This is a genomic window from Pannonibacter anstelovis, assembly GCF_036881715.1.
Classification (GTDB): domain Bacteria; phylum Pseudomonadota; class Alphaproteobacteria; order Rhizobiales; family Stappiaceae; genus Pannonibacter; species Pannonibacter anstelovis.
This window is the reverse complement of sequence record NZ_JBAKBF010000003.1, coordinates 286749-343488: the sequence shown is the minus strand read 5'-3', so window position 1 is coordinate 343488 and position 56740 is coordinate 286749. Positions and strand designations below refer to the sequence as shown.

At 63.6% G+C, this 56740-nt stretch carries 51 protein-coding genes (2 of these 51 only partly in view); 27 read left to right on the top strand and 24 right to left on the bottom strand.

All coding sequences use genetic code 11. The features are described from left to right. Positions 1 to 987: the 3' portion of a tryptophan synthase subunit beta gene (gene trpB / locus V6L75_RS06860; protein WP_334250768.1), read on the top strand. The gene continues 219 nt to the left of window position 1, outside the view; 987 of the gene's 1206 nt are visible here — the last part of the coding sequence; its start codon lies beyond the left edge, outside the window; it ends in the stop codon at positions 985 to 987. A gap of 340 nt (positions 988 to 1327) precedes the next feature. On the opposite strand, the gene V6L75_RS06855 is transcribed toward trpB, so the two are convergent. Next, a complete protein-coding gene (locus V6L75_RS06855; protein ID WP_334250767.1) occupies positions 1328 to 1483 on the bottom strand; it encodes a hypothetical protein in 156 nt (51 codons plus the stop codon). 337 nt (positions 1484 to 1820) lie between these two features. Between V6L75_RS06855 and trpA the strand changes: the two genes are divergently transcribed. The 3 genes from trpA to V6L75_RS06840 all read left to right on the top strand — a co-directional run bounded on the left by trpA (position 1821) and on the right by V6L75_RS06840 (position 5119). Next, complete coding sequence (trpA, locus tag V6L75_RS06850) at positions 1821 to 2648, top strand: tryptophan synthase subunit alpha (RefSeq protein ID WP_334250766.1); 828 nt, start codon at positions 1821 to 1823, stop codon at positions 2646 to 2648. 36 nt (positions 2649 to 2684) lie between these two features. Then, the gene (gene accD, locus V6L75_RS06845; protein ID WP_334250765.1) at positions 2685 to 3599 is read left to right on the top strand and encodes an acetyl-CoA carboxylase, carboxyltransferase subunit beta; all 915 of its coding nucleotides are present in this window, start codon (positions 2685 to 2687) and stop codon (positions 3597 to 3599) included. 203 nt (positions 3600 to 3802) lie between these two features. After that, positions 3803 to 5119: a bifunctional folylpolyglutamate synthase/dihydrofolate synthase gene (locus V6L75_RS06840; protein ID WP_334250764.1), complete on the top strand. Its 1317-nt coding sequence runs from the start codon at positions 3803 to 3805 to the stop codon at positions 5117 to 5119. Between the two features lie 234 nt (positions 5120 to 5353). Here the strand turns inward: V6L75_RS06840 and V6L75_RS06835 are convergent, their stop codons facing one another. From V6L75_RS06835 to V6L75_RS06825, 3 genes are all read right to left on the bottom strand, one after another. Then, positions 5354 to 5725 (bottom strand): cupin domain-containing protein, encoded by a 372-nt coding sequence (locus tag V6L75_RS06835; protein WP_334250763.1) that lies wholly within the window; start codon positions 5723 to 5725, stop codon positions 5354 to 5356. 90 nt (positions 5726 to 5815) lie between these two features. Beyond that, on the bottom strand, positions 5816 to 6664 hold the full coding sequence (locus tag V6L75_RS06830) for an AraC family transcriptional regulator (protein ID WP_334250762.1): 849 nt from the start codon (positions 6662 to 6664) through the stop codon (positions 5816 to 5818). A gap of 139 nt (positions 6665 to 6803) precedes the next feature. After that, positions 6804 to 8330, bottom strand: a complete 1527-nt coding sequence (locus V6L75_RS06825; protein WP_334250761.1) for a YifB family Mg chelatase-like AAA ATPase — start codon at positions 8328 to 8330, stop codon at positions 6804 to 6806. A 259-nt stretch (positions 8331 to 8589) separates the two neighbouring features. Between V6L75_RS06825 and V6L75_RS06820 the strand changes: the two genes are divergently transcribed. Beyond that, entirely contained in the window at positions 8590 to 9411 is an 822-nt protein-coding gene (locus V6L75_RS06820) for a cyclase family protein (protein WP_334250760.1), read from the top strand. A 25-nt stretch (positions 9412 to 9436) separates the two neighbouring features. Here the strand turns inward: V6L75_RS06820 and gshB are convergent, their stop codons facing one another. The 8 genes from gshB to V6L75_RS06780 all read right to left on the bottom strand — a co-directional run bounded on the left by gshB (position 9437) and on the right by V6L75_RS06780 (position 16810). Continuing rightward, a complete protein-coding gene (gene gshB, locus V6L75_RS06815) occupies positions 9437 to 10381 on the bottom strand; it encodes a glutathione synthase (protein WP_334250759.1) in 945 nt (314 codons plus the stop codon). 204 nt (positions 10382 to 10585) lie between these two features. Then, complete coding sequence (locus V6L75_RS06810) at positions 10586 to 11368, bottom strand: succinate dehydrogenase iron-sulfur subunit (RefSeq protein ID WP_019964270.1); 783 nt, start codon at positions 11366 to 11368, stop codon at positions 10586 to 10588. Between the two features lie 55 nt (positions 11369 to 11423). Continuing rightward, the gene (locus V6L75_RS06805) at positions 11424 to 12266 is read right to left on the bottom strand and encodes an FkbM family methyltransferase (protein ID WP_334250758.1); all 843 of its coding nucleotides are present in this window, start codon (positions 12264 to 12266) and stop codon (positions 11424 to 11426) included. A gap of 12 nt (positions 12267 to 12278) precedes the next feature. Then, positions 12279 to 14105 carry a succinate dehydrogenase flavoprotein subunit gene (sdhA, locus tag V6L75_RS06800; RefSeq protein ID WP_334250757.1) on the bottom strand — a complete coding sequence of 609 codons (1827 nt, stop codon included), beginning with the start codon at positions 14103 to 14105 and terminating at the stop codon, positions 12279 to 12281. Between the two features lie 5 nt (positions 14106 to 14110). Beyond that, positions 14111 to 14494 (bottom strand): succinate dehydrogenase, hydrophobic membrane anchor protein, encoded by a 384-nt coding sequence (sdhD, locus tag V6L75_RS06795; RefSeq protein ID WP_334250756.1) that lies wholly within the window; start codon positions 14492 to 14494, stop codon positions 14111 to 14113. An 11-nt stretch (positions 14495 to 14505) separates the two neighbouring features. After that, positions 14506 to 14910: a succinate dehydrogenase, cytochrome b556 subunit gene (gene sdhC / locus V6L75_RS06790; RefSeq protein WP_425498697.1), complete on the bottom strand. Its 405-nt coding sequence runs from the start codon at positions 14908 to 14910 to the stop codon at positions 14506 to 14508. A 253-nt stretch (positions 14911 to 15163) separates the two neighbouring features. After that, a complete protein-coding gene (locus tag V6L75_RS06785) occupies positions 15164 to 16069 on the bottom strand; it encodes a glutaminase (RefSeq protein ID WP_334250754.1) in 906 nt (301 codons plus the stop codon). 72 nt (positions 16070 to 16141) lie between these two features. Continuing rightward, complete coding sequence (locus V6L75_RS06780; RefSeq protein WP_334250753.1) at positions 16142 to 16810, bottom strand: sulfate transporter family protein; 669 nt, start codon at positions 16808 to 16810, stop codon at positions 16142 to 16144. A gap of 188 nt (positions 16811 to 16998) precedes the next feature. On the opposite strand from V6L75_RS06780, the gene V6L75_RS06775 reads away from it, so the two are divergent. After that, a complete protein-coding gene (locus V6L75_RS06775; protein WP_334250752.1) occupies positions 16999 to 17727 on the top strand; it encodes a class I SAM-dependent methyltransferase in 729 nt (242 codons plus the stop codon). Positions 17728 to 17739: 12 nt separating this feature from the next. On the opposite strand, the gene recR is transcribed toward V6L75_RS06775, so the two are convergent. The 9 genes from recR to V6L75_RS06730 all read right to left on the bottom strand — a co-directional run bounded on the left by recR (position 17740) and on the right by V6L75_RS06730 (position 27842). Further along, positions 17740 to 18348 carry a recombination mediator RecR gene (recR, locus tag V6L75_RS06770; RefSeq protein ID WP_058898393.1) on the bottom strand — a complete coding sequence of 203 codons (609 nt, stop codon included), beginning with the start codon at positions 18346 to 18348 and terminating at the stop codon, positions 17740 to 17742. A 399-nt stretch (positions 18349 to 18747) separates the two neighbouring features. After that, positions 18748 to 19068, bottom strand: coding sequence for a YbaB/EbfC family nucleoid-associated protein (locus V6L75_RS06765; protein ID WP_050473639.1), 321 nt, complete (start codon positions 19066 to 19068; stop codon positions 18748 to 18750). Positions 19069 to 19085: 17 nt separating this feature from the next. Next, positions 19086 to 20165: a tryptophan--tRNA ligase gene (gene trpS / locus V6L75_RS06760; protein ID WP_050473638.1), complete on the bottom strand. Its 1080-nt coding sequence runs from the start codon at positions 20163 to 20165 to the stop codon at positions 19086 to 19088. A 111-nt stretch (positions 20166 to 20276) separates the two neighbouring features. Next, positions 20277 to 21887 carry a murein biosynthesis integral membrane protein MurJ gene (gene murJ / locus V6L75_RS06755; RefSeq protein WP_334250751.1) on the bottom strand — a complete coding sequence of 537 codons (1611 nt, stop codon included), beginning with the start codon at positions 21885 to 21887 and terminating at the stop codon, positions 20277 to 20279. A 22-nt stretch (positions 21888 to 21909) separates the two neighbouring features. After that, positions 21910 to 24729: a [protein-PII] uridylyltransferase gene (locus V6L75_RS06750; protein ID WP_334250750.1), complete on the bottom strand. Its 2820-nt coding sequence runs from the start codon at positions 24727 to 24729 to the stop codon at positions 21910 to 21912. Positions 24730 to 24858: 129 nt separating this feature from the next. Further along, on the bottom strand, positions 24859 to 25230 hold the full coding sequence (locus tag V6L75_RS06745; protein WP_334250749.1) for a helix-turn-helix domain-containing protein: 372 nt from the start codon (positions 25228 to 25230) through the stop codon (positions 24859 to 24861). 37 nt (positions 25231 to 25267) lie between these two features. After that, on the bottom strand, positions 25268 to 25888 hold the full coding sequence (locus V6L75_RS06740) for a Smr/MutS family protein (RefSeq protein ID WP_334250748.1): 621 nt from the start codon (positions 25886 to 25888) through the stop codon (positions 25268 to 25270). Beyond that, complete coding sequence (mltA, locus tag V6L75_RS06735; protein ID WP_334250747.1) at positions 25885 to 26985, bottom strand: murein transglycosylase A; 1101 nt, start codon at positions 26983 to 26985, stop codon at positions 25885 to 25887. Before mltA ends, V6L75_RS06740 begins: the two co-directional genes overlap by 4 nt. A 128-nt stretch (positions 26986 to 27113) precedes the next feature. Next, positions 27114 to 27842: a Tim44/TimA family putative adaptor protein gene (locus V6L75_RS06730; protein ID WP_334250746.1), complete on the bottom strand. Its 729-nt coding sequence runs from the start codon at positions 27840 to 27842 to the stop codon at positions 27114 to 27116. A 276-nt stretch (positions 27843 to 28118) separates the two neighbouring features. Here V6L75_RS06730 and V6L75_RS06725 point away from each other — a divergent pair, with 276 nt between their 5' ends. The 3 genes from V6L75_RS06725 to polA all read left to right on the top strand — a co-directional run bounded on the left by V6L75_RS06725 (position 28119) and on the right by polA (position 32861). Beyond that, positions 28119 to 28604, top strand: coding sequence for an FxsA family protein (locus tag V6L75_RS06725; protein WP_334250745.1), 486 nt, complete (start codon positions 28119 to 28121; stop codon positions 28602 to 28604). Positions 28605 to 28787: 183 nt separating this feature from the next. Beyond that, positions 28788 to 29783 (top strand): acyltransferase family protein, encoded by a 996-nt coding sequence (locus tag V6L75_RS06720; RefSeq protein WP_334250744.1) that lies wholly within the window; start codon positions 28788 to 28790, stop codon positions 29781 to 29783. Between the two features lie 87 nt (positions 29784 to 29870). Continuing rightward, a complete protein-coding gene (gene polA / locus V6L75_RS06715; RefSeq protein WP_425498696.1) occupies positions 29871 to 32861 on the top strand; it encodes a DNA polymerase I in 2991 nt (996 codons plus the stop codon). A 102-nt stretch (positions 32862 to 32963) separates the two neighbouring features. On the opposite strand, the gene ubiB is transcribed toward polA, so the two are convergent. Together ubiB and ubiE are read right to left on the bottom strand one after the other, a co-directional pair. Beyond that, positions 32964 to 34547, bottom strand: coding sequence for a 2-polyprenylphenol 6-hydroxylase (ubiB, locus tag V6L75_RS06710; protein ID WP_334250742.1), 1584 nt, complete (start codon positions 34545 to 34547; stop codon positions 32964 to 32966). 3 nt (positions 34548 to 34550) lie between these two features. Further along, positions 34551 to 35300, bottom strand: a complete 750-nt coding sequence (ubiE, locus tag V6L75_RS06705; RefSeq protein WP_334250918.1) for a bifunctional demethylmenaquinone methyltransferase/2-methoxy-6-polyprenyl-1,4-benzoquinol methylase UbiE — start codon at positions 35298 to 35300, stop codon at positions 34551 to 34553. Between the two features lie 268 nt (positions 35301 to 35568). Between ubiE and mutM the strand changes: the two genes are divergently transcribed. The 8 genes from mutM (at position 35569) to gyrB (ending at position 46076) form a co-directional block, all read left to right on the top strand. Beyond that, on the top strand, positions 35569 to 36474 hold the full coding sequence (gene mutM / locus V6L75_RS06700; protein WP_334250741.1) for a bifunctional DNA-formamidopyrimidine glycosylase/DNA-(apurinic or apyrimidinic site) lyase: 906 nt from the start codon (positions 35569 to 35571) through the stop codon (positions 36472 to 36474). Between the two features lie 135 nt (positions 36475 to 36609). Beyond that, a complete protein-coding gene (locus V6L75_RS06695; protein WP_334250740.1) occupies positions 36610 to 37383 on the top strand; it encodes an enoyl-CoA hydratase in 774 nt (257 codons plus the stop codon). 177 nt (positions 37384 to 37560) lie between these two features. Beyond that, a complete protein-coding gene (gene rpsT / locus V6L75_RS06690) occupies positions 37561 to 37827 on the top strand; it encodes a 30S ribosomal protein S20 (protein ID WP_019964246.1) in 267 nt (88 codons plus the stop codon). A gap of 650 nt (positions 37828 to 38477) precedes the next feature. Continuing rightward, positions 38478 to 38906, top strand: coding sequence for a rhodanese-like domain-containing protein (locus V6L75_RS06685; protein ID WP_334250917.1), 429 nt, complete (start codon positions 38478 to 38480; stop codon positions 38904 to 38906). A 166-nt stretch (positions 38907 to 39072) separates the two neighbouring features. Further along, positions 39073 to 40560 (top strand): chromosomal replication initiator protein DnaA, encoded by a 1488-nt coding sequence (gene dnaA / locus V6L75_RS06680; RefSeq protein ID WP_334250739.1) that lies wholly within the window; start codon positions 39073 to 39075, stop codon positions 40558 to 40560. A 212-nt stretch (positions 40561 to 40772) separates the two neighbouring features. After that, a complete protein-coding gene (dnaN, locus tag V6L75_RS06675; RefSeq protein ID WP_334250738.1) occupies positions 40773 to 41891 on the top strand; it encodes a DNA polymerase III subunit beta in 1119 nt (372 codons plus the stop codon). A gap of 443 nt (positions 41892 to 42334) precedes the next feature. Continuing rightward, complete coding sequence (gene recF / locus V6L75_RS06670) at positions 42335 to 43447, top strand: DNA replication/repair protein RecF (protein WP_334250737.1); 1113 nt, start codon at positions 42335 to 42337, stop codon at positions 43445 to 43447. A 175-nt stretch (positions 43448 to 43622) separates the two neighbouring features. Beyond that, entirely contained in the window at positions 43623 to 46076 is a 2454-nt protein-coding gene (gyrB, locus tag V6L75_RS06665; RefSeq protein WP_334250736.1) for a DNA topoisomerase (ATP-hydrolyzing) subunit B, read from the top strand. A gap of 81 nt (positions 46077 to 46157) precedes the next feature. Here gyrB and V6L75_RS06660 read toward each other — a convergent pair whose 3' ends face one another. Further along, the gene (locus tag V6L75_RS06660; protein ID WP_334250735.1) at positions 46158 to 47135 is read right to left on the bottom strand and encodes a sugar-binding transcriptional regulator; all 978 of its coding nucleotides are present in this window, start codon (positions 47133 to 47135) and stop codon (positions 46158 to 46160) included. Between the two features lie 299 nt (positions 47136 to 47434). Here V6L75_RS06660 and V6L75_RS06655 point away from each other — a divergent pair, with 299 nt between their 5' ends. From V6L75_RS06655 to V6L75_RS06610, 10 genes are all read left to right on the top strand, one after another. Beyond that, positions 47435 to 48844 carry a PTS galactitol transporter subunit IIC gene (locus V6L75_RS06655; RefSeq protein ID WP_334250734.1) on the top strand — a complete coding sequence of 470 codons (1410 nt, stop codon included), beginning with the start codon at positions 47435 to 47437 and terminating at the stop codon, positions 48842 to 48844. Further along, positions 48841 to 49308, top strand: coding sequence for a PTS sugar transporter subunit IIA (locus V6L75_RS06650; protein ID WP_334250733.1), 468 nt, complete (start codon positions 48841 to 48843; stop codon positions 49306 to 49308). Before V6L75_RS06655 ends, V6L75_RS06650 begins: the two co-directional genes overlap by 4 nt. Before the next feature lie 30 nt (positions 49309 to 49338). After that, positions 49339 to 49626, top strand: a complete 288-nt coding sequence (locus V6L75_RS06645; RefSeq protein ID WP_019964237.1) for a PTS sugar transporter subunit IIB — start codon at positions 49339 to 49341, stop codon at positions 49624 to 49626. A 34-nt stretch (positions 49627 to 49660) separates the two neighbouring features. Next, the gene (ptsP, locus tag V6L75_RS06640) at positions 49661 to 51652 is read left to right on the top strand and encodes a phosphoenolpyruvate--protein phosphotransferase (protein WP_334250732.1); all 1992 of its coding nucleotides are present in this window, start codon (positions 49661 to 49663) and stop codon (positions 51650 to 51652) included. Positions 51653 to 51874: 222 nt separating this feature from the next. Then, the gene (locus V6L75_RS06635; RefSeq protein WP_123193204.1) at positions 51875 to 52348 is read left to right on the top strand and encodes an arsenate-mycothiol transferase ArsC; all 474 of its coding nucleotides are present in this window, start codon (positions 51875 to 51877) and stop codon (positions 52346 to 52348) included. A gap of 145 nt (positions 52349 to 52493) precedes the next feature. Then, on the top strand, positions 52494 to 54515 hold the full coding sequence (locus V6L75_RS06630) for a bifunctional DedA family/phosphatase PAP2 family protein (RefSeq protein WP_334250731.1): 2022 nt from the start codon (positions 52494 to 52496) through the stop codon (positions 54513 to 54515). Positions 54516 to 54620: 105 nt separating this feature from the next. Continuing rightward, a complete protein-coding gene (locus V6L75_RS06625; RefSeq protein ID WP_334250730.1) occupies positions 54621 to 55052 on the top strand; it encodes a YeeE/YedE family protein in 432 nt (143 codons plus the stop codon). 5 nt (positions 55053 to 55057) lie between these two features. Next, on the top strand, positions 55058 to 55516 hold the full coding sequence (locus tag V6L75_RS06620; RefSeq protein WP_334250729.1) for a YeeE/YedE family protein: 459 nt from the start codon (positions 55058 to 55060) through the stop codon (positions 55514 to 55516). A 22-nt stretch (positions 55517 to 55538) separates the two neighbouring features. Then, entirely contained in the window at positions 55539 to 56432 is an 894-nt protein-coding gene (locus V6L75_RS06615; RefSeq protein WP_334250728.1) for an MBL fold metallo-hydrolase, read from the top strand. Between the two features lie 125 nt (positions 56433 to 56557). Further along, positions 56558 to 56740 carry the 5' portion of a SulP family inorganic anion transporter gene (locus V6L75_RS06610; protein WP_334250727.1) on the top strand. The gene runs 1602 nt beyond the window's last position, so only the first 183 of its 1785 coding nucleotides appear in the window; its start codon is at positions 56558 to 56560; its stop codon lies beyond the right edge, outside the window.

The following is a 56740-nucleotide window of genomic DNA, read 5'->3' as shown; positions in this document are numbered from 1 at the left end:
CATTTGGGCGGCGCCAAGGTCTACTTCAAGCGCGACGAGCTGAACCACACCGGCAGCCACAAGATCAACAACTGCCTTGGCCAGATCCTGCTGGCCAAGCGCATGGGCAAGACCCGTATCATCGCCGAGACCGGCGCCGGCCAGCATGGCGTGGCGACGGCCACTGTTTGCGCCCGCTTCGGCCTGCCCTGCGTCGTCTATATGGGCGCCACGGACGTGGAGCGGCAGAAGCCGAACGTCTTCCGCATGAAGCTGCTGGGTGCCGAGATTGTTCCAGTCACGGCAGGTGCTGGCACGCTGAAGGACGCCATGAACGAGGCGCTGCGTGATTGGGTCACCAACGTTGACGATACCTATTACCTGATTGGTACGGCCGCAGGCCCGCATCCCTATCCGGAGCTGGTGCGCGACTTCCAGTCGGTCATCGGCAAGGAAACCCGTGAGCAGATGCTGGCCGCGGAAGGCCGCCTTCCGGATGCCATCGTTGCCGCTGTCGGCGGCGGCTCCAACGCCATCGGCCTGTTCCATCCCTTCCTCGATGACAAGAGCGTCGAGATCTGGGGCGTCGAGGCAGGCGGACGCGGCTTGAACGGCCACGAGCATTGCGCCTCGCTGAATGCCGGCAAGCCGGGCGTGCTGCATGGCAACCGCACCTATCTGCTGCAGGATGACGACGGCCAGATCCTGGAAGGCCATTCCATTTCGGCAGGCCTTGATTACCCCGGCATCGGGCCTGAACATTCCTGGCTGAAGGAAATCGGCCGCGCCAATTACGTGCCGATCACCGATGACGAGGCGATGGCCGCGTTCCAGCTTCTGACAAAGGTGGAAGGCATCATCCCGGCGCTGGAGCCTGCTCATGCGCTGGCACAGGTGGTCAAGATGGCGCCGAAGATGGGCAAGGACCAGATCATCGTCATGAACCTGTGCGGCCGCGGCGACAAGGACGTCTTCACCGTCGGCAAGATGCTCGGCTTCGATCTGTGATTTGAGGTTTTTGCCTCACTATGCCGTGGCTTGTCATGAGCCACGGCATTTTCTGCCGGTGCTTTCTCCGCAGCCTCTCACCTTGTCATCCCCGCGCAGGCGGGGATCCAGTGCGCCCGGCGTATGAAATGAACGGAGATTCCGGGGTTACTGGATTCCGGTCTTGCCGCTTCGCGTCAAACCGGAATGACACGGGGAGAGCGTGTGCCGCCTGAACGCGTGGCCCTGCCCCCCTCCGAACCTACACGCCAGCCGGCCAACTTCCCGCACACCTTCCCACAAACGCAAAGGCCCCGCAGCCTTCAGAACTGCGGGGCCTTTGCATGAGAAGCCAGTCCGATCAGCGGCCGGTCAGGCCGCCTGCGAACATGGCGGTGAGATAGAACTCGAACGCGCCCGGGCCGTTGCGGTCCTTGCGCGGGGCGGTGGCCTGCGGCTCACGGTCGCTGAAGATGCGGCCAATTCCGGCGAGGCGCGTCATTGTTGCATGGGTCATAGGGGGAGGCTCCTTTTCTTGTTGTTCATGGCCAGCCCGGCCTTGTCCTCAAGAGATAGAGGCGCACAATGTGCGCATCAAGAGCAGCGGTTGCAGACCAACCCTGCAGCCGCTGCATGGCTCAAATGGAGGGATTTCTGCCGTTTATGCGTCTCCCCCACCCAGGAAAAGCGGCATGATTCAGCCTTTCTTGCCTTTCCCTGCCGCGATGCGTTGACAGAAGGCCTTGAAGCCCCCTACATCCAAGCGCTGGTTTCAAGGTTCAGCGCGCCCGCCCTCCGGGCTGCCTGCCCGGCAAACCAGATCTGCCAACAGATCCTCAAGGATGGGAAGCTGAATGACCGGGACGCGCATCGACCGCCGATTCAAGGCCTGTGCCGAAAAAGGGCGTCCGGCCCTTGTCACCTTCATCACGGCAGGCGATCCGGATCTGGCCACATCGCAGGCGATCCTTGAGGCGCTGCCTGCGGCAGGCGCGGATGTGATCGAACTGGGCATGCCCTTTTCCGACCCGATGGCGGAAGGCATTCCCATTCAGCTTGCCACCCAGCGCGCGCTGAAGGCCGGGCAGACCATGGACCGGACGCTGGCCATGGTGCGCAAGTTCCGCGAAAAGGATCAGGACACGCCCATCGTGCTGATGGGTTACTACAACCCTATTTATGTGCGCGGGCCGGAAGCTTTTGTCGCCGAAGCACGCGAGGCGGGCGTTGATGGCCTGATTGTTGTCGATATTCCGCCGGAAGCTGACGACGAGCTCTGCATTCCGGCGCTGGAAGGCGGCATCAACTTCATCCGTCTGGCAACGCCGACCACCGACGACCGCCGCCTGCCGGCGGTGCTGAAAAACACGTCCGGTTTCGTCTATTATGTTTCTGTCACCGGCATCACCGGTTCGGCGGCCCTGAACACCACCAATGTCTCGGCGGCAGTGAAGCGGATCAAGGGTCATACGGACCTGCCGGTCGCCGTCGGCTTCGGCGTCAAGACGGCTGAGGATGCTGAGGCTATTGGCAAGGACGCAGACGGCGTGGTCGTCGGCTCCGTGCTGGTGGAGGCGATCCGCAACAGCCTCGATGCAGATGGACAGGCGACGGACAAGACCGTTGCCGCCGTGACAAATCTTGTGTCCTCCCTGGCCGGAGGCGTGGCGCGCGCCCGCTGACCGGCCAACAGGCACCAACAACGAACGGGATTTGCCGTGAACTGGATCAACACTGTCGTACGGCCCAAGCTGCGCAACTTCCTGTCGCGCCGCGAGATGCCGGAAAACCTCTGGATCAAATGCCCGGAAACGGGCGAGATGGTGTTCCACCGCGATCTGGAGGCCAACCTGTGGGTCGTGCCGAATTCCGGCTACCACATGCGCATTCCGGCCAAGAAGCGCCTCGAATCCTTCTTCGACGGCAGCAGCTATGACCGGGTGGCAACGCCGTCCGTGACGGCGGACCCGCTGAAGTTCCGCGACACCAAGAAATACGCCGACCGCCTGAAGGAATACCGCACCCGCACTGGCGAGGATGACGCGGTTCTGGTGGCGCGCGGCCGCGTCAACGGCCTTGATTTCACCGCAGCGGTGCAGGATTTCGACTTCATGGGCGGCTCGCTCGGCATGGCTGCAGGCGAAGCCATCCTGACCGGCATGATGACCGCCGTCGAGCACAAGACCCCCTTCGTGCTGTTTGCTGCCTCCGGCGGTGCCCGCATGCAGGAAGGCATCCTGTCGCTGATGCAGATGCCGCGCACCACAATCGGCATCCAGATGCTGCGTGAAGCGCGCCTGCCCTACATTGTCGTGCTGACCAACCCCACCACGGGCGGCGTGTCGGCCTCCTACGCCATGCTGGGTGATGTTCACATCGCCGAGCCGGGCGCGCAGATCGGCTTTGCCGGCCGCCGCGTGATCGAGCAGACCATCCGCGAGAAGCTGCCGGATGATTTCCAGAGCGCCGAATATCTGCTGGCGCATGGCATGGTGGACATGGTGGTGAAGCGCCACGACCTGAAGGACACCATCTCGCGTCTGGCCGGCATCTTCATGAAGCGCGAGCTGACCCTGCCGGATCTCGATCCGCCCGCGGACGAGCCTGCCCAGGATCAGGCCTCTGCAGCCTGAAAAAATAGCCCGCACGGCGGCCTGCCGATGCTTCATGTCTGTTTGACACAAGCATGAGAGGCTCGCCTTGCGGGATCATCCGTTCCCGCAAGCCAGCGCAAGGCCCTTGAAACGGCCAGCCTGAAAGCAAAGAGACGGAGCTGACCCGCCAAAACAGTGCCGCCGGGCAGCTCCAGAATGTTTGTGCCATCCGCAGGGAAACCATGGACCAGATCACCGCCATTCTCGACCGGCTTCTCGCCTTGCACCCGCGCCAGATTGACCTGTCGCTGGACCGCATGCACCGCCTGCTGGCGGCGCTGGGCAATCCGGAGCGGCGCCTGCCGCCCGTGATCCATGTGGCGGGCACCAATGGCAAGGGTTCCGTCACGGCCACCATGCGCGCCATTCTGGAGGCCTCCGGCAAGCGCTGTCACGTCTATACGTCACCGCATCTGGTTGCCTTCAACGAGCGCATCCGCCTCGGTGAACATGGCAAGCTGGTCGATGATCCGCGCCTCATGGCCGCGCTCGACCGCTGCGAGGAGGCGAACGGCGGGAACGAGATCACCTTCTTCGAAATCACCACCGCCGCCGCCCTGCTGCTGTTCTCGGAAGAGCCGGCCGACGTGCTGCTGCTGGAGGTGGGACTTGGCGGGCGGCTTGACGCGACAAATGTGATCGCGCAGCCGCTGGTGTCGGTCATCACCTCGATCTCGCATGATCACGAGAAATTCCTCGGCAACACCTTGAGCGAGATTGCGGGTGAGAAGGCGGGCATCATCAAGCCCGGCTGCCCGGTGGTCTGCGCCCCCCAGGAGGATGAAGTGCAGGCGGTGCTGGACCGGGTTGCCGCCCGCAACCGCGCACCGGTCAGCCGCTTTGGCCAGGAGTATACCGCCAGCGAGGATCAGGGGCGGCTCTGCTATCAGGACGATGACGGGCTCTATGACCTGCCACTGTCCAGCCTCACCGGCAGCCACCAGATCGTCAACGCAGGCCTTGCGATTGCCGCGCTGAAGACCGCAGGCCTGCTGCCGGACGAGGCCACGATTGCACGCGGGCTCAAGCACGTGGCCTGGCCCGGGCGGCTGCAGGTGCTCACCCACGGGCCCTTCGTCGAGCAATGCCCGGAAGGTGCAGAAATCTGGGTCGATGGCGGCCACAATCCGGGCGCTGCCCTGCGCGTTGCCGCCTTCATGGGCGAGCAGGAGGAGCGCCACCCGCGCCCGCTCTACATGATCTCGGCCATGCTGACGACCAAGGACCCGATCGGCTTCTACCGCGCCTTCCAGGGCCTTGTGCGCCATGTGGCTACCGTGCCGGTGAAATCCACCAATGCGGCGCATGACCCGTTCGAGCTGGCCGATTTTGCCCGCACCGCCGGTCTGGAAGCCACGCCCTTCGACAGCCTGCAGGCCGCCGTCGCCGACATCTGCCGCTGCGCCGCCCGCGACGGCGAGCCCCCCCGCATCCTCGTCTGCGGCTCGCTCTACCTGGTTGGCGATGTCCTCGCGGCCAATGGGATGGCACCGAAGTAAGGGGCACTGAAGTAGTACCCGGCTGCGAAGACGCGAGAGAGGGCAAGCCCCCCTCCTCGACGGAGGTCATTCCGTTTCGCCGCAGCGCCGCTTTCCCCCTTGAGTTACTGCTTGCACGCATAGTGCCTGAAGCCGAAGACAGATGGGAAAACGCCTGAAGTCTGGTTACTCCGGCACAGCGTTTCAGCCCCCCTCCCCCTCGTGGGGAGGGGGGCGGAGAGGCTGTGACACCAATCAGATCCAGAGATCGTTCTGCGCAGTCCGCTCACCGCCGGTATGGCCGGTGTTGAGGATGCCGCGTGGCTCGATCAGCAGGAGATGCACTTCCTGCGCGGCATAGGGCTTGTGCTCCACGCCCTTTGGCACGACGAACATCTCTCCTGCACCGATCGAAACGGCGCCGTCGCGAAAGTCGATCCGGAGCTGCCCCTTCAGCACGATGAAGGTCTCATCTGTCTCCGGGTGTTCGTGCCAGACGAAATCCCCTTCGATCCGCACCAGCTTGAACTGATACTCATTCATCTCGGCGGCAACGCGGGGCTGCCAGAGTGTGTCGATCAATGCCAGTTTTTCTGCAAAGTTGATGGCCTTGTATGTCCTGTCCATGCTGTCCTGCTCCGTTGTGGGGGAGCAACAGGCTAGACCGGACCGTCGGCAGGCTTCTTGAACGATCGTGCAAGCCGCGCTTCAGCGCTATCAGGTCTGGCAGATGAACCGCCGCCAGCGGGCGGGTGTGATTCCGAAGCTGCTGCGGAAGTGGCGGGTGAAATGCGCCTGATCGGCAAATCCGGCCTCAAGAGCTGCCTGCACCAGAGGCGTGCCGCCACGGATGAGCGCCCTTGCGTGATCAAGCCGGCGCAAAGTCAGATAGCGGTAGGGGCTGGTGCCGAACAGGGCCCGGAAATCGCGCGACAGCTGCCACCGGTCCTGCCCCGTCACCTGTTCGAGGTGTTCCAGGGAAACAGGCCGCACGCAATCCTGCCGCAAAAAGTCGCGCGCCAAGTGGGCCGCCCGGCTGTCCGGCGCGCTTATGATCCGGGCGGCAGATGGCTCTCCGGCGGCCTGCAGGGCAAGCGCCAGATCATAAACGGCATCATCATACTGCAGCGTCTCCATAGGCGCGCCGATGTGGCCGACGAGGCCGGCAATGGCCCTGAGAAGCCTTGGATCGCGGCTGACACCACCGGCAACGAACGGCAGGGGCTGGTGCGCGCCGAGCGCGGTCTGAACAAGAGCAGGGTCGAGATAAAACATCCGGTAATGGAAGCCGTCTTCGGTTCCCGCTTGACCATCGTGCAGCTCATCGGGATGAATGACCATCGCTGTGCCCGGAAGGCCCTCGCTGACCCCACCCCGGTACCGGAACTGCTGCACACCGGACAATGTGCAGCCGATGGCATAGGTGTCATGCCGGTGCGGCTGATAGGCGGGCCCCGAGAAATAGGCCTCTATGCGTTCGCAGCCTTCCATGCCGGACGCCAGATTGATCCAGCCCGCAGCCCTGCCGCCCGGCGTCTCTTCCAGCTTGCCCGTTCCTGCATGCAAGGTTCTGTCTTTCCTGACCCTTCGAAGACCGGTGGCCAAAGCCACTGTCCCGGAACGAATATTCAGCTTTGCCGATTATGCCGCCGGGCAGACTGCCGGGCAACCGCGCAGGCCTTTCAGGCTTCAGGCTGTGGCGCCCTCACGCTGCCTGCTTGAGAACATCCTGGCCTCTGTAACTGAGGGCCTCGGCGAGGTGGATGCGGGTGACGGTGGGGTCGCCGTCGAGGTCGGCGAGGGTACGGGCGAGTTTGAGGACGCGGTGATAGCCGCGGGCGCTGAGGGAGAGGCTGTTGGCCGCATCGGTGAGGAACTGGCGGCCTGACGGGTCCAGCGCCACCACCTCCTCCACCACGGCGGCGGGCATCTGCGCGTTGGTGCGGGCGGAAAGCCCCAGCGCCCGGTAGCGCGCCTCCTGCTGATCGCGGGCCATGGCCACCCTTTCGGCCACGGCGGCAGAGCTTTCCGCGCGGCCGGGGGTGAGCAGATCGCTGGCGGTGACGGCGGGAACCTCGATCCTGAGGTCCAGCCGGTCGAGGAAGGGGCCGGAAACGCGGGATTGATACTCGGTGGCGCAACGCGGGCCCCGGCGGCACTGGTGCCCCGGCTCGCCTGCATGGCCGCAGCGGCAGGGGTTCATCGCCGCAATCAGCTGGATGCGCGAGGGATAAGTGACCCTGTGATTGGCCCGGGCAATGATGGTTTCCCCTGCCTCCAGCGGCTGACGCAGACTGTCGAGCACCTGCGGCTGGAACTCCGGCAGCTCATCCAGAAAGAGCACGCCATTGTGGGCGAGCGATACTTCCCCCGGTCGCGCCCGCAAACCACCGCCGACCAGCGCTGCCATCGACGCCGAGTGATGCGGCGCACGGAAGGGGCGCCGGTCGGTCAGCTTGCCATCGGCCAGCTCTCCGGCGAGGGAGGCAATCATGGACACCTCCAGCAACTCCTTCGGCGACAGTGGCGGCAGGATGGAGGCAAGGCGGCTGGCCAGCATCGACTTGCCCGCGCCCGGCGGGCCGACCATCAGCATGTTGTGGCCACCGGCTGCGGCAATCTCCAGCGCGCGCTTGGCCGTCTCCTGCCCCTTCACATCGGCCAGATCCGGCAGGTTGGCGGGCAGGCCTCGCAGGCGCGGGGAAGGCCGGGAGAGCACCTGCGTGCCCTTGAAATGGTTTGCCAGCTGAATGAGCGAGCGCGGCGCAAGAATGGACATGTCTCCATCGGCCCAGGCCGCTTCCGGCCCGCATTCCTCTGGGCAGATCAGCCCCTTGCCGAGCCCATTGGCGCCCATGGCGGCGGGCAGCACCCCGGCCACCGGCGCCAGCGTGCCATCGAGCCCCAGCTCTCCCAGCACCACGTAATCGGCCAGCATGTCTGGCAGAATAGCGCCGATGGCGGACATGATGCCCAGCGCAATCGGCAGATCGTAATGGGAGCCTTCCTTCGGCAGGTCGGCGGGGGCGAGATTGACGATCACCCGCTTGGCTGGCAGCGCCAGACCCGAGGCATGCAGGGCGGCACGCACCCGCTCCCGGCTTTCGGCCACCGCCTTGTCCGGCAGGCCCACCACGGTGAAGGCCACCATGCCGGGCCCCACCTGCACCTGCACATCAACGGGCACTGCCTCGATGCCCTGAAATGCGACCGTCGTCACCCGGCTTACCATACGCGCCTCCCCCATGGGTCGCATCAGAGATTACGGCAACTTTTCAGGGAGTCAAGAACGTAAACAGAACATTAACGCCGCTTCTTTGGTCTTGCGCTTTTCCGGGACAGGTTGCAGCATCTTTTCATAATACCAAGGCTCTGAGATGCTGACGCATCACGCCTTGAAAAGGCTCAAGCGCCGCACGGGCTTAACCAACGCTCGATGAGTCAAGCTCGTCGAGCGTTGGTTGAGCCCAGAGAGGCAAAGGGGAACAGCCATGTGTGATGTGTGTGTGATGAATGCCGTGAAGGACCGCATGCTGTCGCGGCGCGATCTTTTCCGGACCGCAGCCGTCGGCGGGGCCGTGGCGGCCGCTGCGGCGGTGAGCGCGCCCTTCTCCGCCATGGCGGCGGTGCCCAGCAAGGTTAGCGACCTGACCCATGAGCTGCACGAGGCCTTCCCGACCTTCTTCGGACAGCAGCAGTTCTTTGCGGAAAAGCTGTTCGACTACGCCAAGGACAAGTTCAACCTGTTCGAGCTGCGGGTGAACGAGCACACTGGCACACACGTTGATGCGCCGCTGCATTTCTCGGCTGACGGGCTGTCGGTGGCGGAAATTCCGGTGGCCAATCTCGTCGTGCCGCTCTGCATCATCGATATCCGCGCAAGGGCTGCGGAAAACGCCGATGCGCAGCTGACGCCCGATGACATCAAAGCCTGGACGGCGGCAAACGGTGATCTGCCGCAAGGCGCCTGCATTGCCATGCTGTCCGGCTGGGACAAGCATGTGAACACGGAGAAGTTCCGCAACGCCGATGCGGATGGCAAGATGCATTTCCCCGGCTTCCATGTGGAGGCAGCGCAGATGCTGATGGAAACGGGCAGCATCTCCGGAATTGCCTCGGACACGCTGTCGCTGGACTATGGCATGTCGCCGGATTTTGCGGTTCACTACGCCTGGCTGCCGTCGAACCGCTGGGGCATCGAGTGCATTGCCAATCTGGATCAGCTTCCGGCCAAGGGCGCAACGCTGGTCGTTGGCGCGCCCAAGCACCGGGGCGGCACCGGCGGCCCGGCCCGCATCTTCGCGCTGGCGTGAAGCCTGAGCAGGAGAGTGCCGGGCTTTATGCCCGGCGCTTGGCCTCGATCACGTCCCAGACGCGGGCAGCGATATCCGGGCCGCCAAGCCGCTTGACGGCGCGGATGCCGGTGGGGGCGGTGACGTTGATTTCCGTCAAGTTGCCGTCGATCACGTCGATGCCGACGAGGATCAGCCCCTTGGCCTTGAGGGCGGGCCCGAGGCGGGCGCAGATCTCACGCTCGCGGTCACTCAGCTCGGATTCCTTCGGCGAGCCGCCGCGCACCATGTTGGAGCGCAGATCGCCGGGGGCAGGCACCCGGTTGACGGCACCGGCATATTCGCCGTCCACCAGCAGGATGCGCTTGTCGCCGTGCTTCACATTGGGCAGGAAGCGCTGGATCACCCAGGGCTCGCGGAAAGTGGCGGCGAAGAAGTCGTAGAGCGAGCCGTAGTTGAGGTCATCATTGGTGATGCGGAACACCGCCGCCCCGCCATGGCCGAACAGTGGCTTCATGACGATATCGCCATGTTCTTCGCGGAAGGCGTCGATCTCGGCCCGGTCGCGGGTGATCAGCGTCGGCGGCATCAGGTCGGCAAATTCGGTGACGAACAGCTTTTCGGGCGCGTTGCGCACCTCGGCCGGATTGTTGACCACCAGCACCTGCGGATGGATCTTTTCCAGAAGATGAGTGGCGGCCACATAGGCCATGTCGAAGGGCGGGTCCTGGCGCATCAGGATGACGTCGATCTGCGACAGATCCGTGCGCTGCTTTTCGCCCAGCGTGAAGTGGTTACCCTTCTCGTCGCGCACCGCTACCGGCTCCAGCGCGGCGAAGACCTTGCCGTCCTTCAGCGCCAGCCGGTCGGGCGTATAGTGGTGCAGCTCATGCCCGCGCGCCTGCGCCTCCAGCATCAGCGCAAAGGCGCTGTCACCGGCAATGTTGATGGACGAAATATGGTCCATCTGGACCGCGACCTTCAGGGCCATGCCTGTTCTCCGGAAAGCTTCATATCAGGGGCCGCTTTGCGGCGGGCACATACATATGTGATTTCTGGACCGGTTTGTCCAGAATAGGCAACCGGATCAGAAACCGGCGGCCCGGAATAAAGAAGGCCCGCCCTGCCCCGGTTCCTTGCGGAAGGGGCAGAGCGGGCCCTCATCAGCTGTCAGCTGCGCGGGCCTTGAGCCGGGTCAGACGCGGCGGTCCACCAGCATCTTCTTGATCTCCGCGATGGCCTTGGCCGGGTTCAGGCCCTTCGGGCAGGCCTGCGCGCAGTTCATGATGGTGTGGCAGCGGTAGAGGCGGAACGGATCCTCGAGGTTGTCGAGACGCTCGCCCTTGGCCTCGTCGCGGCTGTCAATAAGCCAGCGGTAGGCCTGCAGCAGCACGGCCGGGCCGAGGTAGCGGTCGCCGTTCCACCAGTAGGACGGGCAGGAAGTGGAGCAGCAGGCGCAGAGAATGCACTCGTAGAGGCCGTCCAGCTTGGCGCGGTCCTCATGGCTCTGGCGCCATTCCTTTTCCGGCGCCGGGGAAACCGTCTTCAGCCAGGGCTCGATGGAGCGGTGCTGGGCGTAGAAGCGGGTCAGGTCCGGCACAAGATCCTTCACCACCGGCATGTGCGGCAGCGGGTAGATGCTGATGGCGCCCTTGGACACTTCATCCATGCCGCGTGTGCAGGCAAGGGTGTTGGTGCCGTCGATGTTCATGGCGCAGGAGCCGCAGATGCCTTCGCGGCAGGAGCGGCGGAAGGTCAGCGTCGGGTCGATCTTGTTCTTGATGTAGATAAGACCGTCCAGGATCATCGGGCCGCAATCGTCGAGATCGACGAAATAGGTATCGATGCGCGGGTTGCGCCCGTCATCCGGGTTCCAGCGGTAGATCCGGTATTCGCGCAGGTTGGTGGCGCCCGCCGGCTTGTCCCAGACCTTGCCCTCGGTCACCTTCGAGTTCTTGGGAAGCGTCAGCTGAACCATTATCGTCGCTCCGCGTTACGGCGCCGGATGGATGTCCGGGCCAAACAGTTCCCCGTCAGGCATCAAGCCGGAACAGGATGTTGTCTCTGGTTTCACCAGCCTTCGCATAACCGAGAAGTGCCAGATGGGTCAGGCAGTCCTCGGCCCAGTGCGGCCGGCAGTTTGTTTCAATCAGGATCGCCCGGGGCCAGAGGTCCCGGCTCGCCGTACGCAGATAGGGCAGGAGGACACGGTCCTCAAACCCTTCCACGTCCAGCTTCATGACATCCACCCGCTCAAGGCCTGCCTCGCTGATCACATCGAGCAGCGGGCGCACCGGAACGGTGACATTGGACCAGTTCCCGGCCCATTCGCCGGTGGTCAGATCTTCCACCACGGTGGCAAAACCGGCGTTGGAGGGCTCGCGCCAGAGGGACAGCTCCCCCTCCCGGTCGCCCACCGCCGTGCGCACCAGCGTGATGCTGCCAACGCCATTGGCCGCGATGTTGAAGGCGAGCTTTTCCGCCGTCTCCTCGCTTGCCTCCACCGCCAGCACACGGGCACCGGCAGCAGCGGCAAACAGGGAGTAGGTGCCTACATTGGCTCCCACGTCCACGAAGACCGCGCCCCGGTGAATGAGCGGTGCCAGGAGGCCATGCTCGGCCCGCTCCGGCAGCCGGCCCCGCGCCAGCATCTTGCGGTCGTCGTAGTTGGCGCCCGGGTAGACGCGGAACTTCAGGCCTTCCACCACCGTGTCATAGGGGCCGCCGAACAGGCGGGCCACCAGTGACCTGATCCGCTTGCGCAGAAAGGCGGAAATGTCATGCCGGTCCGCGAGCCCCCAGGCAAGACGCACCAGACCCTCGGCACGGTAGGTGCCGAAGGGGGAACTGGTGTCTGGCCGGGCGGTTGCGGACATCGGATGCCGTCCTTAGTAGACGCGCGCCTTGGGGGCGATCTTCTTCGGGTCGATGCCGCCCTGCTCGTAGGGCGTCAGCGGCTCAAGGACAACCGGACGGTAGTCGAGCTTGACGTTGCCGGCTTCGTCCACCCAGGACAGGGTGTGCTTGCGCCAGTTTTCGTCATCACGGCCGCCGAGCGGACCATCCTTGTAGTCCTCGCGGGCATGGGCACCACGGCTCTCCTTGCGGGCCTCGGCGCCGTAGACCGTGGTGATGGCGTTGGCCATCAGGTTCTGCAGCTCGAGGGTTTCAACAAGATCCGAGTTCCAGACCATCGACCGGTCGGAGACCTTCAGGTCGCTCATTTCGCCCCAGATGGCGGAGAGGCGCTTGCAGCCCTGCTCCAGGCTTTCCTGGGTGCGGAACACGGCAGCGTCTTCCTGCATGGCGCGCTGCATCTTCTCGCGCAGCGCCGCCGTCGGCGTGCTGCCATTGGCGTGGCGCGTCTTGTCGAAGCGGGCCATGATTTCTTCGCAGGACCGTTCGTTCGGCGTGGGCACCGCGGACTTCGGATCGACGACCTCACCGGCGCGGATGGCAGCGGCGCGGCCGAAGACCACGAGATCGATCAGCGAGTTGGAGCCAAGGCGGTTGGCGCCATGCACGGATGCACAACCCGCCTCACCCACAGCCATCAGGCCGGGCTGGATGCGGTTCGGGTTGGAAGCATCCGGGTTCAGCACTTCGCCCCAGTAGTTGGTCGGAATGCCGCCCATGTTGTAGTGCACGGTCGGCAGAACCGGGATCGGCTCCTTGGTCACGTCCACGCCCGCGAAGATCTTCGCGGATTCGGAGATGCCCGGCAGGCGCTCGGCCAGCATGGCCGGGTCCAGGTGGTCGAGATGCAGGAAGATGTGATCCTTGTTCTTGCCGACGCCGCGGCCTTCACGGATCTCCAGGGTCATGCAGCGCGAAACCACGTCGCGGGAGGCAAGGTCCTTGGCGGAAGGTGCATAACGCTCCATGAAGCGCTCGCCTTCCGAGTTGACCAGATAGCCGCCTTCGCCGCGGGCACCTTCGGTGATGAGGCAGCCCGAGCCATAGATGCCGGTCGGATGGAACTGCACGAATTCCATGTCCTGCAGCGGCAGGCCCGCACGGGCGACCATGCCGCCGCCGTCGCCGGTGCAGGTGTGGGCCGAGGTGGCGGAGAAATAGGCGCGGCCATAGCCGCCGGTCGCCAGAACCACCATCTTCGCGGAGAAGCGGTGAATGGTGCCGTCATCGAGGTTCCAGGCGATCACGCCCTGACACACGCCGTCTTCCGACATGATCAGGTCGAGCGCGAAATACTCGATGTAGAATTCGGCATTGTGGCGCAGGGACTGGCCATACAGCGTGTGCAGGATGGCGTGGCCGGTACGGTCCGCTGCCGCGCAGGTGCGCTGCACCGGGGGGCCTTCGCCGTAGTTCTGCATGTGGCCGCCGAAGGGGCGCTGGTAGATGCGGCCATCCTCGGTGCGCGAGAAGGGCACGCCATAATGCTCCAGCTCATACACGGCCTTGGGAGCCTCACGGGCCAGATACTCCATGGCGTCGGTGTCTCCGAGCCAGTCGGAGCCCTTCACCGTGTCGTACATGTGCCATTCCCAGCAGTCCGGCGTCATGTTCTTCAGCGAGGCGGCGATGCCGCCCTGTGCTGCCACCGTGTGGGAGCGGGTGGGGAACACCTTGGTGATGCAGGCCGTGCGCAGGCCCTGCTCGGCCATGCCGAGAGTGGCGCGCAGACCGGCACCGCCGGCGCCGACCACCACCACATCGTGGGTGTGTTCGACAAATTCATAGGTCTTGGCCATGTGGATCAGCCTCCAAAGGCAATCTTGATGACCGCGAACACCGATCCGAGGCCGACAGCGGCACAGAAGAAGATGTTGGCCATCAGGGCGATGAACTTCATGCCGTCACCGTGGACATAGTCCTCGATGATCACCTGCATGCCGAGCTTCATGTGATAGATGCCGGACAGGATGACCAGCAGAAGCAGGATCGACAGCAGCGGGTTCTTCAGGGCTGCAATCAGTTCCGCGTGGCTTGAGCCCTGCAGGGAAATGACCAGCACGATGAAGAACGAGATGAGGAAGACGTTGGCAACGGCCGTGACGCGCTGGCGCCAGAAATGCTCGGTGCCTTCCTTGGCGGAGCCAAGGCCGCGGACCTTGCCGAGGGGAGTGCGCATATCGCTCATGATCTATCTCCTCAGCGGACCATGTAGCCGATGATCCACAGCAGGATCGTCAGCACGATGGAGCCAATGATGGTGGCACGGGCCAGCCACTCGCGCGCATCGCGGCCGAAACCGGCGCCCATGTCCCAGATGAAGTGGCGGATACCGCCCAGCATGTGGTGAACAAGGGCCCAGGTGAAACCGAACAGCACCAGGCGGCCAAGGATCGAGCCCATCAGGCCATTGACGAAATCATAATACGCCTCGCCAGAGGCCGCAGCGATGAGCCACCAGGCCAGCAGCAGGGTCCCGAAATAAAGCGCACCACCGGTAATGCGGTGGAGGATCGACATCACCATCGTCAGGATCGGCTTGTAGATCTGAAGATGGGGCGACAGAGGGCGGCTGCCCTTCACATCGACATCCGGCATGGACATTCTCTCCCGTCCGACGCCATGCTACCGTTTACGTAAACGTCAGCAATCTGCGGCGTTGTCTAGTGGGGTAATAGCGCCAAGAACACGGTACGTCAAAGTATCCTGAGGGTGAAAACTGCATTGAGTTTCTTTCCCTCGAATACCAAGCGCGGATTCTCGCGGGTTTGAACGATTGAAAGACCAGATCGGGTTAATATGGCGTGAAGTTGATGCAGCCGCTGAAACACCTTTAACTTGACGGGAATCTTCAGGTTTATCCGAAAACGGACCAGCCCGTCTTGCGCGCAAAGGTCTCCATGGCTTCTGTTCCCAACTTGGAATTGCCGTACTGGTTCAGCCCGGGCGACCAGACGGCGATGGAAGCCCGGCCCGGTGCGATGACGAGAATTCCGCCGCCAACACCGCTTTTTCCCGGGAGGCCGACGCGGAAAGCGAAGTCGCCCGAGCCATCATAGTGGCCGCAGGTCATCATCAGCGCATTGATGCGCCGGCGCCGCTCACGCGAGATCAGCCGCGGCATACCTGGCCCTTCCAGCAGCAGCCGTCCGGCCAGCGCCAGCTGGCGGCAGCTCATGTCGATGGCGCATTGGTGACAGTAAGTCCCAAGTACCTTGTCGGTGCTGTTCCGCAAATTGCCAAAGGAAGCAAGGTAATGGGCAAGGGCGAAGTTCCGGTTCGCGGTTGCAATTTCAGACTGAGCCACATTCTGGTTGATGCGAATGTCCTCAAACTCGCAGGCTGCCTGCACAAAACGCACCATCTGGCCCAGCGCTTCCCGGGGGGAGGAGTCCGCCAGATAGGTGTCTGCCGTCACCAGTGCTCCGGCGTTGATAAATGGGTTGCGAGGAATTCCATTCTCGTGCTCAAGTAGCAAAAGACTGTTGAAAGCAAGGCCCGAAGGCTCCCGCCCCACCCGGTGCCACAGCTGGTCACCCACCTTGCCCAGCGCCAGAGCCAGCGCGAACACCTTGGACACCGACTGGATGGAGAAGGGTGTGTCCGCATCCCCGGCGGCATAAACCTCACCGGAAACGGTGGCCACGCAGATGCCGAATTGATTCGGATTCACCCGGGACAGTTCCGGGATGTAGTCTGCCACCTTGCCCCGGTCGTCCGAGGCCATGGCGTCACTGACGATTGCGTCCAGAAGATCCTGCATCTGCTCCCGCCCAAGTTCTGCCTCCGGCCTGCGGCAGGCTCCTCCTCTGCCGTTACCGGGTGGCGGACACAATCATACCCGGCGGCTCAAGGAAAGCCGTTTGAAAAGGTGGACCATGAAAATTGTCGCAAAGACCGGTGTGACAAGGTTCAGCAGCGGCACTGCCAGGACAGCCGCAATCAGCAGGCCCGCCATGAACACCTTGCCGCTGTTTGCCTGCCGCATGCGGCGGGCTTCCGTTAACGGCATGAAGCGGGAGGCGGCGAACTCGAAGAACTCGCGGCCCAGCAGATAGGCATTGACCACGAAGAAGGCGATGAGGTTGATGCCTGGAACCAGCAGCAGCACCAGCGCAAAAAGATTGCCCAGAATGACCACGCCCGTGAACCGCAGGGTCGAGAGCAGCGATGTTCCCAGCGGCATGGCCTTGCCCGGCATATCGGCCGGATAATTCGTCCGCTCGACGATTTCAGCCACGTCATCCTGAAAGAATCCGGCAAAAAGCGCCGTCACCGGCGCCACCAGAAAGCCCAGCGCGAAGATGGCGCCGATGCCGGTCAGGATCGTCACCACCGTATCGAGCCATGGATAGGGCAGTTCCACAAACCCGGCGACCAGCGCCTGCAACCCGATCCACACCACCACCAGGACAGCCAGCGTGAAAGCCAGGGATTTGATCAGAATTGCCCTGAAAGCAGGCTCAAAGACCTGTCCCAGTGCACGGATTGCATCAGAAATCATTGCCAGTTTCCAGCATTCGCGTGTCACATTGCGTTTCCGGCGAGAGATAAGTGCCGCTCGCATCTGCCACAAGGCAGGGAACCCCAAACGGTCATTCACAGTTCAGACTGCAACAGCGTCCATTGGTGACCCGGGTAAATTGGTGTACCATGCGGGACGGTTGCGGCCTATTTCCGTGGGAGGAGAGCATGCCGGCAAGCAGCAAGCAGAATGCGGCGGATCTGTTCCGCTTCGAATGGGGCATCTACCGCAAGCTCACCAGCACCGGGCTTTTCGGCCATGTGGAGGTGGCCGAAGTGCTGGAGCGGGAGATTTCCGCCCGGTTTCCGGCGCCCTTTTCCATTCTGGAGCTCGCCTGTGGCGATGCCACCGTCACCAGCAGCGTGCTGAGTCGCTGCCCGGTTTCCACCTATCGCGGCATCGATCTTTCGGCCATGGCTCTGTCACTGGCACGCGACAACCTTGCCTCTGCCCCCTTCCAGGTCACGCTGGAGGAAACCGACATGCTGAGTGCTCTGTCTGCGCAGGCCTGTGGACCGGTGGATGTGATCTGGTGCGGCCTGTCGCTGCATCACCTGCCGCAGGACGAGAAGCGTCAGCTCTTTGCCCTGGCCCGCAACGCCTTGCGCAAGGGCGGGATGATGGCAGTCTATGAACCCGTGCTGCCGGACGGATTGACCCGTGACGCCTTCATGGCGCGGATGGCGGATGAATTGCGTCAGGCTTGGGCCGTGCTTGCCCCGGACGAGTTCGACCACATGTGGCAGCACATCAACAGCTTTGATTTTCCCGAGACGCTGGATGGCTGGAAGTCTCTCGGCCTTGCCGCAGGCTTTGCGCAGGCGCAGGAGGTGTTCCGCCTGACCGGGCCGATGCCCTGCTCTTTCCTCGTCTACGAGGCAGGCCCGTCTCACTGACACGAAAAAGGGTCAGAGCCGGGTGCGGGCCTTCAGGGCCTGTGCCAGTGTGCCTTCGTCGAGATAGTCCAGCTCCCCGCCCACCGGCACGCCGTGGGCGAGGCGCGAAACGGTAACGCCGGAGGCGGCCAGTTCGCCGGTGACGTAATGGGCCGTCGTCTGCCCTTCCACCGTGGCGCTGATCGCCAGGATCACCTCGCGGATGCCGCCCCGGTTCACCCGCTCCACCAGCGAGGCGATGTTGAGATCCTCCGGGCCGACGCCATCCAGCGGCGACAGGGTGCCGCCGAGCACGTGATAGCGGGCATTGAGGGCTGCCGCCCGCTCCAGCGCCCAGAGATCGGCCACATCCTCAACCACGACCAGCAGTCCCTCGTCGCGGGCCGGATCGCAGCAGATGGCGCAAGGATCAGACGTGTCGACCGTGCCGCAGACCGAGCACACGCCCACCTTCTCCACCGCCACAGCCATGGCGGAGGCGAGCGGCACGAGCAGCTGCTCTTTCTTCTTGATGAGATGCAGCGCCGCCCGGCGCGCCGAACGGGGACCAAGGCCCGGCAGCTTCGCAAGAAGCTGGATCAGGCGTTCAATCTCGGGTCCTGCAACCTTCCGGCTGGCCATGATGCCCCCTTGTGATCCCTAGCGGACGCTGGTCAGAAACTTCGGTTCTTCTGTTTGCAGGCAAGTGCCCGCAGATACAAGCCGGTGCCCGGGGCAGGCCTCTGCCTCTTTGCGCTACCGGGTTCACACATCAGGTTTGGACGTCGCCCGCAATGATGCATCTACTTTCCGGAGGCACACCGCCGCCCCCCTCCCCCTTGTGGGGAGGGGTAAGGGGTGGGGGGCTCTGAGCCTGCAATCATCTAATGAGCAGTTCTTCCTGTAGAGCGCCTTCAAGAGGTGGTGCGGCGTGGCATTCATGAGACTCAGCGGCACGCGAGACGCTGAGCCCCCCACCCCCAGCCCCTCCCCACGAGGGGGAGGGGGGCAGAAAGGGCTCGGCAGAGAACCCCCGCTCCCTCAGAACGGCAGCTTGAAGCCGGCGGGCAGTCCCATGCCGCTCATGAGTTCCTGCGTCTTTTCCGCCATCATCGCCTCGGCCTTGGCCTTGGCATCATTATGGGCGGCGAGGATCAGGTCTTCGAGGATTTCCACCTCGTCTTCCTTTGCCAGCGAAGGGTCGATCTTCAGGCCCTTCATGTCGCCCTTGCCCGACAGGGTGACGGTGACAAGACCGGCACCGGCGCTGCCGGTCACTTCAACGGCGGCCAGGCTTTCCTGCAGGGAGCCCATCTTCTCCTGCATCTGCTTGGCCTGCTTCATCATCTTGAGGAAGTCCATGGGTGTCTCCTTGTGGTTCAGCGCACGTCGAGGAAGCCGATGATCTTGCGCATGTCGCGCAGCACCGGTTCGGCAATGGCCGAGGCGCTTTCCGCGCCTGCCTTCAGCACCTTGTCGATTTCGGCCGGATCAGCCATCAGGCGGCGCATTTCGCCCGAAAGCGGCGCCAGCTTGTCGACGGCAAGATCCGCCAGCGCCGGCTTGAAGACGGAGAACGGCTGCCCGCCGTAATCGCGGATGACCTCTTCCTTCGTCTTGCCTGCGAGAGCTGCAAAGATGCCGACGAGATTGTCCGCCTCGGGGCGGCCCTTCAGGCCTTCCACATCGCCCGGCAGCGGCTCGGGATCGGTCTTGGCCTTCTTCACCTTCTTGGAGATGGCATCCGCATCGTCGGCAAGGTTGATGCGTGACAGGTCGGACGGGTCCGACTTGGACATCTTCTTGGTGCCGTCGCGCAGGCTCATGATGCGGGTGGCGGGGCCTGCGATCATCGGCTCGGGCAGCGGCAGATAAAGCTCGTCCGGGACTTCCGGCGAGGGCGTGGGGTTCGGCACGCCGATGCCCAGCTCCTTGATGCGCTCCGCAAAGTCGTTGTTGAACTTCTGCGCGATATCGCGGGTCAGCTCCAGATGCTGCTTCTGGTCATCGCCCACCGGCACATGGGTGGCGCGGTAGGCCAGAATGTCGGCGGCCATCAGGTTCGGATAGGCAAAGAGGCCAACGGAGGCGTTCTCGCTGTTCTTGCCGGCCTTGTCCTTGAACTGGGTCATCCGGTTCAGCCAGCCCATGCGGGCGACGCAGTTGAAGATCCACGCCAGTTCCGCGTGTTCCTTCACCTGGCTCTGGTTGAAGATGATGGAGCGCTTCGGGTCGATGCCGGCGGCGATATAGGCGGCGGTCACCTCACGGGTCGCGCTCTTCAGCTCGCCTGCATCCGGGAACCCGGCCGTGATGGCATGCAGATCAACGACGCAGAAGATCGACGGCATCTGGTCCTGCAGCGGCACCCAGCGGGAAACGGCGCCCAGATAATTGCCGAGATGGAGATTGCCGGTTGGCTGGACACCAGAAAAACAGCGGGGCTGGAAAGCCGTCATGATCAAGTCCCTGAGAGTTGGCCGGTTGGAAGGGCCCGTAAATGGGAAGGCAGGATGCCGCTGTTCTTATGGCGAACCGCTGGCGGCAAGGCAAGCCGTGAGCTTTGGGCTTCAATCGGACATGAAGCCGGGCATGGCATCGCGTTTGCCGTCTTCGCCTTTTTCCCGGCCCTTGCGCAGGCGGCGGGCGAAGGCGATGAGATCGGCGCCGCCGGTGAGCTGGGCAAAGAGGGCAAACACGGCCATGCCGGATCCTGTCAGCAGCATCAGCCCCGCAAGGCGGATGGAGAGGTGGCCGCTGGTCAGCAGCGGCGCCAGTGGCCCGGACAGGAGTTCCACTGCTGCACCCATCAGCAGGCTGGCCACGAACAGCAGCGCCACCTTGCGCAGCACCAGCCGGTCCGGCACGAAATAGCCGCTGCGCCACAGGGCAAGGCCGAGCAGCACGGTGTTGACCCAGCCTGAAATGCTTGTGGCAGCGGCAATCCCTGTATGCCGGAATTCAGGGAACAGCAGCAGCGACAGGACAAGGTTGATCACGGCGCTGATGCCTGCGCACCACATGGGCGTGCGCATGTCCTCGCGGGCAAAAAAGCCGGGGGCAAACACCTTGTGCAGCACGAAGGCAGGCAGGCCCCAGGCAAAGGCAGCCAGAGCCAGCGCGGTGCCCTCCACCGCCGCCCGGTCAAACGCACCGCGCTGGAACAGGACGGAGACGATTTCCTCCGGGATCAGCACCAGAGCGACAGAGGCAGGCAGCGTCAGGGCGAGGGAAAACTCCATCGCTCCGTTCAGCGTCTGGCGGAAGACAGCCCCCTGGCCGGATCGCAGCTGCCGCGTCAGGCTGGGCAGCAGCACGACGCCCACGGCGATGCCAATGACGCCCAGCGGCAGCTGATAGAGCCGGTCGGCATAATAGAGCAGCGCATTGGCGCTGGCCTCACCCGAGGCAATCACCTGCCCGACGACGATGTTGATCTGGGTGATGCCGCCGGCAATCACCCCCGGCACGCCAAGCACGGCCAGCCGCCGCACGGCCGGAGTGAGACGCGGGCGCATCACCGGCACGTGGAAGCCGAGACGCTTCAACCCCGCCAGCACGAAGACAAGCTGCACGATGCCTGCCACGGCAACGCCGCCGCTCAAGGACAGGGCCAGGATCCGCTCTTCGGAGACACCGGCGAGCGCGATTGCCGCGAGGACGGCGCACATCACCACATTCAGCACGACAGGTGCGAAAGCCGCTGCCGCAAAGCGGTGGTAGGTGTTGAGAATGCCGGCGGCAAAGGCCAGCATGGACATGAACAGGAGATAGGGGAAGGCAACCCGCGACATCAGCACGGTGAGGTCGAACTTTCCGGGATCCGCCAGAAAGCCCGGTGCCAGCGCCCAGACCACCACAGGCATGAAAAGCTGCGCCAGTGCCGTCAGCGCCATAAGCGTCCAGAACAGGGCCGCGGCAATCTCCCCGGCCACCCGGCGCGCCGCTTCCTCACCCTCTTCCTCCAGCGTGCGGCCGAACAATGGCACGAAGGCGGAATTGAAGGCGCCTTCCGCAAAAAGCCGGCGGAAGAGGTTTGGCAGCCGGAAGGCAACGACAAAGGCATCGGCCACCGGCCCGGTGCCCACCACCGCCGCCAGCATGGCATCGCGCGCAAAGCCCATCAGACGGCTGGCGAGAGTGGCGCCGCCGACAGTGGCAAAATTCCGCAGCATGCTCATGGGGTATGGATCCGCCTGCTGGTCAGGATTGCGTCACCAGTGCCGCCGCCCCGGAATTTGTTTCAAGCTTGCCGTCCACGGCCTGCACCAGCCGCTCGCGGATCACATCCTGCCGGGCAACGTTGGAGATCTTCTGTCCGGTCAGGTCGGTGACATAGAACACGTCCACCACCCGCTCGCCGAAGGTGGAAATGTGGGCCGAGCCGATGTTGAGGTTCAGCGTCGCCATGGCGCGGGTGAGGTCATACAGGAGGCCGGGCCGGTCGAGGCCGCTCACCTCGATGATCGTGTAATTGTCGGAGGATGAGTTGTTGACGATCACATCCGCGTTGATGCGGAAAGCCTTCATCCGGCCCTTTACTGCTGTCTTCTTGCTCACGTGCTCGGGCAAAGGGGCTTCACCGCGCAGCGTCTTGAGGATCAGCTCTGTGATCCGCTCGCCCCGCCGCCGCTCATCCGCGTCATCAGGCAGCTCGCGGCTGACGAAGATCGTGTCGAGCGCAAAGCCATCCGTGGTCGTGTCGATCTGAGCGTCGACGATGTTTGCCCCGGTCACGAAGCAGGCGCCTGCAATGGACGACAGAAGGCGCGGATGGTCCGGCGCCAGCAGGGTGATCTCGGTTACGCCTTCAAAGGCGCGGGTTGTGACCGCTGAAGCGAAGCGCTCGTGCTTGAGATCGGCGTTGTGGATCATCTGCGCATGGGCCAGCGTTCGCTCAGGCTCGGTGCGCAGCCAGTAGGCCGGATAATGCCGCGCCACATAGTCCTTGCGTGCGGCTTCCGGCCAGGATGACAGCTTTTCCTCAAGCCGCGCCTTGGCATCGGCTACCCGTTCCTTGCGGCTCAGCTGGCTGTGGCCGCCGGTCAGCAGCGGTTCGCATTCGTAATAGAGCGTGCGCAGCAGCTGGCCTTTCCAGCCGTTGAAGACACCCGGCCCCACAGCGCGGATATCGGCCACGGTCAGGATCAGCAGCAGCTTCAGCCGCTCCATGCTCTGCACGATATGGGCAAAGTCGGTGATGGTCTTGCGGTCGGAGAGATCGCGCGACTGGGCATAGGTGCTCATGTCGAGGTGATGCTCCACCAGCCAGGCGACCGTATCGGTCTCGGAAGCGCTGAGACCGAAGCGCGGGCAGATCTTGCGGGCAATGCGCGCCCCGGCGATGGAATGATCCTCGGGCCTTCCCTTGGCGATGTCATGCAGGAACATGGCCACATAGAGAACCTTGCGGTTCTGGATGGTCTTGATCAGCTGGGTGGAAAGCGGATTGCCCTCGCCCGCATCACCGCGCTCGATTTCGGCCAGCACGCCGATGGAGCGGATCAGATGCTCGTCCACCGTATAGTGGTGGTACATGTTGAACTGCATCATCGCCACCACCTTGCCGAAGTCCGGCACGAAGCGGCCCAGAACGCCCGCCTCATTCATGGCGCGCAGCGTCTCTTCCGGGTGGTTGCGGGAGGTGAGGATGGACAGGAACAGCCGGTTGGCTTCCGGATTGTCCCGCAAGGCCCCATTGATGAGCGACAGGGAGCGGTGGATCCGCTTCATGAGCTCCGGATGGAGATGGTGCTCCAGTCTGTCCGCCACCTGAAACACACGGATCAGGTTGACAGGGTCATCCTTGAACACCGTGTCTGATGCGGCATTGATGCGGCCATTCTCGACAACGAAGCCGGGGGCCTCGCGGATCGGCTGCACAGCACTGCCGCGCGCACCGCGCAGCCGCAGCATCAGCCCGCCGATGCCCGTGCCATGCGGTTTCTTCACATGCTGGTCTTCCAGCGCCGAGCAGAAGATGCGCGTCAGGTCGCCCACATCCTTGGCCACAAGGAAGTAGTGCTTCATGAAGCGCTCCACGTCCTTCTGGCCTGGATGCTGGGTGTAGCCGAGCCGGATGGCGATCTCCCGCTGCAGGTCAAAGGACAGGCGTTCTTCCGGCCGCCCGGTGAGGAAATGCACGTGGCAGCGCACCGCCCACAGGAAGTCCTCGCATTTGACGAAGCGGTTGTATTCAGCCCGGGACAGCACGCCCTGCGACACGAGATCGGACTGGGTGCGCACGCGGTAATGATACTTGGCGATCCAGAACAGGGTGTTCAGGTCGCGCAGGCCGCCCTTGCCTTCCTTGATGTTCGGCTCGACCAGATAGCGCGAGGTGCCCTGCCGCTTGTGCCGGTCGTCGCGCTCGGCAAGCTTTGCGGCGATGAACTCGGAGCTTGTGCCGGCCACGACTTCCGCATCGAAGCGGGTCTGCAGATCCTCGAACAGCGGCTCCTCGCCCCAGATGAAGCGGGCCTCCAGAATGGCCGTGCGGATCGTCATGTCCTGCCTGGCGAGGCGGATGCACTCGTCGATGTTGCGGGTGGCATGGCCGACCTTGAAGCCCAGATCCCACAGCATGTAGAGGATATATTCCACCACCTGCTCGCCCCAGGGGGTCTGCTTGTAGGGCAGAAGGAACAGCAGATCGATGTCGGAGCCCGGCGCAAGTGTGCCGCGCCCGTAGCCCCCCACCGCCACAATGGCCATACGTTCGGCAGCGGAGGGATTCTTGATCTGGTAGACATGCCAGAGCGCGAAATCATAGATGACGCGGATCAGCTCATCCTGCAGATGGCTCAGGCGCTGGGCGCAGGCAAGGCCGCTGCCATCGCGCTTCAGGCCTTCCTGCGCCAGATCCCGTCCAGCCTTGTAGGCTGCCTTCAACTCGCCAAGTACGGCGGCGCGCACCTTCAGATCGGTGCCCTTGCCGTCATGAGGTGCGGTCAGGGCTGTCAGCCGTTCGCGCAGGGCCTCTGCATTGATAAGCTCATTCAGGTCGTCTGCGGGAAGCTTCATGTCTGCTCGTCCTGTCTGGGCCTGCCCCGTCAGGACAGTGCTCCGGCGCGCCGGACCCTATATCGCTGCCGCGCGCCCTCAAAGCCTCTAAACTGTGCAAGGCCTGACTTTGGGCACAAGCCCCTTCCGTCAAACGCCATCCCTGGCGGCAACGACCCTCAGCTGATGCAGCAGATGATCAAGCGAGTCCGGTGACAGACCTTCGATCTTGCGCGCCAGCAGATTGGTGAACTCCGTTGCCTTCGGGTCCAGCCCCGAAGTGTCGATGGTCACCTTTGGATCGGAAATCTCGGCCAGACGCTGGATTTCCTCCGCCTCGTCCCAGATGACATTGAAAAACGTTATGATTCGTTGAACCAGAAACCAGGTCGGCTTGCCGCGTTTGCCATGCTCCAGCGCTGACAGATAGGCGCTCGAGACGGCTAGGCCTGACGCCATCTCCTTCAGCGAGATGCCGCGCTTGGCCCTCATTTCCCTGATCTTGGCTCCCAGCGGTGTCATGCCCTTCCTGCCCCTGTCTTTCGCCCTGCCCTTGCCGTTACGCCTTGCGCTTGCGCAGGCGCACATAGAGCGCGCCGGACCCGCCGTGGGTCAGGTGCGCTTCCTCAAACCCAAGAACGATATGCCGCAGATCCGCCATGGCAAGCCATTGCGGCACCACACGCCGCAGAATGCCGCGCTCGTCCATATAGGGCGTGCCATGTCCGGCTGAGCTGCTTCCATTCATGCCGCGACCGCCCTTTCCGGTGATGACGAGCACAATCACGTGGCCGCGCTGATAGGCCACATGCAGGAATCCGCGCAATTGGTCATGCGCTTCATGCTGGGTCATTCCGTGCAGGTCGATGCGAGCATCAAAGCTGCGCATGCCGCGCACGATCTTCTGCCGCACCCGCCGTTCCAGCGGTGCCAGCGGCGGCGGACCCTTGGGCCGGGCGGGGGTGCGAATGGCCGTCTCCGCCGTACCAGCTCCCTGTCCTGCGTCTGTCATGGCGATACCGGCACGTGCCATTTCCTCGGCAAGGCTCAGTTCATGCTCCAGATCCGGGTCCGGTTCCAGCGGGCGCGTAGTCTTCAATGGGGTCAGCGTTGCCGCGACCTTCGACCATATCTGCTTGTCTTCCGTGGAAAGACTCTTGCGCCCCCGCCGTCCGCTCATGTGCCTTCCCCCCGCGTTTTCGGCGTAAGGACACGCGGCAGCAGAATTGTGAAAGTGGCCTTGTGGCGCACCGCGCCTGCTGCGGCGCCCGCTGCATCACCAGAGCCCATGAAAATGTCGCCGCGTGCGGCCCCGCGAATGGCCGAGCCCGTGTCATCGGCGATCATCAACCGCTGCCACTGCGGCTGCGCCAGACCAGCGCCGGACAGGTCCGCTCCGACGAAGACCGGCAGGCCATAGCTGTGAAAGCGCGGATCAACGGCAAGGCTCCGGCCCGGCACCAGCGGCAGGGTGGCGGCGCCGATCGGGCCAAGGTCCGGCGGAACCTCCGTCACCTCCCGGAAGAAGATGAAGGAGCGGTTGCGGCGGAAGAGTTCGTCCATCCGCTCTGGATTGGCCTTCAGCCAGGCGCGCAGACCCTGCATGGTGAAGTCTTCCGGCGTGCCTTCACCTGCCTCCACCAGCACCTTGCCGATGGCGGTATAGGGATGGCCGGTCTTGCCGGCATAGCCGGCCCGCATCACCGATCCGTCCTCAAGACGGATCCGGGTGGAACCTTGCACATGGACGAAATAGGCATCAATCGGGTCGGCCAGCCAGACGAGCTCCAGCCCCCTGCCCTTCAGCGCGCCATCCATGATGGCACCGCGGTCCGGCATTTCACTGAATCCCCTTGGCGTTTTCAGCGCATGGGTCAGGCCCGCCAGCTTCTTCGGTGCCTCACCCGGCTTCAGGGTGGTCAGGCCGTCCGGTGCCCGGTACAGCGGGGCGGGATAGGCAGCCGAGGGCTGGCGAGAACCGCGCACCTCCGGCTCGAAATAGGCGGTCACGAAGCCTTCGGCATCAACACGGTAAGGTTGGAACTCCTGTTCGAAGAAGGCGCGGGCGGCAGCATCCTTTGCCGGCCGGCCGTCCTGTGCCTTCCGGCACGTGGCCTTGAGAGCACGCTGCAGGGCGGCATGGCCGCCAAATCCTGGCGCATCACCGGAACAGAACCGAAGGAACGCGTTGAGGGCGGCCAGATGATCATCCTGCGCCCAGCCTTTCAGGCTGGAAAACTCTGCAGGCTTCAGCGGCAGCTCCGTTTCGAATGTCATGGCTCCGGCCCCGCCAATTCCCCATAGGCAAAATGCTGCGGCAAGGCTCCGCAGCGCATGCCGCCGAAAACGCAGAAAGGCCGCAGCAGGGGCTGCGGCCCATCGCAATGCCTGTGCTGACGGCACCGTCATCCTGCCGATTCGGTTGCCACCAGCTTCCAGTTCGGATCGCGTGTGGTGGTATCGCGTGCGAAAGTCCAGATGTCCACCACTTCCGTGACCCGGTTGGGATCGCCATCAATCACATGGCCATCCTTGTCGCGGGTGGCAGAAATCAGCTCGCTCTGCAGGCGCACCGTGACCTGGGCAATGCTGCCCTTCATCCCGGCTTCCACAATCTCTGCCTTGTCGATGCCGACAAAGGTGGATTCGATCGTTTCCCCGCGACCTTCCCGGTCGGAGATGGCGCTGTTGAAGCCGTCGAATACTTCGCGGGACAGCAAGGGCTTCAGCGTCTTGCGGTCACCTTCGGCGAAGGCCGTGACAATCATCTCGTAAGCAGCCTTGGCACCCTGGAGGAACTGCTCCGGATCAAAGCTGCGGTCTGCTGACAGAACCTGCCGGAGCGCCTGGTTCAGCGCGGACCCCGCCGGTGCCACCTTGTCGGCCAGCTGATCAGGGTTTGCCTGCTCTTCCGGCTCCTGGCGCTGCTGCTGTGAACCGGGCAGCGGCACCACGTTGTCGCGCGGGCTTTCAGCGCGCGCCTGACCGTTCTTGTCCGGTGCGGGCTTGGAATAAGGATCATAAGGCGGGCGCTCGTTGCCCGTGCGGCGGCCCAGGACGGAGCGGAGCTTGAAGAAGATGAAGACCGCCAGCCCCAGAAGAATGATGTTCGTGACGTCAAAAATATCGTTCATTTGGTGCTACCGGGCTTTCTCCGCGATCCGCAGCCTTTCTTGATCAGTCTGACCGGCGGAAAGGGCTGCGGGACAATCATTTGATCCCATATGTAGGTTCTGTTGAACCAGCATCCAGTGCGCGGGGCAAGTGTCTTGTCCATCCGGACCGTCCAGATTGGGGACATAACTGCCTTGCCCTGGCGGAAGAGTGGCAAAAATGCGCAGATCCCTCGCATTTCATTCAACCAGACCCTATCTTGTACCGGTTATATAACTGTCAACGGGTTTGAATCCTTGCCTCTGCTGATCCTGGGCGGCCTGATCCTGCTGCCGCTTTCCGAAATCGCCGTCTTCATCATGGTGGGTGAAGCCATTGGCGTGCTGCCGACAATCCTGCTGACGGTGTTCACCGCCGTCGCCGGAACGGTGCTGCTGCGCCAGCAGGGGGTGTCGCTCGTCAAACGCATGCAGTCCGAACTGGACGCCGGGCGCGTGCCCGGCGACGACCTGATGCAGGGCGCGATGATGGTGCTGGCGAGCCTATTCCTGCTGCTGCCTGGATTCCTGACCGATACGATCGGCCTGCTGCTGTTCATCCCGCCGCTGCGCATCGCGCTGGCACGCTTCTTCTCCCGCCGTGCTTCTGTCGTCGTGGTCAACCGCCGCCGCAAGCAGGGCGAGCCGGTGGTGGATCTGGACGGCGCCGAATGGACCAGCACCCGTCACAAGCCTGATGACGGTAGCAATCCGCGCATCAGCCCCTGGCAAGACGGAAACTGACATCCGCCCCTCACACAGAAGTGACTGCCGAAAGCCGCCGTTTTGCCGGATAGAACTTCGAACAACCGCGGCGTTTTGCGCTGTAATGAGGCTGCGGCAGGTCTGTCCGCCTTGAGGAAGCGCCGCTGCGGAGAGCGCGGATCGAAGAAGCCTCGCAGGAGGACGCGGAATTAGGGGAGCGGAATGGGGGACGCGGGGCGAATCGGCTGGGTGGATCACGCCAAGGCCGTCTGCATCATCTTCGTGGTGATGATGCATTCGGTGCTGGGCGTGGAAGAAGCGGCCGGTGAGGCGGGCTGGATGCACCCGGTGGTGCAATTCGCCGCACCCTTCCGAATGCCGGACTTCTTCATGATCTCGGGGCTTTTCACCGCTCTTGTGCTGGCGCGGCCCTGGCGGCTTTATGCCGACCGCAAGGTGCTGCACTTCGCCTATTTTTATGTCCTTTGGCTGACGATCCAGTTCGCGCTCAAGGCCCCGTCCTTTGCCGCTGGCCTTGGCTGGTGGGGCGTGTTGCAGGAATATCTGATCTCCTTCGTCCAGCCCTTCGGCACGCTCTGGTTCATCTATCTGCTGGCCGTCTTTTTCGTCGTGACGAAAGTTCTGCATGACCTGAAGGTGCCATGGCCGCTGACGCTGGCGGTTGCTGCCCTCCTGCAGATCCTGCCTATCGAAACCGGAATCTACATCGCCGATTATTTCGCCGAGCGGTTCGTCTATTTCTTTGCTGGCTATGTATTTGCCAGCCGCTTGTTTGCGCTGGCGGACTGGGCAGCGGCCCACCGGGCCGCAGCATTCGCCGGGCTTGGGCTGTGGGCGCTGGTCAACGGTCTTGCCGTCTTTGCCGGCTACAGCGAACTGCCGGGCGTTTCGCTGGCGCTTGGCTTTGCCGGAGCGGTGGCCATCGTGCTCGTTTCCAGCCTGCTGGCGCAGCTTTCCTTTCTCGATCCGCTGCGCTTCATTGGCCAGAATTCCATCGTCATCTATCTCGCCTTCTTCTTCCCTATGGCGGTGTCGCGCGTGCTGCTGCTGAAGGCAGGCGTGCTGGATATTGGCACGGTTTCCCTGATGGTGACGCTTGTGGCCAGCTTCTCGCCGCTGCTGCTCCTGTGGTTCATCCGCCGCACCGGCTGGTTCACCTTCCTGATCGAGCGGCCCGGCTGGGCGCGGATTGCCTGAGAAGAAGAAGCCAACGGGCAGAAGCTGATTGGGCAAAGCCGCTATTAGGCCTTTCATCCGCACCCGTTCCCCGGCATGATCCGCGCCATGTCGAACGATGCTTCACTCCCCGCCCTCACCGCCAATGACCACCTGATCCTGGTCGATGGTTCCACCTTCATTTTCCGTGCCTATCACGCTCTGCCGCCGCTGACGCGCAAGAGCGATGGCCTGCCGGTCGGCGCCGTCTCCGGCTTCTGCAACATGCTGTGGAAGCTGCTGACCGAGGGCCTGACCCCGGAGAAGGGCGACGAGCCGACGCATTTCGCCGTCATCTTCGACCATTCCTCCAAGACTTTCCGCAATGACATCTACCCTGCCTACAAGGCTCAGCGCCCGGAGCCGCCGGAGGATCTGATCCCGCAGTTCGGCCTGATCCGTCAGGCGACCCGCGCCTTCAACGTGCCCTGCATCGAGCAGGAGGGCTTCGAGGCGGATGACCTGATCGCCACCTATGCCACGCAGGCCGCCGCCATGGGCGCGCGCGTGACCATCGTCTCGGGCGACAAGGATCTGATGCAGCTGATCGGCCCGCGCATCGGCATGATCGACACGATGAAGAACAAGATCATCGGCGAGCCGGAGGTTTTCGAGAAATTCGGCGTCGGCCCGGACAAGGTGATCGAGGTGCAGTCGCTCGCCGGTGACAGCGTCGACAACGTGCCCGGCGTGCCCGGCATCGGCCTGAAGACGGCAGCGCAGCTGATTCTCGAATATGGCGACCTTGAAACCCTGCTGGCCAATGCCGCCAGCATCAAGCAGCCCAAGCGCCGCGAAAACCTGATCGAGTTTGCTGAACAGGCCCGCATTTCCAAGCAGCTCGTGACGCTGAAATGCGACGTGCCGGTGGAAACTCCGGTCACCCATTTTGCCGTGGAGGCGGTCAATGGCCCGCAGGCGGTCGGCTTCCTCAAGGCAATGGAATTCACCACGCTGACACGGCGCATTGCCGAAGCAACCGGCGCTGAGGCGGGCAACATCGACCCCGCGGAGCTGACCATCCCCGGCTGGCATGCGCCTGATGCCAAGGGCCGCATGATGGAGCGCGGGCCTGACGCCGGCTCTTCCACGCCAGCCGCGCCCGGTTCCACAGCCCCGGCTGCTCCGGGCAGTGCACCTGCTCCCGAAGGTATGATGACCCCGCAGCACCTCGCCGCTGCCCGTGCGGAGGAAATCCGCCGTATCCCGGTCGATCATTCCACCTATGAAACGGTAATGGATATCGAGCGCCTCAAGGTCTGGGTGGCCGAGGCTATGGAAACCGGCATCGTCGCCTTCGACACGGAAACCACATCGCTCGACGCCATGCAGGCCGAACTCGTGGGCGTGTCGCTGGCGACCCGCCCGGGCCGGGCCTGCTATGTGCCGCTGGGCCATGTGGATGGGGAAGGCGATCTTCTGGGCGGCGGCGGTCTCGTGCCCGGCCAGATTCCGCTGCGGGCCGCGCTTGATGTGCTCAAGCCCATGCTGGAAGACCCCGGCGTCCTCAAGATCGCGCAGAACCTCAAGTATGACTGGCAGGTGATGGCCCGCCACGGCATCGAGGTTGGCCCGCATGATGACACCATGCTGCTGTCCTACACGCTGGATGCGGGCAAGGGCGGCAATGGCATGGACGAGCTGTCCGAGCGCTGGCTTGGCCATACGCCCATTCCCTTCAAGGACGTCGCCGGGTCCGGCAAGTCGATGGTGACCTTCGACAAGGTGGAGATTTCCCGCGCTTCGGCCTATGCCGCCGAGGATGCGGATGTGACGCTGCGCCTGTGGCTGGTGCTCAAGCCACGCCTTGCGGCGGAAGCCATGGCCACTGTCTATGAAACGCTGGAGCGGCCCATGGTGCCGGTGCTGGCGCGGATGGAGCGGCGCGGCATTTCCATTGACCGGCAGATGCTGTCGCGCCTTTCCGGCGAATTTGCGCAGGGCATGGCCGCCGTGGAGTCGGAGATCTACGCCCTTGCCGGGGAGGCCTTCAACATCGGCTCGCCCAAGCAGCTGGGCGACATCCTGTTCGGCAAGATGGGCCTGCCCGGCGGCAAGAAGACCAAGACCGGCGCCTGGTCCACCTCGGTTTCGGTGCTGGATGATCTGGCCGCCGAAGGCCACGAGCTGCCAGTAAAGATCGTCGAATGGCGCCAGCTTGCCAAGCTGAAGTCCACCTATTCGGATGCCCTGCCCGGCTTCATCAATCCGGAGACGAAGCGGGTTCACACGTCCTATTCGCTGGCCTCGACCACGACGGGGCGCCTGTCCTCATCCGAACCGAACCTGCAGAACATTCCGGTGCGCACGGAAGCGGGCCGCAAGATCCGCAAGGCCTTCGTGGCGGAAAAGGGCAACAAGCTGATTTCCGCCGACTACAGCCAGATCGAACTGCGCGTGCTGGCCCATATCGCCGACATTCCGCAGCTGAAGAAGGCCTTTGCAGACGGGCTCGACATCCACGCCATGACAGCGAGCGAGATGTTCGGCGTGCCGGTAAAGGATATGGACCCGATGGTCCGCCGCCGCGCCAAGGCGATCAACTTCGGCATCATCTATGGGATTTCGGCCTTCGGCCTTGCCGCCCAGCTTGGCATTTCACGCGGGGAGGCGGGCGACTACATCAAGATGTATTTCCAGCGCTTCCCCGGCATCCGCGACTACATGGAAGCGGTGAAGAAGGAAGTGCACGAAAAGGGCTTTGTCACCACCCTCTTCGGCCGCAAGGCGCATTATCCGGATGTGAACACGTCCAACCCCTCGATGCGTGCCTTCTTCGAACGTGCCGCAATCAACGCGCCCATTCAGGGGTCAGCCGCCGACATCATCCGCCGTGCGATGCTGCGGATGGAAGATGCGCTGGTGGATGCAGGCCTCAAGATCCGCATGCTGCTGCAGGTGCATGACGAACTGATCTTCGAGGCGGAAGAGGCAGAAGTCGAAGCCGCCATCCCGGTGATCCGCCGGGTGATGGAAGGCGCCTGCGAGCCGCTGCTGCAGCTCTCCGTGCCGTTGCAGGTCGATGCCCGCGCCGCAGACAACTGGGACGAGGCGCACTGAAAAGGCTTTCGATGCTGACGCATCACGCCTTGAAATTGCTCAGGCGCTGCACGGGCTTGATAGAATCCCGATGAGGCAGGCTCATCGGGATTTGGCCTGGCTTCAGAACCAGGCCTTGGCAGCTATTGCTGCAAGCGAAACAGCGATGATCCAGAGAGCGACCCGGCCCGACCGGTTGTGGCGGGCTTCGGAGCGGCCGATGGCTTCAGCCGTCGCGGCATCAAAGCGCAGGCCTTCGTGGGCCATCTTTTCCAGCTCTTCCGACATGCGTCCCACCCGGTCGGCGAAAATGGGCAGGTCGCTGGCGATACGGCCAAGAGCGTTTACCGCAGCCCCGGCATCGCGCAGACGTCCAGCAGGCCCCAGATGCTGGGCGATCCAGGCACCCACCACGGGCTCGGCCGTGCGCCACATGTCGAGGCGCGGGTTCAGTGTCCGGGCAACGCCCTCCACCACCACCATGGTCTTTTGCAGCATGATCAGCTGCGGCTGGGTGTGCATCTGGAACAGTTCCGTCACCTCGAACAGCTGGGTGAGGAGCCGTGCCATGGAGATTTCCGAGGCATCATGGCCGTGGATTGGCTCGCCGATGGCGCGGATCGCCTGGGCGAACACATCCACGTCCTGATCGGCCGGCACGTAACCGGCCTCGAAATGCACCTCCGCCACCCGCCGGTAATCGCGGGTGATGAAGCCGTAGAGGATTTCGGCGAGGAACCGGCGCTCGGCCTTGCCGAGGCGCCCGGTGATGCCGAAATCGACCGCCACCAGCGTGCCATCGGCCTCGACGAAAAGATTGCCCTGGTGCATGTCGGCATGGAAGAAGCCGTCGCGCAGGGTGTGGCGGAGGAAGCTCTGGATCACATTGGCCGCCAGAAGCTCCAGATCGAGGCCCTGAATGGTGAGCCCCTCCACGTCGGACATCTTGGTGCCGTCGATCCATTCCATCGTCAGCACGCCCTTGGCGCTGCGCATCCAGTCGACAGCGGGCACGCGGAAGCCGGGATCCTCAGCGGTGTTCTCGGCCATCTCGGACAGGGCGGCAGCTTCGAGCCGGAAATCCATTTCCAGCGCCACCGAGCGGGCCAGCGTATCTACCACGGCCAGGGGCCGCAGGCGGCGGGAAGGCTCGTGGAAGCGCTCGGCGAGGCGCGCAACCAGATAGAAACACTCAAGATCGCGCTGGAAGCGGCGGGCAACGCCCGGGCGCAGCACCTTGACGGCCATCTTGCGCAGGGAGCCGTCGCTCTGGCGCACCATGGCGGGGTGAACCTGCGCGATGGAGGCGGCGGCTACCGGCTCGCCGAACTCGACGAAAACCTCGCTCACCGGCCGCATCAGCTGCTCGGCTACCCAGGCTTCGGCCTCGCTCTGGCTGAAGGCAGGCAGCCTGTCCTGCAGATAGGCAAGCTCCGCCGCCGCTTCCTTGCCGACCACATCGGCGCGGGTTGCGAGAAACTGGCCGAGCTTCACATAGGATGGCCCCAGCCGGTTCATGGCATCGGAGAGGCGCGAACGGGCGCTCTTGTCGCGCACGGAACGGCGTTCGAACAGGCGGGCAAAGCGCAGCGCCAGACGCGCCGATGGCGGCAGGTCTGGAATGTTGAACAGACCGAAGACGCCTTCACGCGCCAGAACGAAACCGGCCTGCGCCAGCCGCAGCAAGGGACGTATTGGGAGGGCCATGGATCAGAGTTTCCAGCCCGAATGAAGCGCGGCGATGCCGCCGGTATAGTTGCGGTAGGTCACCCGCTCGAAACCGGCGTCGCGGATCATCTGCGCAAAGCGCTCCTGATTGGGGAACTTGCGGATGGATTCCACCAGATAGCGGTAGGGTTCGCCATCACCGGTCACAGCCTGCCCCATCGCCGGAATGGCGTGGAAGGAGAAGGCATCATAGATCTTGTCGAGGCCGGGCATGTCCACTTCGGAAAATTCGAGGCACAGGAAGCGGCCGCCGCGCTTGAGCACGCGATAGGCCTCCGAAAGGGCCTTGCCGATTTCCGGCACGTTGCGGATGCCGAAGGCGATCGTATACGCATCGAAGCTGCGGTCCGGGAAGGGCAGCACTTCCGCATTGCCCTGCGAGAAGCGGATGGAGCCGGAAAGCCCCGCCTTGTCCGCCCGGTCCTGCCCCACAGCCAGCATGGAGCCGTTGATGTCGAGCACCACGGCTTCTACGGCCCGGCCGGAGCGCTCGACGATGCGCGTGGCAATGTCGCCCGTGCCGCCGGCCACATCCAGCACCTTCCAGCCGCGGCCCGGTGTGTGCGGAGGGGCAAGGGTGGAGACCATCGCGTCCTTCCACACCCGGTGCAGGCCGCCGGACATCAGATCATTCATGATGTCATAGCGGGTAGCGACCTTGTGGAACACGTCGTTGACGAGGCCCTGCTTCTCGCCTTCGCGCACGGTGCGGAAGCCAAAGCTGGTCGGCATGTCCTCGGGCGCGCGGCTGGAGGCATAGGCGCCTGCGGAGGAAAAGCCAGTTTCGTCGGTCATGCGGGTCACTCCCTGAATGACGGTCACGGAAGCAGCACTGCTGCCGCAACGCGCGGCCCGGTGCCGGTGTTCCGGGCGCGGGTCACAATTGCGCGGACCTTAGTACAAGCCGCAGGCCAGCGCCATTGTTGCGCCGGGCCCGCGTCTCATATAGGCGGTTTGTGCAGTCCATATAGTCTTTTGCTCAAGATCGGTAGGTCTTCCCATGCCCGAATTGCCCGAGGTCGAGACGGTCAGGCGCGGCCTGCAGCCGGATTTTGAAGGCGCGCGCATCCTGAAACTCGAATGCCGCCGCCCGGATCTGCGCTTTCCCTTCCCCGAGCGCTTCGTGGAGCGGCTGGAGGGGCGGATTGTCACAGCCTTGTCCCGCCGGGCGAAATATCTGCTGGCTGATCTCGACAGCGGCGAGGTTCTGGTCATGCATCTGGGCATGTCCGGCTCCTTCCGGGTGGAACAGCAATCGGACAGTTTTCTGCCGGGTGATTTCACCCATGCCCGCTCCCGCGACGAAAAGCATGATCACGTCGTGTTCCACCTCTCCGCCCCCGGCAGTCAGGGGCCGGAAGCGGCAAGCCGGATTATTTATAATGACCCGCGCCGCTTTGGCTTCATGCAGCTGGTGGCGCGCAGCGGTCTCAGCTCCCATCCGCTCTTTGCCGCCATGGGCATCGAGCCTTTGGGCAATGCGCTCAACGCGGATCTGCTCGACCGGCTGTTTGCGGGAAAGTCCGCACCGCTCAAGGCCGTGCTTCTGGATCAGCGGCTGATTGCGGGCCTTGGCAATATCTATGTCTGCGAGGCGCTGTGGCGCTCCGGCCTCAGTCCGCAGCGGGCGGCTGGTGACATAACGGGGCCGGGCAAGGCGCGGGTGGCCGCGCGCGAGCGGCTGGCGGCGGCGATCCGCAAGGTGCTGGAAGAGGCGATTGCCGCCGGCGGCTCCACCTTGCGCGACCATGCGCAGACCGATGGCACCCTTGGCTATTTCCAGCACAGCTTTGCCGTCTATGGCCGCGAAGGGGAGCCCTGCCGCACGGAAGGGTGCAAGGGCACGGTAGAGCGGCTGGTGCAGTCGGGGCGCTCCACCTTCCACTGCGCGAAGTGCCAGCGCTGAGGCTCCGCCAAAAAGGGGAGGAGCGGCCTGCCTTGCACGTGCCGGGCGCGTCAGCTACCCCTTGTGTCATGGCCCGGCCAGCGGGGCGCCACAGGGTGCCGCCGGAAGGGCAAAGCCCGTCAGCGGAGGACTGCAATGGCATATGAGAACATCCTGACCGAAAAGCGCGGCAAGGTGGGCATCATCACGCTCAACCGGCCCAAGGCCCTCAACGCCCTGAACGCGGCCCTGATGGCCGAGGTGGCAGCAGCGCTGGATGCCTATGAGGCAGACGAGCGCGTCGGCTGCGTGATCATCACCGGCTCGCAGAAGGCTTTTGCGGCCGGGGCGGACATCAAGGAGATGCAGCCCTTCGATTTCGCCAAGGCCTATATGACCGATCTCATCACCCCCTGGGACCGGGTGGCGCGCAACCGCAAGCCGGTGATTGCGGCGGTGGCCGGTTATGCGCTGGGCGGCGGCTGCGAGCTTGCCATGATGTGCGACTTCATCCTGGCTGCCGACAATGCCAAGTTCGGCCAGCCGGAGATCACCCTCGGTGTTCTGCCGGGTGCGGGCGGCACCCAGCGTCTCACGCGCTTCATCGGCAAGTCCAAGGCCATGGAAATGTGCCTGACCGGCCGCTTGATGGATGCGGTAGAGGCCGAGCGCTGCGGCCTCGTCTCCCGCATCGTGCCGCTGGATGACCTCATGGAAGAGGCCATGAAGGCGGCGGAGAAGATCGCGGACTTCTCGATGCCCGTGGTGATGATGACCAAGGAAAGCGTTAACCGCGCCTATGAGACCACGCTGGCCGAGGGCATCCGCTTCGAGCGCCGCATGTTCCATGCGGCCTTTGCAACGGAAGACCAGAGCGAGGGCATGGCCGCTTTCATCGAAAAGCGCACGCCCCAGTTCCGCAACAAATGACGCTTTGACTCGGGTTTTGGCATTGACGGACCGGTTGGGCGGGACTATAAGCCTCGGCCAACCGGTGGCGATCAAATCGCCGCCGCATTCGTTTGACGCAGGGCAGTTTCAGGCCTATGTCTGCCGCTCTGATGTTCTACGGAATTTTTGTTTCACACTCGGACCAGGATTGAGCCAATGGCCAACACTCCCTCGGCCACCAAGGCGGCCCGCAAGATTGCCCGCCGGACGGCTGTTAACAAGGCACGGCGGAGCCGCGTGCGCACCTATCTGCGCAAGGTCGAGGAAGCCATTGCTTCCGGCGATTACAACGCTGCTACCGAAGCTCTCAAGGCTGCCCAGCCGGAGCTGATGCGCGCTGCTTCCAAGGGCGTCGTTCATGGCAACACCGCCTCGCGCAAGGTGTCCCGTCTGAACGCCCGCGTGAAGGCCCTTCAGGCCTGATACTGCCCGTTACGGGATGTTCAAAACCCGGCCCGAAAGGCCGGGTTTTTTGTTGCCTGAACGGCGTATGAAAAAATTCTCACGATAAAACTATCACTGTATACCGGCAAATACTCATGCCGGACTTTGTCACTTTTTTCTTATATTTTTCAAATAGTTACGGGCATGTCGGCATGGGCCCGGCATCCCTCGCCCGATTCAACCTGAGTCAAGTACGTGGCGAAGTTTTTTTTTGGAGAAGTGCCAGCCTGTTGGGCCCCCCTGAGCACATCAAGAAAAGGCCTTGAGTCAGAACGGATTTGGCCCGGAAGCCGTTCACGAAGGCGTTAATCTGATGGCCCGGAAAAGCCGCCTGCGGCCATTTTGTTAATAGGCAACTGTTGCCGCGTTCCGGCTGCCTGTGTATGTTCAATCCATCGGGGCAAGCTCGAAATTTAAATAAAAAACACAGCAAAACGTGGATCAAAAAAATGGCAAGGCAGGCAAAGAGACATAGCTGGCAGAGTTCAGAAATAGTTTCCTTGCGCGGCAATGTTGTTTCTACGGATCCAACGAATATCGAGCTCTTCTAAGCCCAAATTTCTCCTCAGATTTTGGTATCGGTGGTGCGCAATACACGATATTGCGAAGGGGGTCATTTGTCGAATTCTATGCCTTATGCGGGCGACGTCGACGTCAAGGCGGCCTATGAGGCGCTGACTGCCAGCCCTAATACTGTGCTGGTTGATGTGCGTACCCGGGCCGAATGGAATTTCGTCGGCGTACCTGATCTCCGAGCCCTTGGTAAGGAGGTTGTCTTTGCCGAATGGCAGGGATTTCCGGCCGGTTCACCCGTTCCGGACTTCGTTGCCACACTTTCGGCCGAACTGGAGCGGAAAGGACTGGACAAAACGGTTCAGATCTATTTTCTGTGCCGCTCCGGCGCCCGGAGCCTGAATGCAGCCATTGCGATGACGCAGGCAGGATACGGGTCGTGCTTCAACATTGCCGATGGTTTCGAGGGCCCGCTTGACGGGGCCAGTCACCGGGGCAATGCCGGCGGATGGAAGGCCTGCGGCCTTCCCTGGATCCAAAGCTAGGATCCTTCTTGAAATAATCTGGCAGGCCCAACGGGACCACCTCCCTGGTTCCGGAAGGTTTCTGTCGTTCTTAAAACACAGGACCGCCCCTGCGCGTCCTGACCGTATGAAACGGGAAAGCGGCTGTGGCGGACTGCTTTCCGGAACGAACGAGAGGCGAGGCGACATGCAAGTTCAGGAAGATATGGGCGCTGAACAATGGAACCGCGTCAAAAAAAGCCTGCGGGCCGAGCTGGGCGATGACGTCTTCTCCAGCTGGTTTGCACGCGTTGACCTGGAAGAAAATGCAGACGGCACCGTGCGTCTGTCCGTGCCCACCCGCTTTCTGAAGCAGTGGATCCAGTCTCATTACCGTGACCGGCTGATGGGCCTCTGGAAGCGCGAATGCGAAAACGTGCATCGCATTGAACTGACCGTGCGCGGCGCCATGCGCCCCCGTCAGGTCGAGATGCCGATGGCCAGCAGCAGCAGCCTGTCCGCGCCCGCCCGCCCGGTGGCGCCGGCTGCCGTTGAGGCGCGTCCGATTTCGCTGAGTGAGCCGACCAATGCGGTCGCTGCTGCGCAGGCCGCCACCGCCGCTCTTGCCCGCGCCGAAGCCGACATGGGCAGCCGCGACGTGCTGCAGGGTGCAGCGCTCGATCCGAAATACACGTTCGAGACCTTTGTCGAGGGCGAGTCCAACGGTCTGGCGCTTGCTGCTGCCAAGCAGGTCGCCGCCGGAGGCGCCGTCACCTTCAATCCGCTCTATCTTCACGCCTCGGTCGGCCTCGGCAAGACCCACCTGATGCAGGCTGTTGCCGCCAAGGCGCGCGCTTCCGGCCGCAAGGTGCTCTATCTGACCGCCGAGCACTTCATGTACCGTTTCGTTGCGGCGCTGAAGGCCCAGTCGGCTCTGTCCTTCAAGGAAACCCTGCGCAGCATCGACCTGCTGCTCATCGACGACATGCAGTTCCTGCATGGCAAGCAGGTGCAGCAGGAGTTCTGCCACACGCTGAATGCGCTCATCGACGGTGCCCGTCAGGTGATTGTGGCTGCTGACCGGGCGCCGTCCGAGCTGGATACGCTGGATGACCGGGTGCGCTCGCGCCTGTCCGGTGGCCTGGTTGTCGGCATCAACGAGCCGGACTTCTCCCTGCGCCGCAATATCCTGTCGGCCCGTGTCGCCAATCTGAAGAAGTCCTACCCGGCCTTCTCCGTTCCCGACACGGTTCTGGACTATGTGGCCCGCCACGTGGTGTCTTCCGGCCGTGACCTGGAAGGCGCTCTGAACCGCCTCGTTGCCCATAACCAGCTCACCAACCAGCCGGTGACGCAGGAAATGGCCGAGATGACCCTGCGAGACCTCATCCGCTCCAGCGAACCGCGCCGGGTGAAGATCGAGGACATCCAGCGGATCGTCTCCAAGCATTATAATGTGACGAAGGCCGATCTGCTGTCGGCCCGCCGCACCCGCACCATCGTGCGTCCGCGCCAGATCGCCATGTATCTGGCCAAGGTCATGACGCCGCGCTCGCTGCCGGAAATCGGCCGCCGCTTCGGCAACCGCGATCACACCACGGTGCTGCATGCCGTGCGCAAGATCGAGGAAATGGCCCGTGCCGACGTCACGCTGGCACAGGAGCTGGAGCTGCTGAAGCGCATGCTGGACGCATAAGCCGAAAGGCTTGTGTGAAAGGCGTGGGATTGCGGGGGAAACTGCCTCCCACCTTGCGAAGATTGATGTTTTGAGGGCGTCCAACCGGGCGCCCTCTTGCATTTTGTGGCCATAAAGGGCAGGTTCGATGCCCCGCTCCTGCCCTGCCGGAGCTTACGGTTTCCTGCGTCAGGCCGTCCGGTCTGACCGTCACGAGTACACGGAAGACGCGCATGAAAGCGACCCTCGAACGGACCGACCTGCTCAAGTCCCTGACCCACGTGCACCGGGTTGTCGAGCGCCGCAACACGATCCCGATCCTGTCGAACGTGCTTCTGCGCGCCGATCAGGGTTCGCTCAAGCTCAAGGCCACGGACCTTGACCTTGAGGTCGTGGAGACGGTGCCTGCGATGATCGAGCGGCCCGGCGCGACGACCGTGCCCGCGCACATGATCTATGACATCGTGCGCAAGCTGCCCGAAGGCTCGCAGGTTGTGCTGGAAACCTCCAGCGACAACGCCACGCTGGAACTGAGGGCCGGGCGCTCGCGTTTCGCGCTGCAGATGCTGCCTGAGACGGATTTCCCGGATCTGACCGCCGGCACCTTCACCCACCAGTTCACGCTCGCAGGCGGTGCGATCCGCAAACTGATCGATACCACTCAGTTCGCCATCTCCACTGAGGAGACGCGCTACTATCTGAACGGCATCTACCTGCACACGGTGTCCACCGATCAGGGCCAGATGGTGCGCGCGGTTGCCACCGACGGCCACCGCCTTGCCCAGGCCGAAGTGCCCGCACCGCAGGGTGCAGCGGGCATGCCGGGCATCATCGTCCCGCGCAAGACGGTTGGCGAAGTTCAGAAGCTGCTGGAGGACCGTGAGGCCGAGGTGACGGTGGAGATCTCCGACACGAAGATCCGCATCACCAACGGGCCGGTGGTTCTGACGTCCAAGCTGATCGACGGCACCTTCCCGGATTATGGCCGCGTCATTCCGCAGCACAATGACAAGGAAATGCGCGTCGACCGGGACGAGTTCAAGGAAGCGGTGGACCGCGTGTCGACCATTTCCTCCGAGCGCGGCCGCGCCGTGAAGCTGTCCATGTCGGAAGGCCGTCTGGTGCTTGCCGTGAACAACCCGGATTCGGGCAGTGCAACGGAAGAACTGGCCGTCGAATATGATGCCGAGCCGATGGAAATCGGCTTCAACTCCCGCTACCTGCTGGATATCGCCGCCCAGCTGACGGGCGATACCGCCCTGTTCCGCCTGGCAGATTCCGGCTCTCCCACCCTTGTTCAGGACAACGCCACGGGCGACAGCCTCTTCGTGCTGATGCCGATGCGTGTGTGAGGGGCGGTTAAGCGGGACAAGAGTTCACAAGTCAGCTGCGGACATGTGCCCGCACTGCTGCATCTGGCTTATGGCAGGGCCTTTGCTCTCCCCTCCCGGCGAGGGGGCAATTGTTGATACGGACGCAAGGAGGAGCGGATGCTCTCTTTCGCCGCAGCGCCCCTCTCCCCCCTTGAGGGGGAGATGTCTGCGTCAGCAGACAGAGGGGGGTGGCAGCGTTTCAGCAAAGCAGGGCCTCTCTCTCAAGCAGACAGTTCGCTACCCCCCTCTGCCCCCTGCCGGGGGCATCTCCCCCTCAAGGGGGGAGAGGAGTTGGTGCTCTGGTCAGGCCGGAGGAAACGCAGCCCCGCCGGAGGGAGGCGGGCCGAGCGGCTTTGCAAGAGAGAAAAAGCTGCCCCTATGCCTGTGCCTCCAGCCACACCCCCTTGCCATGACGGGGCACCATGACTGGCATCAGTCAGGTGGCGATTGAGCGCCTCACGCTGACGGATTTCCGCAATTATGCGCATTTCGCCCTGTCGCCGGAGCGGAAGCTTGTAGCGCTGGCCGGAAACAACGGCATCGGCAAGACCAATATTTTGGAAGCCATCTCCCTCTTGAGCGCGGGCCGCGGCCTGCGCCGCGCCAGCCTGCCGGATATTGCCCGGCGCGGCGGCGAGGGCGGGTTTGCAGTCAATGCGCTGATCACCGGTCCTCTGGGCGAAACACGGCTCGGCACCGGATATGGGGCGGGTGACAGCGGCCGCCGGGTGCGGATCGATGGCACGGAAGCGCGCTCCTCCGAGGCGCTGCTGGAGTATCTGCGGGTACTGTGGCTGGTTCCGGCCATGGACGGGCTCTTCACGGGGCCTGCCGGAGACCGCAGGCGCTTTCTAGACCGGCTTACACTGTCGATTGATCCGTCCCATGGGCGGCGGGTGAATGACTTCGACAAGGCGCTGCGCCACCGCAACAAGCTGCTGGAAGACGGCGGTTCACCGGCCTGGCTGGAAGCCATCGAGGCACAGGTGGCTGAGCTGGGTGTGGCGCTGGCGCTGGCCCGGCGCGAGACAGTCAGCCTGCTGCAGGGGCGGATCGAGGCGCTGGACCAGCTTGGCCTGCCCTTCCCCCGCGCCCTGCTGGTGCTGGATGGAGAGTTCGAGAGCGAGGCCACCGGCCTTGCAGCGAGCGATCAGGAAGACCTGCTGCGCCGCCGGTTGCGCGAAGGCCGGGCGCGCGACCGGGCAGCAGGGCGCACGCTCACAGGTCCGCACCGCAGTGACCTGACCGTGACCCATGCGGCCAAGGTGATGCCTGCAGCGCTTGCCTCAACGGGGGAGCAGAAGGCATTGCTGATCGGGCTTGTTCTGGCCCATGCAGACCTGACGGCGGCCGTCTCCGGCATGACGCCTATCCTGCTGCTGGACGAGGTGGCGGCGCATCTGGACCCCGGCCGGCGCGAGGCGCTCTTTGCCCGTCTGACGGCGCTTGAAGCCCAGGTTTTCATGACCGGCACGGACAAGGCCCTGTTCGAGGCCCTGCCGGACAGCGGCGAGATCCACCTTCTGGGCAGCTGAGCGGTCGCAGGCTTGCCGCTGCACTGCAGCACTCGCCCTCAAAAGGCCGGTTTTCTATGGTTTTTCCACTGTTCATACCCCCAAGGCCCGGCCATTCGGCCGGGTTGGTTGAACCCTCCGGCCAGTGCCGTATAAGGGTATCTTGATCCCCTGGACCGAATGGTGACTGATTCGGATGAGCGATACTTCGATTCCCGAGAACACCCCGTCTGCGGAAAGCTCTGCAGCACAGGAATATGGCGCTGACAGCATCAAGGTGCTGAAGGGCCTCGACGCTGTGCGCAAGCGCCCGGGCATGTACATCGGTGACACCGACGACGGCTCCGGCCTGCACCACATGGTCTACGAGGTTGTCGACAACGCCATCGATGAGGCATTGGCCGGCCACGCCGACCATGTGACCGTAACCCTCAACGCCGATGGCTCCGTCACCGTGACGGATAACGGCCGCGGCATCCCCACGGACCTGCACTCTCAGGAAGGGGTCTCTGCGGCTGAAGTCATCATGACCCAGCTGCACGCGGGCGGAAAGTTCGACCAGAACTCCTACAAGGTGTCGGGTGGTCTTCACGGCGTGGGCGTTTCCGTGGTGAACGCGCTGTCCACCTGGCTGGACCTGCGTATCTGGCGCGCGGGCAACGAGCACTACATGCGCTTCCGCCATGGCGATGCCGAGGCGCCCCTGAAGGTGGTTGGCCCGGCGAATGGCCGCAAGGGCACGGAAGTGACCTTCCTGCCTTCGCCGGAGACCTTCACCAGGACCGAATTCGATTTCGACACGCTGGAGCACCGCCTGCGCGAGCTGGCATTCCTGAACTCCGGCGTACGTATTCTGCTCACCGACAAGCGCGGCGTAGAGCCGCGCGTGGTCGAGCTGTTTTATGAGGGCGGTCTGGAAGCCTTCGTGCGTTATCTTGACCGGGCCAAGCACCCGCTGCTGGACGCGCCCATTTCCATGTCGGCAGAGCGTGACGGCATCACCGTCGAGGTCGCCATGTGGTGGAACGACAGCTACCACGAGCAGGTGCTGTGCTTCACCAACAACATCCCGCAGCGCGACGGCGGTACGCATCTGGCCGGTTTCCGCGGTGCGCTGACCCGTCAGGTTACCGGCTATGCGGAAAGTTCGGGCCTTCTCAAGAAGGAAAAGGTGTCACTGACCGGCGACGACTGCCGCGAGGGCCTGACCTGCGTGCTCTCCGTCAAGGTGCCCGACCCGAAGTTCTCGTCCCAGACGAAGGACAAGCTGGTGTCTTCCGAAGTGCGCCCGGTGGTGGAGAACATCATCAACCAGGCGCTGGCCGAATGGCTGGAGGAAAACCCGGCCAAGGCGAAGTCGCTGGTGTCCAAGGTGGTGGAAGCCGCTTCCGCCCGTGAAGCGGCGCGCAAGGCGCGTGAGCTGACCCGCCGCAAGGGCGCGCTCGACATCGCCTCCCTGCCCGGCAAGCTCGCCGACTGTCAGGAGCGTGACGCCTCCAAGGCCGAACTGTTCCTCGTCGAGGGTGACTCGGCAGGCGGCTCGGCCAAGCAGGGCCGCCACCGCGAGAACCAGGCCGTGCTTCCGCTGCGCGGCAAGATCCTCAACGTGGAGCGTGCCCGCTTCGACAAGATGCTCTCGTCCAACGAAATCGGCACGCTGATCACCGCGCTCGGCACCGGCATCGGCAAGGAAGAGTTCAACGTCGAGAAGCTGCGCTACCACAAGATCATCATCATGACGGACGCCGACGTGGACGGCGCCCACATCCGCACCCTGCTGCTGACCTTCTTCTTCCGGCAGATGCCGGAACTGATCGAGCGCGGCTACATCTATATTGCCCAGCCGCCGCTCTACAAGGTGAAGCGCGGACAGTCGGAGCAGTATCTCAAGGACCAGACGGCGCTTGAGAACTATCTGATCGGTACGGGCCTTGAAGACACCTCCCTAGCGCTTGCCAATGGCGAAGTGCGCATGGGCGCGGACCTGCGGCAGGTGGTGGAGCAGGCGCGTGCCATCAGCGGCATTCTGGATGGTCTGCACTCGCGCTATGACCGCTCGGTCGTGGAGCAGGCTGCCATCGCCGGTGCGCTTAATCCCGATACGCTCAACGACCGGGAGAAGGGCGAACAGGCCGCTGCCTATATCGCCCGCCGTCTCGACATTCTCGCCGATGAATTCGAGCGGGGCTGGACGGCCGAGGTGCGCGATGACGGCGCCCTTGTCTTCCGCCGCACCGTGCGCGGCGTGGAAGAGGTGGCCACCATTGATCCGGCGCTTCTGGCTTCGGCCGATGCCCGCCGCCTTGATGCCCATTCGGCCCATCTCAACGAGATCTACGGCAAGGCCGCCGTTCTGCGCCGCAAGGATGCCGAAACGGCGATCCGCGGGCCGCAGGCGCTGCTGTCCACCATCTTCGCCTTTGGCCGCAAGGGCCTCAGCCTGCAGCGCTACAAGGGCCTTGGCGAGATGAACCCGGAGCAGCTGTGGGAGACGACGCTGGACCCGAACGTCCGCTCGCTGCTGCAGGTGAAGGTCAAGGAGGCCGATGCGGCCGACGACATCTTCACCAAGCTGATGGGCGACGAGGTGGAGCCGCGCCGCGAGTTCATTCAGGACAACGCCCTCAGCGTTGCCAATCTGGACGTGTGATGCCGGATCCGGCGGGCTGACCCGCCGGATTTCCTCCCGCAGGAGCGGACTTCGTCCCAGCGCGGGTGCCTCAGACCCTTTTCACGCCCCCTTGCGGGCCAGTGCCTGGGCGATTTCCTGGTCAATGATGATGGTGCGGGCAAGGCCTGCCTTCATCACCGCCTTCAGCGGCTCGGTCTTGCGGGCGCCGGAAGCGATGATGACATTGGTGCCGCGTTTCAGCGCCTCGAAAGAGATGCCGACGCGGCGCTCGTTGAGAGCACAATCCACCAGACTGCCATCAGCGGCCAGCAGAAAGCCGCCGATCTCGCTGACGGCGCCAGCGCGGATGGCGGCCTCAACCTCTGCCGCTCCGATCCCCGCCAGCCGGAAGAAAGTGCCGCCCGGCTGCACGCCGCCGCAGCTCAGCAGATTGAGTGTTGCCGTCTCGCCCTTGTCCAGCATTGCCCGCAGCACCGGGTCCTGCTCCAGTGTCTGGCGCGTTTGCGGGCTGCCCACGTGGCTCGGCAGGGGCAGGGTGCGGGCCGGGCAGCCAATGGTCGCTGCCAGCTGCAGGGCCACGGAATAGGAACTCACCCCGTCATCGATGGACGAGGCGCCGATCATCGCCACAACGAGGCAATCGCTCTTGGAAAGCTGGCGCATGGCATCGGCCATGCGGGCAATGGTGCGCCCGCCGGCCACCCCGAGTATCATGTCCGGCGTGCTCAGCAGAATGCGGGAGAGATAGTTGCTGGCAGCAATGCCGACCGACTCGCGCCCCAGCCGCTCCGCAAGCTCCGGCTCGGAGGACTGAGCCTCCAGCGGCGGCGTCAGCACGCATTCCTCTACGCCGTAGCGCTGACTGATCCAGTCGCTGAGTGCGAGGGTTTCGGCCATTTCATGTTCGACGGAGATCTTCACCAGCCCGGTGTCACGGGCCTGTGCCAGCAGCCGGGTGACCTTTGTGCGTGAGAGGTTGAGCCGCCGGGCTACCTGTTCCTGCCCCAGTCCATGGACGTAATAGAGCCATGCGGCGAGCACGCCCAGATCGTCATCACCGGACTTGGGTCTTGCCATGTTTCCTCCCTCGAAGCTTTCGCCAGCAGCGCTGCACCACACCTTGATGATGCAGGATGGGCGCGGCGGCAACCTGAACAAATGTTCAATAGCAGCACACTTGACACATATCCACGTCCGGGTTTAGACAAAAGTGCATAAGATGCACATTTGCCCGATCCTTTGCCGGAGAAGGCGGCCGTGCATCAGGCTGACGGAAAGCGCCGCAGGCATCCTGGAGGGAGAGTGCCTGCCGCATCGAAAGCTTTCCGTCCCGGGCCTGCCCGGATTTCTGGCCGGAACCTTGGGAGGAGCAAAGCATGGATAGCCTGTTGTCAGGGCTGAAGACTGTCGTCGACGGATTGGGTGCGACGGTTCTGCTGCCGGTCATCATCTTCATCATTGCCGTGGTTCTGGGCGCTCGCCCGGGCAAGGCATTCCGCGCCGGTGTCACCATCGGCGTCGCCTTCATCGGCATCAATCTCGTTATCGGCCTGATGTGGACCAACCTCAGCGAGGTGGCTCAGGCCATTGCCACGAACACGGGCGTCACCCGTGATATCGTCGATGTGGGCTGGCCGTCTTCGGCCGCCATTGCATTCGGATCGCAGGTCGGCCTCTGGATCATTCCCATCGGCATTGCCGTCAACGTCGTGATGCTGCTCGCCGGCCTGACCCGCACGCTCAACGTGGATGTGTGGAATTTCTGGCACTTTGCCTTCGTCGGCTCACTTGTGGTCGCGGCCACCAATTCGCTCGGCATGGGCCTTGCCGCTGCCGCCATCATTGCCGTCATCTGCCTGATCTTCGCCGACTGGAGCGCCAAGGCCGTGCAGCGTTTCTATGGCCTGCCGGGCGTCTCGGTGCCGCATCTCCTGTCGGTGCAGATCCTGCCCATCGCGGTGGCGGTCAACTGGGTCATCGACCGCATCCCTGGCCTGCGCGACATCGACCTCAGTACCGATCACATTCAGGAGCGCCTTGGCGTGCTGGGTGAGCCGGTGGTGCTGGGTCTCGTCATCGGCGTGGTGCTGGGCACCATCGGCTTCTGGAACCCGGAAGACATCGCCGGCATGATCACCAAGGTGCTTAAGACCGGCATCAACCTTGCCGCCGTGATGCTGCTGCTGCCGCGCATGGTGAAGATCCTGATGGAAGGCCTGATTCCGGTTTCGGAAGCCGCGCGCGACTTCGTCCAGAAGCGCGCCGGTAACCGCCAGATCAACATCGGCCTCGACTCGGCCATTCTCATCGGCCATCCGGCGGCCATCTCCAGTTCGCTGCTTCTGGTGCCGATCGCCATTCTCCTGTCTGTGGTGCTGCCGGGTAACCGGGTGATTCTCTTCGCCGATCTGGCCGTTATCCCCTTCGTCGTGGCACTGGCCGCGCCCATCGTGCGGGGCAATGTGCTGCGCATGGTGATCATCGGCACGATCACGCTGGGCATCGGTTTTTATATGGCCGGCTCGCTCGCCCCGCTCTTCACCAAGGCGGCAGTCTCTTCCGGCTTTGCGATGCCCGCAGGCGCCTCGCAGATCACGGCCATCGGTGACGGCTTCGTTTGGCTGGCCTGGGCAACGGTGGAACTGGTGCAGGTCTTCGGCATCATCGGGCTGGTGATCCTAGGCATCTGTGCCGCTGCCGCCCTTCTCGCCCTCGTCAGCAAGCGTACCGCACTCGAAAAGCTGGCAGGCGGCGAAGATGATGCTTCCAAAGGAGCGAATGCATGACGCAATCCCTTGCAGACTGCGTGGTTGAGGACGGTATCTTCCTCAAGACGCAGGCACAGGATGCAACCTCGGTGATCGGCCTTCTGGCCGGTCACCTCAGGGACAAGGGCCTTGTTGCCGACACTTATGTGCAGGCGGTCATCGACCGGGAGAAGGTGATGCCCACCGGCCTGCCGATGGAAGACGGACTGGCTGTCGCAGTGCCTCACACTGACCCGCAGCATGTCATCCGTTCCGGCATTGCCATCGCCACGCTGGCGGCACCTGTTGCCTTTGCCAGCATGGATGACCCGGACAATCAGCTGGCCGTGCAGGTGGTCTTCGCTCTGGCACTGAAGAGCAAGGATGAACAGATCGGCATGCTTCAATCCATCGGCAGACTGCTGCAGGATGGGGCGCGAATCCGCAAGCTGATCGAGGCATCCGACCCGCAGGACGCACGGGCGCTGCTGAACGCAGCCTGAGGAACGCAGAAGAACAACAGGAGGAAACTGATGGCGCAGACCAAGACCGTTCTCGTGGCATGCGGCACCGCCGTCGCCACATCCACCGTGGTGGCCAACAGCCTGGAAGAAGCCATGGCCGCCCGTGGCATCCGCATCGAGACCCGTCAGTGCAAGGCAACCGAGGTGCCCAGTCTGATCGATCAGGCCGATCTCGTCGTCTCCACCACGCCGCTGCCGCCCAACCTGCCCAAGCCCGCGATCGTCACCCTCGCCTTTCTGACCGGCATTGGCCGGGAAGCAGAAATCGAGAAGATCGCCAAGATCCTCGCAGGTTGAGCGGACGCAAAGATCAGAAGACGGAACAGGACCGATGGAGACGATGAAGCGCGTGCGCGTTGGCGTCGAGGGGGGATTGCATGCCCGTCCGGCTGCCGAGCTCGTCCGCCTTGCCAAGGGCTTCGAGGCAGAGATCGTGATCGGTGCCGGAACGCAGACCGCTCCGGCCCGCTCATCGCTGAAGCTGCTGCTGCTGGGCGTGAAGGAAGGTGACGAGGTAGAGCTGCGCACCAGCGGACCGGATGCCGCCGAAGCGCTGTCCGCCATCTCCGGGTTTCTCTCAGGCGGCGCCGCGCATGAAGCGGCTGCACCGTCTGCTTCTATAGCCAGCGGCGCCTCCCAGGCACCAGCCGGGGAATTCGCACTTGCCGCTGGTGAAAGGCCCGCGGGCGCCCTCAAGGGCATCGGCACGGGTGGCGGACCTGCCATCGGTCCGGTGTTCCATTTCATCCAGCCCGCGCTGGAGGCTCCTGCAGGCCCCACCCCGCCGGAAGCCCGCAGCGCAGAGCTGGAGAAAGTTGAGGGTGCCCGCGTCCGGCTGCTTCGGCAGATCCATGAGGACGCCGCCCAGGCCGCTTCCCCGCAGGCCCGCGACATTCTGACCGCCATCGCCAGCCTTGCAGAAGACGCAGACTGGGCGGCAGCCATTGCCGCCCATGTGGCTGACGGTCAACCGGCCATCACCGCCATTCTGGCCGCCGGCCGCGAGACAGCGCAAGCGCTCGCCGCCCTTTCCGATCCTTACGCCCGCGCCCGCGCCGAAGACATGGATGCGGTGGCCCGGCTGCTGGCACTTGCCGTCAACGGCTTGAAACCTGTGTCTCTTGCCGATTGTCCGGAAGGGGCAATCGTCGTGGCGGAAGATCTGACGGCGCTGGAAATTGGCTCTGCAGACCTGCGCCGCACCGGTGGCCTCATCTGCCGCAATGGCTCGGCCACCAGCCATGCGGCCATCCTTGCCAAGGCTTTCGGCATTCCCGCCGTCTTCGGTGTTGCTGATCCGGAGAACAAGCTCGCCGCAGCACGGACGGTAGCGCTCGATGGCACATCGGGGCTGGTCTACCCGGACCCGTCATCGGATGTCGCGGAGACCTTCAAGGCACGCTGCGCGCAGGCCCGAGCCGAGGCAGAGCGGCTCTCCGCGCTCCGGGATGTTGCGCCGGTCACGCGCGATGGCACACCGGTCATCGTGGCCGCGAACATCGGCTCGGTGAAGGACATTGAGCTGGCAAAAGAATATGGCGCCATGGGCGTCGGCCTGATGCGCACCGAATTCCTGTTCCTCGGGCGCACCGCCCTGCCGGATGAGGAAGAACAGTTTTCCACTTACCGCACGGTGCTGGAGGCGTTCCCCGGCCATCCGGTGGTGATCCGCACCCTCGACATTGGCGGCGACAAGCCGGTGCGCGGCATTTCGGTGCCGCAGGAGGAAAACCCCTTCCTTGGCCTGCGCGGCATCCGGCTCTGTCTTGCCAATCCGGCCCTGTTCAAGGTGCAGCTGCGGGCGCTGCTGCGCGCGGCCCCTTATGGTGATCTCAAGGTGATGCTGCCCATGGTCAGCGATCCGGCAGAAATCGAAGGAACCCGCCAGCTCATCGCAGTCTGTGAAGCCGAACTGACAGCAGAGGACAAGGCTTTCGGCAGCTTTGATCTCGGCACCATGGTGGAAACGCCGGCCGCCGCGCTCATCGCTCATGACCTCGCGGCAGTGACAGCCTTCTTCTCCATCGGCACCAATGATCTCACACAGTATGTCATGGCTGCCGACCGGATGAACCCGTCCGTCGCCAGCCTCTGCCGGACGAACCATCCGGCTGTTCTGCGCGCCATCCGCATGGTGGCGCAAGCGGCACAGGCGCATGGCATCTGGTGCGGCATCTGCGGCGAGGCAGCCTCCGATGCAAGCCTGCTTCAGATTTTCCTCGATGCCGGCGTGCGCGAGCTCAGCATGGCTCCAGCCTCCATCCCCCGCATCAAGCAGGCCATCGGCGCTGCCACCCTCTCCTCCCCGCCTCAGACCCCCTGAGGTCAGACGCCACCTGCCCCGGAAGACCGCTTCCGGGGCATTTTTCTTTTGGGCACTGTTCAGAGCCCGGACATCGTCTGGCTATCAGCCGGCGGGATGGTGCTGAACTCATCCTGCTCTGCCGCACCCTGTCCGGGTTTGCACGGACTGCCGCTGTCACACGTCCGTAGTGTCATCTGACTAAACAGGCGCCCAAGGGGCGATGATTCGAAGAGGCCTGGAATGACCCCGTCGACTGTGCTTTTCGTTTGTCCGGACAACGCCCTTCTCGGGCCGCTGGCCGAAGCTTATCTGAACAGCCTTGCGCCGCAGGGGATCCGTGCCTTTTCCGCCGGGCCCAATCCGCGCGGGGCGCTGCATCCGCTGGTGCGACGCCTGCTGCAGGATCATGGGCTGGACGCGCAGGGCCTTGAGCCCAAGAGCTGGGACATCTTCATGCTGCCCCATGCGCCGCAGCCCGACCGGGTGGTGGCGCTGACGGACAGTGTGGCTGGCGGGCATCAGCCGGATTGGCCGGGTAACCCGCGCCGTACCCTCTGGCAGGTGGCGGCCTGCGAGGCTGACAGCCGTCCCGAAAGCCTTGCCGCCTGCAGCGAGTATTTCCGCCGTATCCGCCGCTGCATCGACCAGACGCTTGCGCAGCAGACACCGCCCGTGCACCGGCAGGCGCAGGAGCTGCTTCTTGCATCTTGCTGAAACCGCATGCACCTTGCCGAAACTTTCTGGTGCTAGATACCTGTTGAGCACATAGGCCGATACTTATATGCAGGCGGCTCCGGTACGCGAAACCCAAGACCTTTCGCGCCAGCCTTAAAGTGTTGCGATCAGGTGGAAGCCGTTCTTGACCGAGTATCTCAATCAGATCGTCACGTTCCTGGGGGATAACCCCGAGCTGGCCGGGCTCATCTGCTTCCTCATCGCCATGGGCGAGGCCCTTTTCATTGTCGGCCTCTTCGTGCCCAGCACCGTGGTTCTGGTCGGTGCGGGCGCGCTCGCCGGGCTTGGCAAGCTCGATCCGGTGTCGATCTTCATCTGGACCACCCTCGGCGCCATTGCAGGCGATGCGATTTCCTATTGGGTCGGCTATTTCTACAAGGACCGGCTGCGCAATGTCTGGCCGCTGTCCCGCTACAAGAGCATCATGGAGCGCGGCGAGGCCTTCTTCCGCCTGCATGGCGGCAAGAGCGTCTTCATCGGCCGGTTCGTGCCGGGGGTGAAATCCGTCGTGCCGGGCATTGCCGGCATGGTGGGCATGGACGCCTGGTACTTCACCTTCGTCAATGTCACCTCTGCCATCGCCTGGGCTGTCTCGCACCTCGGACCCGGCTTCATTGCCGGCACGGCGCTGAGTGCCATCGGTGAGGTCAGCGGCCGCCTGGCGGTGATGCTGGGCGTGCTCTGCGTCATTCTTTTCGTCGTGATCATGCTGGGCCGCTGGCTCATCCAGATCATCATGCCCCTGTTTGCAGGCACTCACGGCGCAATCATCGGCTGGTTTGCCCGCCGTCCTGGCGCCGTCTCGCAGTGGGTGGCCCGCTCCTTCGATCCGCAGCATCCCCGCTCCACCGGTATGCTGGCATCGGCGCTCCTGCTGATCATCACCATGCCCGCCTTTTTCTGGCTGGTGACGCAGCTGACGCCGGGCGACAGCCTGACCCAGGCGGATCTGGCGATCCGCAATCTTTTCGAGAGCCTGCGCTCGCCGCTGGGTGACCGCATCCTCGTGCCCATCACCATGCTCGGCGATGGTTTTCTGCTGACAATCTTTGCGCTTCTGGTTGCGGCCTATCTGTTTGGCCGCAAGGCCTGGCGCCGGGGCACCGGCTTCCTCATCGCCGTCAGCACCACGGCCCTGTTCGTGCCGCTGATGAAGGCTCTCGTCGTGCGTGACCGGCCCAATGCCTTTGGCGATGGTGTGCACGGTTTCAGCTTCCCGTCCGGCCACACGACGGTCACCACCGTCATCTTCGGCATCATTGCCGTGCTGATTGCTCATGAGCGCTCGGCCTGGTCCAAGGCCGGCATCTTCACCATCACCGCCATCTATGTGCTGACCATGGCCTTCTCCCGGGTCTATCTCGGGGTGCACTGGACCAGCGATGTGCTGGCAGGCCTGCTGTTCGGCACCGCCATGGTCGCCGCCTTTGCCTTCGTCTTCGGCCATGTCCACAACGAAAAGGTGGGCCGTGGCGTGCTGGCGGCCATCGTGGCAAGCGCCTTCGTGGTCTTCGGCGGCTGGCACATCACCCGCAACCTGCCTGCAGCCCTAGCAACCTACAGCCCTGTGGCGAGCGAGCAGGTGCTGGGCGAAGCGGAATGGCTGGACAGCGGCTGGACGCGCGTGGCACCGCGCCGCATCGGACTCAGCGGTGATGATGAAGAGCCGTTGATTGTTCAATATGCCGGAGACCTTGGCGCCCTTGCGGGCCGGCTGGAACAGGAGGGCTGGCAAAAGGCTCCGGCCTGGACCGTAAGGTCTGCAGCCGGTTTCATCGAAGGCCAGACGAGCGCAGAAGTTCTGCCAGCCCTGCCGCGGACCCATTATGGACGCTATGCCGCCCTGGTGATGATCCGCAACAGCAATGCGCCTGACAAGAAGGACGATATCCGTCAGGTACTGCGCCTGTGGCCGACAAGCTTTGTTGTCGGGAGCGGGAATGGCGTCACCCCTCTTTATGCTGGCGGCATCATTTCTGAAGAGATCCTGCATCCTCTGGGAGAGTTTTCCGCCCCCAAGACGGAACAGGCCGCGCCTTCGGCGGACCGCAATCCCTTCCTGCAGTTGCCCGGGGCGGCTGAACGTCAGCGCCCGGATGGATCTGCGGTAACGCTGATCCCTTCTCTGCCTTTGACGGCACAGTAGTTTCATTTAATTGAAAATACGTCTTGGCATGGGCCGGCTAGTTTCTTATGTATGAAACAAGCGGCTGTTTTCGGCCGCCTTCAGGCATATGAAGAGAGGGTCAGAATGCCAACCGAATTCACGCCGCTCCTGTCTCTTGCAGGGGGCGCACTCATCGGTCTTGCCGCCGTTGCCCTGATGGCCGTACATGGCCGCATTGCCGGAATCACCGGCATTCTGGGCGGATTTCTGCCGGGTTCGGGCGAAAGTGACCGGGGCTGGCGCATTGCCTTCATCGCCGGCATGATCGCCGCTCCCATCACCGCCATGGCCGCGACCGGCAGCATGCCGCAGATCAGCGTACCGGTGTCCACACTTGCACTGGTGGCCGGCGGATTTCTGGTAGGCATCGGCGCCACCTTCGGCTCCGGCTGCACCAGCGGCCACGGGGTCTGCGGCCTGTCGCGCCTCTCCGCCCGCTCCATCGCTGCCACGCTGACCTTCATGGCCACCGGTGCAGTCACCGTCTTCCTTGTCCGCCATGTCCTCGGAGGCTGAGGCTCATGCTTATTGTTTCTGCCTTTGTGATCGGCCTCGTCTTTGGCCTCGGCATCCTTCTGTCAGGCATGGCCAACCCGGCCAAGGTCCTGAACTTCTTTGACATTGCCGGAACCTGGGACCCCAGCCTTGCCTTTGTCATGGGCGGCGCCCTGACCGTCACCGCCATCGGCTATCAGATCCTCTTCCGCAAGGGCGGCGCACCGCTGCTGGCCCCGCGCTATCTGGTGCCAACCCGCAAGGATATCGATTTGAAGCTCACCGGCGGCGCGGCCGTCTTTGGCATCGGCTGGGGCCTGTCCGGTTTTTGCCCTGGCGGCCTTGTGCCCGCGCTCGGGCTTGGCCAGAGTGAGCCGTGGATCGCCTTTGCTGCCATTGTTGCGGGCATGCTGGCTGCCCGTGCCATTGGCACGCTGCAGAGGCAGCCAAAGCTGATGCATTCGAAGCTGGCATCCGGCAAATGACCTGAGACCTCAGGAGAACACCATGAGCACGCAGTCCTATCCGGTTGACATGACGGTGAGCCCTGAGGTCACCGCCTTCTTTGATCCGCTGACCAACACCATCAGCTATGTGGTGAAGGACCCGGCTTCCGAGGCCTGCGCCATCATCGACAGCGTCATGGACATCGACTATGCCGCCGGACGGATCAGCTATGTTTCGGCTGACCAGATCATCCGCTTCGTCGAGGAGAACGGCCTCAGGGTAGAATGGCTGATCGAGACCCATGTCCACGCCGACCACCTGTCCGCCGCGCCTTACATCCAGGGCAAGCTGGGCGGAAATCTGGGTATCGGCAGCCAGATCACCGTGGTGCAGGAAACCTTCGGCAAGATCTTCAACGAAGGCACCGAGTTCCAGCGCGACGGCAGCCAGTTTGACCGGCTGTTCGAGGACGGGGATGCCTATCAGGTCGGCAGCATGACCTGCTTTGCCATCTACACCCCCGGCCACACGCCGGCCTGCATGACACATGTGATGGGCAATGCCGCCTTTGTGGGGGACACCCTGTTCATGCCCGACGGCGGCTCGGCCCGTGCCGATTTTCCCGGCGGGGATGCGGGCACGCTCTATGATTCCATCCAGAAGGTGCTTGCCCTGCCGGATGAAATGCGCCTGTTCATGTGCCACGACTACGGCCCCAATGGCCGCGACATCCAGTGGGAGACCACCGTCGGTGAGGAAAAGGCGCATAACATCCATGTGGGCGGCGGCAAGACGCGCGAGGAATTCATCGCCTTCCGCACGGCCAGGGATGCCGAGCTTGACATGCCGAAGCTGATCATCCCCTCGCTGCAGGTCAACATGCGCGCCGGCCAGCTCCCTCCCGCAGACGAAAGCGGCAAGACCTTCCTCAAGGTTCCGGTCAACGGGCTTTGAGGGGGAGCCCCGGTTCCAACCTCAGGGGGTAACGAGCGTCTTGACCGCGGCCCGGAGCAATCTTGGCGCCGCGCCAGCCAAAGACCTGTTCTCCGCTTCCGTCTCCTCCTCCAGAAAGACCCTGAATGAACCGGCTTCAGCGCTATCTTCCGATCCTTGATTGGGGCCGCACCTATGACCGGGCGGCGGCTACGAATGATCTCATCGCTGCGTTGATCGTGACGATCATGCTGATCCCGCAGTCGCTGGCCTATGCGCTGCTGGCGGGGTTGCCGGCAGAGGTGGGGCTCTATGCCTCCATCCTGCCG

Bases quoted from the DNA above. Each gene is read 5' to 3' on its own strand.
- gshB (WP_334250759.1), bottom strand. From the start codon at position 10,381: ATGGCCCTGAAGGTCGCGGTCCAGATGGACCATATTTCGTCCATCAAC.
- V6L75_RS06695 (WP_334250740.1), top strand. From the start codon at position 36,610: ATGGCATATGAGAACATCCTGACCGAAAAGCGCGGCAAGGTGGGCATC.
- V6L75_RS06685 (WP_334250917.1), top strand. From the start codon at position 38,478: ATGCCTTATGCGGGCGACGTCGACGTCAAGGCGGCCTATGAGGCGCTG.
- V6L75_RS06765 (WP_050473639.1), bottom strand. From the start codon at position 19,068: ATGGACTTCCTCAAGATGATGAAGCAGGCCAAGCAGATGCAGGAGAAG.
- mutM (WP_334250741.1), top strand. From the start codon at position 35,569: ATGCCCGAATTGCCCGAGGTCGAGACGGTCAGGCGCGGCCTGCAGCCG.
- V6L75_RS06625 (WP_334250730.1), top strand. From the start codon at position 54,621: ATGCCAACCGAATTCACGCCGCTCCTGTCTCTTGCAGGGGGCGCACTC.
- V6L75_RS06745 (WP_334250749.1), bottom strand. From the start codon at position 25,230: ATGACACCGCTGGGAGCCAAGATCAGGGAAATGAGGGCCAAGCGCGGC.
- V6L75_RS06635 (WP_123193204.1), top strand. From the start codon at position 51,875: ATGACCCCGTCGACTGTGCTTTTCGTTTGTCCGGACAACGCCCTTCTC.
- V6L75_RS06820 (WP_334250760.1), top strand. From the start codon at position 8,590: ATGTGTGATGTGTGTGTGATGAATGCCGTGAAGGACCGCATGCTGTCG.
- dnaA (WP_334250739.1), top strand. From the start codon at position 39,073: ATGCAAGTTCAGGAAGATATGGGCGCTGAACAATGGAACCGCGTCAAA.
- V6L75_RS06720 (WP_334250744.1), top strand. From the start codon at position 28,788: ATGGGGGACGCGGGGCGAATCGGCTGGGTGGATCACGCCAAGGCCGTC.
- mltA (WP_334250747.1), bottom strand. From the start codon at position 26,985: ATGACATTCGAAACGGAGCTGCCGCTGAAGCCTGCAGAGTTTTCCAGC.
- sdhD (WP_334250756.1), bottom strand. From the start codon at position 14,494: ATGAGCGATATGCGCACTCCCCTCGGCAAGGTCCGCGGCCTTGGCTCC.
- V6L75_RS06740 (WP_334250748.1), bottom strand. From the start codon at position 25,888: ATGAGCGGACGGCGGGGGCGCAAGAGTCTTTCCACGGAAGACAAGCAG.
- ubiE (WP_334250918.1), bottom strand. From the start codon at position 35,300: ATGCCGACCAGCTTTGGCTTCCGCACCGTGCGCGAAGGCGAGAAGCAG.
- V6L75_RS06825 (WP_334250761.1), bottom strand. From the start codon at position 8,330: ATGGTAAGCCGGGTGACGACGGTCGCATTTCAGGGCATCGAGGCAGTG.
- trpS (WP_050473638.1), bottom strand. From the start codon at position 20,165: ATGACGGCTTTCCAGCCCCGCTGTTTTTCTGGTGTCCAGCCAACCGGC.
- V6L75_RS06730 (WP_334250746.1), bottom strand. From the start codon at position 27,842: ATGAACGATATTTTTGACGTCACGAACATCATTCTTCTGGGGCTGGCG.
- recF (WP_334250737.1), top strand. From the start codon at position 42,335: ATGACTGGCATCAGTCAGGTGGCGATTGAGCGCCTCACGCTGACGGAT.
- ubiB (WP_334250742.1), bottom strand. From the start codon at position 34,547: ATGGCCCTCCCAATACGTCCCTTGCTGCGGCTGGCGCAGGCCGGTTTC.
- V6L75_RS06835 (WP_334250763.1), bottom strand. From the start codon at position 5,725: ATGGACAGGACATACAAGGCCATCAACTTTGCAGAAAAACTGGCATTG.
- gyrB (WP_334250736.1), top strand. From the start codon at position 43,623: ATGAGCGATACTTCGATTCCCGAGAACACCCCGTCTGCGGAAAGCTCT.
- V6L75_RS06840 (WP_334250764.1), top strand. From the start codon at position 3,803: ATGGACCAGATCACCGCCATTCTCGACCGGCTTCTCGCCTTGCACCCG.
- V6L75_RS06775 (WP_334250752.1), top strand. From the start codon at position 16,999: ATGCCGGCAAGCAGCAAGCAGAATGCGGCGGATCTGTTCCGCTTCGAA.
- V6L75_RS06645 (WP_019964237.1), top strand. From the start codon at position 49,339: ATGGCGCAGACCAAGACCGTTCTCGTGGCATGCGGCACCGCCGTCGCC.
- V6L75_RS06615 (WP_334250728.1), top strand. From the start codon at position 55,539: ATGAGCACGCAGTCCTATCCGGTTGACATGACGGTGAGCCCTGAGGTC.
- V6L75_RS06780 (WP_334250753.1), bottom strand. From the start codon at position 16,810: ATGATTTCTGATGCAATCCGTGCACTGGGACAGGTCTTTGAGCCTGCT.
- V6L75_RS06655 (WP_334250734.1), top strand. From the start codon at position 47,435: ATGGATAGCCTGTTGTCAGGGCTGAAGACTGTCGTCGACGGATTGGGT.
- recR (WP_058898393.1), bottom strand. From the start codon at position 18,348: ATGGCCAGCCGGAAGGTTGCAGGACCCGAGATTGAACGCCTGATCCAG.
- V6L75_RS06620 (WP_334250729.1), top strand. From the start codon at position 55,058: ATGCTTATTGTTTCTGCCTTTGTGATCGGCCTCGTCTTTGGCCTCGGC.
- sdhA (WP_334250757.1), bottom strand. From the start codon at position 14,105: ATGGCCAAGACCTATGAATTTGTCGAACACACCCACGATGTGGTGGTG.
- trpA (WP_334250766.1), top strand. From the start codon at position 1,821: ATGACCGGGACGCGCATCGACCGCCGATTCAAGGCCTGTGCCGAAAAA.
- ptsP (WP_334250732.1), top strand. From the start codon at position 49,661: ATGGAGACGATGAAGCGCGTGCGCGTTGGCGTCGAGGGGGGATTGCAT.
- V6L75_RS06650 (WP_334250733.1), top strand. From the start codon at position 48,841: ATGACGCAATCCCTTGCAGACTGCGTGGTTGAGGACGGTATCTTCCTC.
- dnaN (WP_334250738.1), top strand. From the start codon at position 40,773: ATGAAAGCGACCCTCGAACGGACCGACCTGCTCAAGTCCCTGACCCAC.
- V6L75_RS06660 (WP_334250735.1), bottom strand. From the start codon at position 47,135: ATGGCAAGACCCAAGTCCGGTGATGACGATCTGGGCGTGCTCGCCGCA.
- polA (WP_425498696.1), top strand. From the start codon at position 29,871: ATGTCGAACGATGCTTCACTCCCCGCCCTCACCGCCAATGACCACCTG.
- murJ (WP_334250751.1), bottom strand. From the start codon at position 21,887: ATGAGCATGCTGCGGAATTTTGCCACTGTCGGCGGCGCCACTCTCGCC.
- sdhC (WP_425498697.1), bottom strand. From the start codon at position 14,910: ATGTCCATGCCGGATGTCGATGTGAAGGGCAGCCGCCCTCTGTCGCCC.
- V6L75_RS06750 (WP_334250750.1), bottom strand. From the start codon at position 24,729: ATGAAGCTTCCCGCAGACGACCTGAATGAGCTTATCAATGCAGAGGCC.
- V6L75_RS06810 (WP_019964270.1), bottom strand. From the start codon at position 11,368: ATGGTTCAGCTGACGCTTCCCAAGAACTCGAAGGTGACCGAGGGCAAG.
- V6L75_RS06805 (WP_334250758.1), bottom strand. From the start codon at position 12,266: ATGTCCGCAACCGCCCGGCCAGACACCAGTTCCCCCTTCGGCACCTAC.
- rpsT (WP_019964246.1), top strand. From the start codon at position 37,561: ATGGCCAACACTCCCTCGGCCACCAAGGCGGCCCGCAAGATTGCCCGC.
- V6L75_RS06855 (WP_334250767.1), bottom strand. From the start codon at position 1,483: ATGACCCATGCAACAATGACGCGCCTCGCCGGAATTGGCCGCATCTTC.
- V6L75_RS06785 (WP_334250754.1), bottom strand. From the start codon at position 16,069: ATGCAGGATCTTCTGGACGCAATCGTCAGTGACGCCATGGCCTCGGAC.